This is a genomic window from Kushneria aurantia DSM 21353 (assembly GCF_000382245.1).
Classification (GTDB): domain Bacteria; phylum Pseudomonadota; class Gammaproteobacteria; order Pseudomonadales; family Halomonadaceae; genus Kushneria; species Kushneria aurantia.
The window spans coordinates 57,672-114,303 of sequence record NZ_KB907866.1 but is presented as its reverse complement, the minus strand read 5'-3'; the positions used below and the strand labels follow the sequence as shown (position 1 = coordinate 114,303).

Genomic DNA, 56,632 nt, shown 5'->3' with positions numbered 1-56,632 from the left:
TCATCCAAGCATTCCAGATTATCGGGGTATCGGCGGCTACAATTATGCCATAACGGAGCACCGGCCGGTTTTCGGAGCAACGTGCCATCATATCGTGAAGGAGATCGACTTCGGCCCAATCATCAAAGTTTTGCGTTTCCCGATCCTGCCTTCGGAGACTGTCGACAGCTTGCGCGATCGAACAGCTTCCTACTGCCTTATCCTTTTCTACGAGATCGTTCAACGGATCGCTTGCGGGCAGAAACTTCCGAGTGACTGTGATGAAAAGTGGAGCCCCACACTCCATACGCGAGCGATGCTCGCGCGGCATGAAATGCGCGAAGGTCAAGATTCTCACCTGTTGAAGTTCCAGCTTAGGAGGGTTTAATCCATGAAGATCGTACTTGCATATTCCGGCGGCCTCGATACATCGATTGCACTCGCCTGGCTTCAGAAACAATATAACGCTGAGGTTATCGCATTTTGCGCGAACATCGGCCAAGGGGAAGACTTGTCTTCGGTGGAAGAGCGGGCGAAAGCCAATGGCGCGGCAGCCGTCTATATCGAAGATCTTCGGGATAAATTCATTCGCCAATTCGCATTCCGGTCTATGCGTGCCGGCGCGCTCTACGAGGGGCGCTACCATATGGCCGCATCTCTAGGCCGCCCATTGATCGCAAAACGTCTCGTTGAAATCGCCCGGTTGGAGGGAGCTGACGCAGTGGCCCACGGGCGACCGGAAAGGGCAATGACCAGATTCGCTTCTACACGAGCATCATTGCGCTCGACCCTCGCTTGCGCGTTATCGCACCCGTCATGGAGTGGGATCTGACAACGCGTTCAAAACAAATCGAGTATGCTCATGCCAACGGTATCCAAATGCCGGTTTTCAAGACCAGCCCCTATAGCCGCGATGCCAATCTTTGGGGCACAAGCGTCGAGTGCGGCGAGATCGACAACATTGAGAGCTTACCGCCCGAGGACGCCTACACCATCACGCGGAAGCCAAATGACTCTACGTCAGAGCCGGAAACGGTATCCATTGAATTCATGGCCGCACGGCCGGTACGGCTCAATGAAAAAGCGCTACCACCGGTCGAACTGGTCACAGATTTGAACGAGATCGGCGGCAGGCACGGCATCGGCAGGCTGGATATCATCGAAAATCGCGTGGTGGGTTTTAAAGTGCGTGGCGTCTATGAAAGCCCGGCCGCCGAAATTCTTTCGGCGGCGATGAGTGAGCTGGAGAATCTGGTTCTCGACCGTGATCTCCTGCACACCAAGCCTCTCCTATCGCAGCAATATGCCGACCTGATCTACGAAGGGAAATGGTTCAGCGGCAAGCGCGAGGCATTGGACGGTTTTTTCGATGGCTATGCGCAGCGCGTGAACGGAACCATTATACTTCAGCTTGATCGGGGACGGATTATTGTTGCGGCGCGACGCTCGCCTAACTCGCTCTACAATCTCGGCATTTCCTCATATGAATCTTACGAAGGTTTCGATCAAACAGCTGGGGTCGGCTTCTCCTATATCTGGTCAATGCAGGGGCGTGTCGCTGCCCTCCAGCGATCTTCCGAGCAGGCCAGCATCGAACCCGCCGCTGAAACACGGGAGGCAAGTTAAATGTCAAGGCGTCGATACCGATCTTGGTGTCGACGCGCGCTTCGTCAAACCGAGCGGCCACCGCTACCTTGCGCGCCATTGTCTCAAGACTTCGGCAGAACGTTCGCTTGAATTTGACGCCTTCCTGTTTGGCAAGGGTCACGATTTTATAGTGGCAACGGCTCACCAGACGGGCATCAGTCGGATAGGCGATAGCCTTCGGCATGACGGTGGTATCGATGACCACTGCGCGAAAACTCTCAGGTTTCACGATGCCGGTATCCTGTCCCAACTGGATCGTCATCTTCAAAATCTGACGAGCCCCTTCTTCACCAATCCGCTGTCTGAAGCGCAGCATGGTCGTCTCATCCATGGGCAAACGATGACGGAAGAGGGTTTCACCGCAGAAAAACTGCCAATACGGATTTTCAACCCAGCGATCCAGCACCTCGCGATCCGACAGCCCATAGAGATGTTTCAACATCTGGAGACCGACCTGCAACCGGATGGGCAAGCCGGGTCTACCGTTGTTGCTGGTGTAGTCTGATGCAAAAATGTTCTCGCAATCGGACCAGTCGATTCTCTGACTCATTTGCACCAACTCGTGGCGCATGTTGATGATGTCATCAAGGTAGATGTTGAGCAGGTCACGCTGTGGATTCTGGCGCTGATCGCGGGGAGTCATGTCGATTTCTCACGATTTTGGCGAGGATAGACCAGATTTTACGCCGAAAAGGGAGCATCATCCAGGCGCATAATCATGATTTTATGATGATTTTTGGTTTTGCAGGACCGACTAATTATGAAAAGCGCTCTGTGCTAATAAAACTCAACAACCCCCGCTCTAGAGTTAGCATTACAGAAGACAAGGGTACTATATTTAGCTGCATTGGCGAATTGATCTGGTATTTGAGCGGATCAAACAGTCTACGGTTCGAGTTCGATGAACACTGGCCTCGTCATAAAGGTTTGGAACACAATGATTGTCTCGGAAGCTTCAACACCATCGACGGAATAAATCTCTTCAAAAATATCCTCCATATCCTTGGCAGCTTTGGTCCTCACCTTGAGCAAAATTGAAAATTGTCCGGCTGTGGAGTGTATTTCCTCGATCTCACGAATTTTTTCCAAGCTATTTACCTGTTTACGTTTTCCACTTCCCCGCGTTTTCAAAAAAACGAATGCCAAGAATGGAAGGCCGATAGCGTCTGCATCGATATCTACTCTTGTTCCAAGAATAACCCCTTCTTTTTTAAGGCGTTTTATCCTCTCAAATGCTGCCGGACCGGAAAGATTTACCTGCTTCCCGATCTCAATATTCGTTGCAGTTGAATCCTCCGATAAGGCTCGAAGGATGGCCAAATCGATCTTATCGAGTCCGATCATTACTCTCTCACCTCTCTAGTTTCCGGGTCTGACGTTTACTACGGATTTCGACGGCTTTCATCGAGATCGTCGAGGGCATGGCGTTCACGGGTGAGGGTGCCCTCCGGCGATTTGGTCCACGCGGCAGGTGCGGAAAGCGCCAGGGCCGGGTATTCTCGCGCTGTAGACGGGCACGTCCTTGTCGAGATAATGCCCCTGCAAGCGCCAAACCGTGGCTCTGGATTCTGCGCCCAGCATGATCTAGCCCGAATTTCTCACAGGGTATATAAAGAAAGCGACTGAAAATGCCATGATTTCAAGAACCTTGATCAATCCATCAAGCACCAACAGCCGCATCCAGGATGGTATCTGAAAAACTGACCTTCTCGCCACTCTCACGCCGCCAAATTGAAGCTGTAGTGGTCAAGTATTTTTGGCCACCGATTTTTGAGCATTCCAGTAGTTCCTTTCTGCTGCATTCGGCGGCAGCCCATCGTGAACCACCCCGGGATCGTCGAAGGCTCCAATACTTTAGAGGCTGAAGCCATGAAACAGAGCAAACGCTATTTACCGGAAGTCCGCGAGCGATGCGGATAAGGGTCACATATGAGAAACTACCGTCCTTTCGCCAGCGCTTTTGATCGTTGCCACGCGAGCCTCCCCGAACAGCCATGGTAGACAAGGCCACCACCTCAACCCGCATGAATCCTGACACGACCGCAGCCGACGCCGCACGCCGTTTCTCGGTGGCGCCGATGATGGACTGGACGCCGCGCGATCAGCGCGCTTTCGCGCGCACTCTGACCCGCCGTGCGCTGCTCTACACCGAGATGGTAACCACCGGCGCCATCCTGCACGGCTCGCCGCGCGAACGTTTTCTGGGCTACAGCGCCATCGAGCAGCCGCTGGCGCTGCAGCTGGGCGGCAGCGACCCCCTCGAGCTGGCCGAGTGTGCCGCCATTGCCGAGCAGTGGGGCTACGCCGAGGTCAACCTCAATGTCGGCTGCCCCAGTGACCGGGTGCAGAACAATCTGATCGGCGCCTGCCTGATGGCCTACCCCGAACTGGTGGCGCGCTGCGTGGCGGCGATGCGCGCCGCGGTCACCATCCCGGTGACGGTGAAGTGTCGCATCGGCATCGACGACCAGGACGACGAGGCCGATCTCGCTCACTTCATCGACACCGTGGCGGCCAGCGGCTGCACGACATTTATCGTCCACGCCCGCAAGGCGTGGCTGCAGGGCCTGTCGCCGAAGCAGAATCGCGACGTGCCGCCGCTCGACTATGAGCGTATCCATCGCCTCAAGCAGGCGCGCCCGGCGCTGCATATCGGTCTCAACGGCGGGCTGAAAACGCTACAGGCGTGTCAGCAGGAGCTGGCGATGGTCGACAGCGTCATGGTCGGCCGCGAGGCCTATCAGAACCCCTGGCTTCTGGCCCACGTCGATCGCGATATCTTCGGCGATGCCGGCACACCGCCCACCCGACTGGAGGCGATGCAGGCCTTTCGCCCCTATGTCGCGTCACGGCTGGCCGAGGGGGTGCGGCTTAACCACATCACCCGCCACATCCTGGGTCTTTTCAGCGGCTGCCGCGGCGGCCGACGCTTTCGCCGCTATCTCTCCGAAACCGCCCACCGCAGCGATGCCGGTCTCGACGTATATGACCGCGCCATGGCGCTGATCGCCGAGCAGGACGCCCGGCGCGAACCGCCCGAGCGAATGACCTACTAACGACGGTGGCCACAACGCCGTGGTTTTGCCCTTTTGGCCTGTCAGACCATACTGGGATACCCGAATCGACACACCATCGGAAGGCTTCAACAGGTCAGGAGAAAGAGATGCGCTTTGAACTACCGGGCAAAATGGGGCTGGGTACCGCGCCGCTGGGTAACATGTACGAGGAGATACCCGACGAGCGTGCCATGCAGACGCTGCAGACGGCGTGGGAGGAAGGCATACGCTACTTCGATACCGCACCGCAGTATGGCGCCGGGCTCTCCGAGATGCGCCTCGGCGCCGCGCTGGCCGACGAGCCACGGGCCAACTTTGTCATCTCGACCAAGGTGGGTCGTCTGCTGCTCGACGAAACCGAAGAGAAAAGCGGCATTTTCGCCAACGGTCGACCCAACAGGGTCGTGTTCGACTACTCCGAATCCGCCGCACTGCGCTCCATCGAGGAGAGTCTGAAACGCCTCGATACCGACCGCATCGATATCGCCTGGATTCACGACTGCGCCGAGGATGCCCACGGCAGCCGCTGGGAGGAGGTTCACGACCAGGCGATGAATGGCGCCGCGAAAGCGCTCACCCGGCTGCGCGACGAAGGCGTCATCAAGGCCTGGGGGCTGGGCGTCAATCGCGTCGAGGCCTGTACACGTGCCCTTGAAAAGGCCGACCCGGACGGTTTCCTGCTCGCCGGTCGCTACTCACTGCTCGACCACGATAACGCCCTGACACACCTGCTGCCGGAGTGCGAACGTCGCGGCGCGCGGCTGGTGATCGGCGGCGCCTACAATTCCGGCATTCTGGCCGGCGGCGAGCACTACAACTACAAAAAGGCGCCCGACGATATTCGCAACCGCGCCGCCCGACTGCGCGATGTCTGCGAGCGGTTCGGGGTGGATGTGCGCGCCGTGGCACTGCAGTTCTCCGCCGCGCCGGCCTGCGTCGCCTCGGTGATCCCCGGTACCACTCGCCCGGAGCGTATTACCGAGAACCTGGCGCTGATGGACATCGCCATTCCCGGCGAACTGTGGCAAACGCTGTGGGATGAGCAGCTGATTTCGATGGAGGCGCCCATTCCCGGCGCGGCCTCCTGATCGGCAGGGGCGGTGACGCGCCGCCCCTCAGCTCTCCGCAGAGCGCGACTGCCAGGCTTCCACCGCGCTCTCCGCCTCGTCAATACCTCGAAAACGGGCGATATGAAACACCGCCTCACCCTCGTTGACCAGCGGTAGATTGGTCATGCCGATAACGATACCGGCACCGCTCGCCACGACCTCGCCTTCCTCATTGCCGAAGGGACCGGCCACCACACCCAGCCGCTCACCCTTGTCGACTCGCGCCCCAAGCCGCACCCGCGGCCGCAGCACGCCGTCGATAGGCGCGCGCGCCCAGCTCGAACCGCGCGCAATCTCGCAGGCGGCGGGGCGGCTGCCCCGCCCGGCCGGCAGCATATCGAGCAGCCGCATCACCCGCAGTACGCCGCGCACGCCGGCGCTGATCGCCCACTCATCGAAACGCAGCGCCTCGCCCGCCTCGTAGGTCAGCACCGGAATACCGCGGCTCTCGGCGTATTCGCGCAGGCTGCCTTCGCGCAGCTCGGCATTGAGGATAACCGGCGCCCCGAAGGCCTCCGCCATCGCCTGTGTAGCGCTGTTATCATCCAGCTGGGCACGAATCTGCGGCAGGTTGGTACGGTGAATGGCGCCGGTATGCAGATCGAGGATATGGCTGGCCTGATCGACGACCTCCTGACGAAACAGCGCCGCCATGCGCGAGCCCAGCGAGCCCGACTCACTGCCCGGAAAGCAGCGGTTGAGATCGCGCCGGTCGGGCAGGTAGCGGCTGTGCTGTACGAAACCAAACACGTTGACGATCGGTACCGCGATCAGCGTTCCCCGTAGCCTGGAAAGCGATCGGGTACGCAGCACGCGGCGCACGATCTCGACGCCGTTGAGCTCATCGCCGTGAATCGCGCCGCACACCAGCATCACCGGTCCGGCGCGACGACCGTGGACGACCTCGACAGGAATATTGAGGGGGGTGTGGGTATAAAGACGCGCCACCGGAACATCAATCTGGCGACGCTGGCCGGGCGCGACATGCTCGCCGGCGAGAACGAAAGGATCACGGGCCATGCGAAAATCTCGAATCGGTATTCAAATCCCATTTTATCGTCATCTCATCTGCCATCCTGAGGCCGGACTGTCACCGGGCCACGTTGAATACGTTAAACGAGCAGATTGATGCGATCAGCGTATATGCGAGCGACGGCGCAGCCAGATAATATCCAGCAGGAAGGAGAGCAGCAGCGCTACCAGCGCCGCCGCCAGCAGCACAGTGGTCAGCGGCGGCGTTACGCCCGGCAGCAGGCACAGCATCAGCGCGCCGAGCTGGATCACACAGACTGTCTTGCGCCGATAGCTGACCGGCAGCTCGGCCTCGAGCCAGTGCCAGTACTGCGCCGCCAGCACGAACAGATAACGCATCGCACCAATAGCGATGACCCATGGACCGGCCTTGCTCTGCACCACCAGCAGCAGACACAGCGCAAGAATGAAAAAGGCGTCGAGCTCCATGTCGAAGCGAGCACCAAAATGGGTGGCGCTGTCGGTATGGCGCGCCACCAGACCGTCAAGGCCATCCATGCACAGCGCCACCAGCGCTACCACGAACAGCAGCAGATGGTGATCATTAATGAAGTGCGGCAGCGGCAACGTACCGGCAACCAGCGCGATCAGCACGGCGCGTGCAAGCGTCACACGATTGGCCCAGCCCAATCCACCGGCACGCGCCGGCCCGCCATAGGCCACCAGTGCGGCAATGGCGAGATAGACCGCCGCGGCGCTGAGGTGCAAAAGCGCCGGCACGCGAACGCCCAGACGCAGTACCTCGACCAGCACCAGCAATGCCCCCAGCCCGACGCCCAGCTCACCGATTGCGGGCGGCCAATGGCGTACGCAGCGCTGCGGCACCGAATTGCGGTCACTCATGTCGCTACCTCCCTGAAGCGCCGGCGACGCACCACTTTTTCTATCGCGTGGCGTCTGCTCGAAAATCAGCCCTGTGCGCATCGGCACTGGCGCTGCCACCCCTTTATTCGATCGCAAGGGATGGACGCAAACGTCATCACAGGTCGGTACCATGCCGGACGCGCTATGATGAACTGTCATCATAGCGTAGTCGTTCGGTAACCGTTGTCGCTTCGACTTTCAGCGCCACCATCAGGGATGAACGCAGGGAGCCTTATGTCTTCAGGGACCGCCCCACAGCAGCAGACCCTCGCTTTCTGGATCGAATCACCGGGACACGGCAGCCTGCGCCGCGAGATACTGGCGCCGCCGGGCGACGACGAGGTCAGCGTGCGCGCGCTTTACAGCGCCGTCAGCCGCGGCACCGAAACCACCGTTTTTCACGGTCGGGTACCCGAAAGCGAATATCAGCGCATGCGCGCGCCCTTTCAGCAGGGCGACTTCCCGGCTCCGGTCAAGTACGGCTACGCAAGCGTCGGCGTGGTCGAAGCCGGCCCGCCGTCACTGCTGGGTCGCGAAGTGTTCTGTCTGCACCCGCACCAGCAGCGCTACGTGGTGCCGGCTGCCATGGTCACACCGCTGCCGCCCGGAGTACCGGCCAGCCGCGCGGTGCTGGGAGCCAACATGGAGACCGCCCTCAACGGCCTGTGGGACGCCGCACCGCGCATCGGCGATCGCATCGCCGTGATCGGCGCCGGTGTGGTCGGCACGTTGATGGCCCACCTGTGCAACGCCATGCCCGGCAGCCGCGTCGAGCTGATCGATATCAACCCGGAGCGTGCCGCCCTGGCCCGATCGCTGGCGCTCGACTTTCGCCCTCCCGAGCAGGCCGCTGACGAGTGCGATGTGGTGATTCACGCCAGCGGCAGCGAGGCCGGGCTGGCCCGCGCGCTGCAGCTGGCCGGCCGGGAAGCCAGCGTGATCGAGATGAGCTGGTTCGCCAGCCAGTCGATCAGCCTGCCGCTGGGCGAGGCCTTTCACTCGCGCCGACTGACCCTGCGTGCCAGCCAGGTGGGCACCGTTTCCCCGGCGCGCGCCGCCCGCCGCGGCTTCGCCGAGCGCATGGCGCAGGCGCTGGCACTGCTCGATGACGCCCGCCTTGACGCACTGATCGACGGCGAGAGTGGCTTCGACGATCTGCCCGCTACCATGGCCGAACTGACCGCCCGACCGGGTGCGCTCTGCCACCGTATCCGCTATCTGCAAACCGCCTGATTCCGACCAGGGAGCTCTTATGTTCAGCCTTACCGTTCGCGACCACGTCATGATCGCCCACAGCTTCAGCGGCGAGATCTTCGGCCCGGCGCAACAGCTGCACGGCGCCACCTATGTGGTGGATGTCACCTTCCGCCGCGCGCAGCTCGACGAGCACGGCCTGGTGGTCGATATCGGTCTCGCCAGCCAGGCTCTGGCCGCCGTGCTGGGCGAGATCAACATGCAAAACCTTGACGAAGTCGAGGCCTTCAAGGGTCACAACACCACCACCGAATTCATGGCGAAAGTGATTTTCGATCGGCTGGTCGACGCCATTACCGCCGACCGCCTCGGCGAAGGCGGTCACGGCCTGAGTGCCATGCTGATCACCCTGCACGAATCGCACATCGCCTGGGCCAGCTACGAGGGTGAGCTGTGAAGGAAGGCGCGGCAGAGAAAGACACCGGTCCGAAGCGGCTCACCCTGATCATCGCCGGGCGCCTCGATCAGCTCACCGGCGGCTATCTCTACGACCGCCATGTCGTCGCGGGGCTGCAGGCGCTCGGCGTGCAGGTCGAGGTGATCGGCCTCGACGGCCGTTTTCCGCTGCCCGACGACATCGCCCGTGAGTCGCTACAGCGCGCCCTGGGCGGCTGCACCGACGGTGCCACGGTGGTGCTCGACGGCCTGGCGGCAAGCGCCATGCCCGAAGTTGTCGCCGTACACCGCCAGCGCCTCGATCTGGTGGCGTTGATTCACCATCCGCTGGGCGACGAAACCGGCATGAGCGATGCGCAGCGCGAACGGCTGCTGACGCTGGAGTGTCAGACCCTCGACGCGGTGGCCGGCATCATCGTCACCAGCCCCTTCACCCGCCGCCGGCTGATCGAGCTGGGTATCGATGACGCGCGTATCGATGTGGTCGAGCCGGGCGTCGAGCCGGTGGCGCTGTCGCCTGCAGCGGGCAACCCGCCGCGGCTTTTGTGCATCGCCACGCTGATTCCGCGCAAGGGCCAGCATCTACTGGTCGAGGCGCTGGCGGGACTGGCACAGCAGGGCTGGCACTGCGACCTGATCGGCGACAGCGAACGCGACACGGCCTATGCCACGCGCCTGCACGATCTGATCACCAGCCATCGGCTTGAAGCGCGAATCAGCCTGCACGGCGCCCTGCCCTTCGAACAGCTGGAAGCCTTCTGGCAGGCGGCCGACGTTTTCGTACTGCCCTCCTTTTACGAAGGCTACGGCATGGTGGTCAGCGAGGCGCTGGCCCACGGCCTGCCGGTGGTCACCACCCATGGTGGCGCGCTGGCCGATACCCTGCCGGCGGGTGCCGGCCTGCAGATCGCACCGGGAGACAGCGAAGCGCTGCGCGAGGCGCTGGCATCGCTGCTTGGCGGCGACGTTAAAAGCCGCGAGCGCTATCAAAAGTTGCGCGAGGGGGCGATCGCCGCCCGCGAGACGTTTGCCGACTGGTCGAGTGCGGCGCGGCTTTTCCACCACGCCCTGGCACGCCTGGTGGCACAGGGCCGCATCGTGCGCCAGCGCAGGATGGAGCAGCCATGAGCGATCAGGATCAGGCACCGCACAGCGACTTCAGCGGCGAATGGCTGGCCCTGCGCGAAGCCGCCGACCACGACGCCCGCGACCGCCACCCGCTGCTGAAACGGCTCGCGCCCTGGCTGAAAGCGCGCGACGACAGCGTACAGATCGTTGACCTGGGCTGCGGCAGCGGCAGCAACCTGCGCTATCTGAGTGCGCGGCTGACGTCCGAGCAGCAGTGGTGGCTGCTCGATCAGGACGCCGCCCTGCTCGATAGCGCTGCCAACACCTCGCATGCCGCGCAGGTCTCCGCACTGACAACCCGACGCTGCGATCTGGTCGCACTGGAAGAGGCGCTGGCTCGCCACGCCCCGCCGCACCCCGATCTGGTGACCGCCTCCGCGCTGCTCGACCTGGTCGCCGAAAGCTGGCTGACGACGCTGGCCGACTGGTGCGGCGAACGCCGCTGCGCCCTGCTGCTGGCGTTGAGTATCGACGGCGATAACCGTCTTGCCGAGCGCACCGGCAGCGATGACGCCATGCGGGCGCTGGACCGTGACGTACAGCAGTTGATCGCCCGCCACCAGCGCCGCGACAAGGGCTTCAACGGTGCCCTGGGCTGCGATGCCCCGGTCGTGGCGCAGCGGCTGCTGAATGAACGCGGCTTCGAGGTGAGCGTGGCGACCGCCCCCTGGCAGCTCGACAGCCGCCGGCCGAATCATGCCGAATTAATGCACGCGCTGGTAGCAGGCTGGTATGACGCGGCGCTGGAGCAGGCCCCGATACGGCGCGAGGCGCTCGATCACTGGTACAGCCGCCGCTGCGCCGCCATCAAGGATGGTACGCTCGACATCGAGGTCGGCCATCAGGACCTGCTGGCCCTGCCGCAGGGTGACAGGCGTCAATGAGCGAACGCAGTGCACAGCGCAGTGCCGGACGTCTGTTGGCGTCACTGCGCGGCGCGCCGGGATCGCCACTGCTGCGCTGGCTGCTGTCGCTGGTCCTGCTCGGCAGCGTGGCGCTGCTGGTCGATCACAACGCCCTGCTGTCGCGGCTGGCATCGCTCTCCCCCGGCTGGCTGGCGCTGGCACTGGCGCTGACGGTGCCGCAGGTGCTGCTTTCGGCCTGGCGCTGGCGGCTGACGGCGTGCCATATGGGCCTGGAGCTGCGCCCCGGCACGGCGGTCGCCGAGTACTACCTCGCCACCTTTCTCAATCAGATACTCCCCGGCGGTGTCAGCGGCGACCTGGGGCGTGCCTGGCGCCACGGCAGCGAAGGGGTGTCAAGGCGCGCCGCACTGCGCGCGGTCGTCATCGAACGCGCCTCGGGCCAGCTGGCGCTGGCGCTGGTGGCGCTGGTCAGTCTGGTGCTGTTTGCACCGCTGCGCGATGGCATTGCCGCCCGCTTCGGCGCAATAGGCGACCTTGCCGCCAACGGCCCGCTGATACTGACACTGATTGGCGTCGCCCTGGTGATACTGGCATTTGCCGCTGTGTGGCGAATGGCGCCGCGCTGGCTGGCCGGCCTGCACCACGACCTGCACCGCACCCTGTGGGCGGGTAGTCTCTGGCGGCGGCAATTGGCGGGATCGCTGGCGATCGTGGCGAGCTACGTGCTGGTGTTTATCTGCTGTGCCCGGGCGCTGGGCGCCCCTCTGCCGGTGACGACGCTGCTGGCGCTGACACCGCTGGTACTGATGGCGATGGCCATTCCGCTGTCGGTGGCCGGTTGGGGCATTCGTGAAAGCGCTGCGGCGCTGGTGTGGATCCTTGCCGGCCTGCCCGCCCAGCAGGGCGTGGCCATCTCGGTGACCTACGGCGCAGTGGTGCTGGTTTCCAGTCTACCCGGGGCGGTCAGGCTACTACTGGGCCGCTGGCGCCAGCGCTGAAGCCTCAGCCGGCAGGCGATTCGTCTTCGAAATCAAGATCGAAAAGCACATCACTGCCGAGAGTGAAATGGCGCGCCCGCGGTCGCAGCGAATGCGCGAGGCGGTCGATAACCGGCAGCGTCAGCGTGGGCCGCCCGGAGCCGATCAGCATCGGCGACACCATGCAGTGCAACCGGTGCAGACAGCCGTACTGCAGAAAGCGCGAGATGGTCAGCCCGCCGCCCTCGACCAGCAGCCGTGTCAGTCCGCGCTCGGCCAGCAGCGCCACGATCCGGCGTGGGTCGACGCCCTGCTCGCCGCCTTCAAGGCCCAGCACCTCTACCCTGCGGCCGCGTTCATCATGGCGGCGCTGCCACTGCTGGCGCTGTGCGCTGTCGACCAGATGCAGGGTAGCGGCACTGTCGTCGTCGAACACGAAACGATCGGGCGACAGCCGTCCGCGCGGATCAAGCACCACCCGCACAGGATGGGTTCCATGCCGATGACGCACGGTCAACTGCGGATTATCGGCGTCCACCGTGCCGGCCCCCACCAACACCGCATCGACCAGCGCGCGCAGGGCGTGCAGATGTACCAGCCCCTCATGCCCGGTGACATAGCAGGAGTCGCCGCACTCGGTGGCGATACGGCCATCCAGGCTCTGGCCGAACTGCGCGATCACCAGTGGCGTTGAGCGCGCTACCAGCGGCGTCATAATATCCAGCAGCTGGCTCGCCGCGGCACTCACTGCGGCTGCCGACTGCCAGCGCCCGTCGGCGCTGAAGGCGAGTGGCGTTGCCCCATAGTGGGCACTATCGCGCCAGTCATGATGGCGAGCGCGCAAAAGATGCTGCCATGCGAGGTCGTCGTCGATATGTGAATCGGCCATTGAAACTTCACCGGGCTGGTCTATCCGGCGCCCTGCACTTCAAGGGCGCTACCATCCTGTACAACTTTATGATTTTTCGCGCCATCCCGCGAGCACGGGGCGCCATGTGGCGCTGCCTTTCAGCAGCAGCACAGCAACCAGAGAGCGTGATACAGCGCTTCAGCGCTGACGATTGGTAAATTCAATCAGTGCTCGCTGGCGCTTTTTCATTGTTGTACCAATAATGTACAAACCCTTGTACAAGGGTGCACCATCAACGCTGTCTTTCACGACGACATGTCGAAATCCTTCGGAGACTGTCATGTCCGCAAACGACTACCAAAAGGTCCACAACACTCGCCTGGCCGACATGGAGAGCCTGCCGCGCCCCATGATCCGACGCTATCTGGCGACCTGTCCGGCGCCGGTACGCATTCAGTTGCTGCGCCGCCTGTTGGGTCTTTAAACGGGTATTGTGCAATTGGATCCTGAAGGCACTTCCGACCCTCCCCATTTTTCGCTATCGGGCATTGCCTGCCTCGCGCATGACCCGCATCGCGCATGACCCGCATCGCGCATGACCCGCATCGCGCATGAATAGTGCGACACCCTGTCGCCGAAGATCATTTTAACGCTTCAAGGGGTATAGACTGGTCGACGACAAATTCGACCAGAGGCCACTATGCTCGAAGACGCCGACTACCGCTGTAGATTGCCCGACTGGCGACGCTACCTGATGAGCGCCGATGATGCCGCACAGCTTATCCGTGACGGCATGACCGTCGGCATGAGTGGCTTCACGCGCGCCGGTGAAGCCAAGGCAGTGCCACTGGCGCTTGCGCGGCGCGCCGAGCAGGACCCACTGCAGATTACCCTGATGACCGGCGCTTCGCTGGGCAACGACATCGACGGTATTCTGGCCGACGCCGGTGTACTGGCGCGGCGCATGCCCTTTCAGGTCGATCGTCGACTGCGCGGCGCGATCAATCGTGGCGAGGTGATGTTCATCGACCAGCACCTGTCGGAAACCGCCGAGCTGTTGCGCAACAAGCAGCTCAACCGGCTGGATGTGGCGGTTATCGAAGCGGTGGCGATAACCCCCGAAGGCTATATCGTACCCACCGCCTCGGTGGGCAATTCCGCCAGCTTCGTCGCCCAGGCCGAGCGGGTAATCGTCGAGCTCAACGTCGCCGCCCCGGCCGCGCTGATCGGTCTGCACGACATCTATCTGCCCGACATGCGTCCCGAGCGTCATCCAATTCCGATCATGGCGCCGGATACCCGTATCGGTCATCCCTGGATTGTTGTCGATCCGGCAAAAATCGCCGCCATTGTGGTCACCGAGGGCCATGATAGCCCGTCGACGGTCACACCACCGAGCGACGCCACCCGCCACATTGCCGGCCACCTGATCGACTTTTTCGAGAACGAAGTGGCCTCGGGGCGCCTGACGCCTTCGCTGTTGCCCCTGCAGGCGGGTATCGGCAGCGTCGCCAACGCGGTGATGCACGGCCTGATGGAGGGCCCTTTCGAGGATCTGACGATGTACTCCGAGGTGCTGCAGGACAGTACCTTCGACCTGCTCGACAGCGGCCGCATGCGCTTTGCCTCGGGCAGCGCCATCACTCTGTCACAGGCCTGCGGCGAGCGTGTCTGGCATAATCTGGAACGCTACCGCGATCGCATCGTGCTGCGCCCGCAGGAGATCTCCAACCATCCGGGTATGGTGCGACGACTGGGGGTCATCGCCATCAACACGGCGCTGGAGTTCGATATCTATGGCAACGTCAACTCCACCCACATCAACGCCAGCCAGATGATGAACGGCATCGGCGGCTCGGGTGATTTCGCCCGCAACGGTCAGCTGTCGATTTTTGTCGCCAACGCCACAGCCAAAAAGGGTGAGCTGTCGAGCGTGGTACCCTTCGCCAGCCACGTCGACCACTGCGAGCACGACGTCGATGTGCTGGTTACCGAGCACGGTCTTGCCGACCTGCGTGGGCTGGCACCGCGCGAGCGGGCGCGGCGCATTATCGACCACTGCGCCGCCCCCTTCTTCCGCCCGGCACTGAACGACTACTTCGAACGTGCCTGCGCCCGCGGCGGCCATACGCCCCACTGCCTGGAAGAGGCGCTGTCGTGGCACGCCGCGGCGCAGCGCGAAGGCTCGATGCGTTCGGTGCTCGATCGATAACCTTCCGAACCCTCATGCCGCGGCCCTGTCCGCAGCGGCGGCCGCGGCACTCTCCACCACTCACTTCTCCCCGACAACGCCACGGGACTTGCGCCGCTCGCCGCGGGCAGCGAGACTCGACACAGGACGCCCCGACCGCCACGGCAACCGGGAGCAACAATAGCGCAGGACGTGAACTGAGAAGGAGAGCACGGTGGTCCAACATATCGACGCCCGGGGGTCGCATTTCGAGATCGGTGAGGCACACGGTCGCCAGGCAGCAGCCGAGATCGCCGTCAGCCTTGCCACCTACCGGCGCCTGTTCGAGGAGATGGCAGGGCTGGACTGGAACGGCGCACGCTACGAGGCAGAGCGTTTCAAGGCCGCCATCGAGCACGTCTGCCCGGAGCTTCTGGAGGAGATGGCCGGCATTGCCCGCGGCGCCGACATCGACCCCCTCGACGTGCTGGTGCTCAACGCGCGCAGCGAGATTGCCCTGACCCATGCCGACGCGCCGGTGCAGCCCGACGGCTGTTCGGCCTTTGCCCAGTACGACAGCGCTGCGGGAACCCAGTGGCTGGCGCAGAACTGGGACTGGAAGCCGGAGCAGCGCGACGCGCTCATTCACATGACGATCCGCGCGCCCGACAAACCCGCCATCCGCATGGTGACCGAGGCCGGCATCGTCGGCAAGATCGGCTTCAATGAGCACGGCGTGGGGGTCTGTCTCAACGCCCTGCGCTCGCGCATCTGCTATCCCAAACTGCCGGTGCACGTGATGCTGCGCCGGGTGCTGGAGAGCAGCAACGTCGAGCACGCCCTCGATATGATCGATGAGGTGGGCGTGGCCTCGCCGGCGCACTTTCTGATCGCCGACGCCACCGGCCACGCCGCCGGCGTCGAGGTCTCGCCGATGGGAGACAGCGCCATGACGCCGCGCGGCGGTCGGCTGTGCCACACCAACCATCTGATCGCCAAACATCTGCCCCCGGGACTGGAGGATTTCCCCCGCGAGGACTCCTTCTCGCGGCTGGAGCGGTTGCGCGAACTGGTGGCCGCCAACGACAACCCCGACTTCGCCGCGTTGCGCGCCCATCTGGCCGACGAACAGGGCACGCCGGACGCCATCAATCGCCGCGACAACGCGCAGCTCGAAGCACGTGACCGCATGGAGACGCTGTTCACCATCGTCATGAATCTGACCGCAAAGCGTGCCGAGCTGAGCTTCGGCAAGCCGGCCGACGACCCCGAAATCATCGAGCTGACGCTTTAACGCCGGTGTTTTCAACCCTGCCTCGGAATGCAGGATTGAATCGCGCCACTGACGACGGCATCTATACTGCAGATCAATAACTATCGCGAAGGGAGTCGACCATGAAAAAATTACTGGGTACCTGGCTGGCCAACTGGCTGCGCAAGCCGCAGAACCGTGCCAAAGCCAAACGTACCGCCGAGCAGGTGTGGAACCGCTATCAGCAGCGCAAGGGCAGCAGCAAGGGCGGCAGCGGCCGTTCACCGCGCGGGCCGCGCTGATCAGGATGGTGCAATAACATCTTTCAGGGCGGCTTCGGCCGCCCTCCCGGATTGATGACAAAGCCCGTAAAAGCCTTGCTGAAGACCTTGCGGAGAGGGTCGGAAACAGCCTGCAACGAGGGTTATTCGCCAGGGATGGCGAATTTAGCGTCCATGGAAGGATTTATAGCGCCCTCGTGCAGGGCTTTTGCGATCCGACAGCAACCTTGTCAGCAGCCTCAGGGCGGATTCGGGCCGCCCTTTTACTGTCCCGGCCCTGTTCAGAGACTCACAGGCTGTCCGCCACCCGCTCCAGCCCTTCGCCGGTCACCTCGGCGAGAAAGTCGATTTCGCTGTCACTGATGACGTAGGGCGGCATCCAGTAGATCACATTGCCCAGCGGGCGCAGCAGGGCACCGCGCGACAGGGCGTGACGAAACACCTCCAGCCCCTTGCGCTCGCGAAAGTCGAAAGGCTCGAGGCTGTCGCGATCGCGTACCATCTCGATCGCCACTACCATGCCGGTCTGGCGCACGTCACCGACCAGCGGATGCGACGCCAGCGGCGCTGCTGCCCGCGCCATACGCGCCGCCCTGTCACGGTTGGCGGCCAGCACGTCGTCCTCTTCGAGAATATCCAGCGTCGCCAGCGCCGCTGCGCAGGCCAGCGGATTGCCGGTGTAGCTGTGCGAGTGCAGAAAGGCGCGCAGACTGGCGTAGTCGTCGTAGAAGGCGTCATACACCTCATCGGTGGTGAGTACCACCGAGAGCGGCAGATAGCCGCCGGTCAGCGCCTTGGAGAGGCACAGATAGTCGGGACGCACCTCGGCCTGCTGACAGGCAAACAGCGTTCCGGTACGCCCGAAGCCGACCGCGATCTCATCAAGAATGAGCTGCACGTTGTAGCGGTCGCACGCCTCGCGCAGCCAGCGCAAATACTCCGGCGGGTACATCCGCATCCCCCCGGCGCACTGAATCAGGGGTTCGACAATCACCGCCGCCAGCTCGTCAGCGTGACGCGCCAGCGCCACCTCCATCTCGGCAAAGCGTGCGGCGGCGTGCGACACCCACTGCTCGCGAGGCAGCGCGAAGCAGTCCGGCGCCGGCACCTTGATGACATCCAGCAGCAGCGAGCGATAGGTGTGGGTAAAAAACGACACGTCGCCTACCGACAGCGCCCCCAGCGTCTCGCCGTGGTAGCCGTTGGTAATGGTTAAAAAGCGTTTCTTTTCCGGTCGGCCGCGGTTTTGCCAGTAGTGGTAACTCATCTTGAGAGCGATCTCGACCGCCGCCGAACCGCTGTCGGCGTAGAAGCAGTGGCCCAGACCCGCAGGCGCCAGCGCCCCCAGCCGCTCCGACAGCTCAATCACCGGACGATGGCTGCAGCCCGACAGAATGACATGCTCCAGCGCATCGAGCTGCGCCTTGATACGGGCGTTGATGCGCGGATTGGCGTGGCCCAGGATGTTGACCCACCAGGAGCTGATCGCGTCCAGATAGCGTTTGCCATCGAAGTCCTCCAGCCAGACGCCGCTGCCGCTTTTGATCGGCACTACCGGCAGATGTTCGTGATCCTTCATCTGGGTGCAGGGGTGCCACAGCGCGGCGATGTCGCGCTGCATCCAGTGCTGATTGAGGTTGGTCATGCGAGGCTCTTCTCAGTCAATTGCGGGGTTCGAAGCGCCGCCGAGCAGCGCATCCAGATCGAGTTGGTCCGCAGCCGCCCGGGCTGTCGCGGTCGCCAGCGGGGGCACCACGCCCAGACAGGGCGCGCCACCCTGCACGCTCAGCCCGTCATCGAGCGCGGCGAGATTGTCTTCGCCGCGCGCCATGTCGGGATCAATCAGGTTGGCAACCCAGCCGGCTACCGGCAGCCCGTCGCGGCGGATCGCCTCCAGCGTCAGGCGGGCGTGATTGATCGCACCCAGCCGCACGCCGACCACCAGGATCACCGGCAGGGCCAGCGCTATCGCCAGCGATGACAGGCACTCGCGTGCATTGAGCGGCACTCGCCAGCCGCCCGCTCCCTCGATCAGGGTCAGCCCTGCGCGGCGTGCCAGCAGGGCGCGCATGGGAGCCGCCAGACGCTCGACATCAAGTGCCACGCCGGCCTCACGAGCCGCGATATGGGGCGCGATGGGCGGTGCCAGCGCGACAGGATTGATCGCCTCATAGGGCAGCGGCGGGCGGCACTGTGCCTGCAGTGCCAGCGCATCGGCGTTGCGCAGCCCCGCCCGGGTCATCGCACTGCCGGACGCCACCGGCTTGCCGGCGGCGGTGGTCAATCCACGCTGAGCAGCGGCGTGCAGGAGCGCGCAGCCGATCAGGGTCTTGCCGGCATCGGTATCGGTAGCGGTAATGAAAAAACCGGCGCTGCGTGACATGGCTCAGCCCGTTGCCGCCGTACGGCGCATGACCCGGTGGGCGATATGCCAGCCCAGCGGAATACCCTGCGGCGTGCGCTGACGCTCCAGCCCTTCGAGCCAGCCCGCCAGCCGACGCCGGCCGGCCAGTCCGCGCCGCCGCGACGTCATCAGGGTGGTGGCGCCGGTCGCCGACAGCTCGCGCAGCAGCGCCAACGGGCGGGGATAAAAGCAGCGATGAAGATCATCGCACGCCGTCAGGCCGACAAAAGGCACGGCGTCGAGCCGGGCCTGCAACGCCTCGGGAGCAATGAACGCATTGACCGCCGCGCCGTCGACGCCGGCCAGCTCCGCCAGCGACCCCTCGAGCAGGGTGGTGAAGGCCAGCACGCCACCGGGACGCAGCACCCTCGCCGCCTCGGCGAGAAAGGCCGCGGGTGTGGTACACCACTGCAGCGTCATGCTGGAAACCAGCAGATCGACGCTGCCGGCGGCCAGCGGCAGGGCTTCGATATCGCCCTGCAGCCAGCGCACCACCGTCGCCATATCGGCGGCACGCGCCTGCGCCAGCATGGCGGGCGACAGGTCGAGGCCGGTCAGCTCGGCGCCGGGATAGCGCTGCGCCAGCGCGCGGGTGACATGGCCAGTGCCACAGCCGGCATCCACCACGCACCGCGGGACCAGTTCGGCCGGCAGCCGTGTCAGCAGTCTGTCGGCCACCCGGCGCTGCAGGGCAGCAGCGCCATCGTAGCTGTGGGCGGCACGTGAAAAGCGCCGCGCCGCTGGCGTCATGACCGGGGCGTTACTCAAGGCGGCCCCCAGCGGTAATGAAAGCGGCGATCAGGGCGGCGCTCTGTTCGGTTTTTTCGAGTACGAATCCGTGGCCGCTGTCGGCGATCAGTCGCGTGATACCCGTGGGCGGCAGCAGTTCGGCAATGGCCTGGCGCGCCGCCGCCGGCACCAGCACGTCCTGCTCGCCGAACAGGTGCAGCTGCGGCACGGCAAGGCGGCCCAGCGCCCGGCGCAGATCGAGCGTGCGTAACAGTGCCAGCCCGGCCGCGGCCTGCTCCGGCGGCAGCTGTGGCAGTGCCATCAGCAGCCGCTGACCCAGCCGCCGAGTGTCATGCCCGCCGCGCGCGCAGAGCAGCGCAAAGCGGCGCACTGTATCGAGCGGTCGATGCCGTAAACCGTTGCCAAAGGCGCTCAGGGTGTCGCCCGCCATCGCCGTCGACCAGTCGGCGCGGGTCACGAAGCAGGCGTTACTGGCCAGCGTCACCAATCCCCGTGCCCCGGAACCCCGATGCTCGGCCAGCGCAGTGGCCAGCATACCGCCCAGCGACCAGCCCCCCAGCCAGCAGCCCGCTTCGATCTCCTCATCCAGCGCCTCGAGCCAGATGTCGAGCCGCTGGCTGGTCAGCGGCGGGTAGCGGTAGCAGCTGACGCTGATCGCGTCGCTGCACTGCTCGATCGCCTCGGCCAGCGGCCGCAGCGGTTCGGGACCGAGCGCCCAACCGGGCAGCAGCACCAGCCGCTGTGGACTGCCGGCAGCGGTGGCGTCAGGCATGCGGTGTCTCCCTGATCGACGGCAGCCGCGCCTGCAGCGCCGTCAACAGCCGGTCGATGTCATCAAAATCATGTGCCGCCGACAAAGTGATGCGCAGGCGAGCGCTACCCGCCGGCACGGTCGGTGGCCGGATCGCGCCGCACCACAGACCGTCCTCCTCGAGCCCCTGCGCCACGGCCAGCAGTGTCGCTTCATCGCCGTTGCCGATGATCAGCGGCTGAATGGGCGTGCCCGAGGGCAATAGCCGCGCCCGATCCCCCGTAAGGGCTTTTGCTTCACGACGAAAATGGCCGATCAGAGCCTCGAGATGGGCACGCCGCTCGGGCTCGTCGCGTACGATGTCAAGCGCCGCCAGGGTGGCGTGGGCCAGCGCCGGTGATGGGCTGGTGGTATAGATCCAGGCGCGGCTGAATTGCGTCAGCGCCTCGATCAGGGTATCGCTGCCGGCCACGAAAGCCCCCTCGGTGCCCAGCGCCTTGCCCAGCGTGCCGATCAGCACCGGCACCTGCGCGGCGCTCATCCCCTGCGCCTGCAATACCCCGGCGCCACTCTCTCCCAGCACCCCAAGGCCGTGGGCGTCGTCGATCACCAGGCTGGCGGCGTGATCGCCGGCGATGCGCGCCAGCGCCGCCACGTCGGCACAGTCGCCGCCCATGCTGAATACCCCATCGCTGACCAGCAGCCGCCGTCCGCCGCCCGCAAGGCGCGCCAGAAGGTCGCGGGCGGCATCGCAGTCGGCGTGAAGGTAGCGATGCAAACGCGCGCCGGCGAGCCGGGTAGCGTCCAGCAGCGAGGCGTGGTTGAGGCGGTCATGGACGACGTGATCGCCGCGGCCGGCCAGCACCGAGAGCACACCCTGGTTGGCCTGATAGCCGCTGGTAAACAGCAGCGCCCGCCGGCGCCCGGTCCACTCGGCAAGACGCCCTTCCAGCGCCTCGTGAGGCGTGCGATAGCCGCTGATCAGCGCCGAGGCACCGCTGCCACTGCCGTAGCGGCGCGCGCCCTCCGCCATCGCCTCGGCAAGGCGCGGATCGTCGGCGAGACCGAGATAGTCGTTGCTGCAAAAGGCGAGCCGTTCACGGCCGTCCAGTCGCACATGCACGCCGCCACGGGTCAGGGTGCGACGTTGGCGATAGCGACGTCTGCGCTTTTGATCGGCGATACGCGTCGCCAGCACAGCATCGAGGCGGCCCGCCGGCGAAGTGCCCGGCACTCCCGCCATCACTGCTGTGCCGCGGCATCGACGGTCATGGCATCGAGCCGGGCGCGCGCCATACGCTGGTCGATTTCGGCTTCGAGGCCGTCGTCATCCGGCGCATGACGCTGCTCACCGCGCAGCCCGAGGCGTTCGAACAGGCGGCGGTCATGCTCGGCCCGGGGGTTGTCGGCGGTCAGCAGGCGCTCGCCATAGAAGATCGAGTTGGCCCCGGCAAGAAAGGCCAGCGCCTGGGTTTCATCGCTCATCGTTTCGCGCCCGGCGGCAAGGCGCACGCGGGAGGCCGGCATGACGATCCGTGCGACAGCCAGGGTGCGAATGAAATCCAGCGGGTCGAGATCCTCGACGTTCTCCAGCGGCGTGCCTTCGATGCGGATCAGCATATTGACCGGCACGCTCTCGGGGTGCTCCGGCAGGTTGGCCAGTTGGGTCAGCAGGCCGGCGCGGTCGCGCAGGCTCTCGCCCATGCCGACAATACCGCCGCAGCACACTTTCATACCCGCTTCGCGCACGTTGGATAGCGTTTCGAGGCGATCGTCATAGGTGCGGGTGGTGATGATCTCGCCGTAGTACTCCGGCGAGGTGTCGAGGTTGTGGTTGTAGTAATCGAGGCCGGCGTCGGCCAGCGCCCGTGCCTGATCGCGGTCGAGCATGCCCAGCGTCATGCAGGTTTCAAGCCCCATGGCGCGCACGCCGCGCACCATTTCCAGTACCGCCGGCATATCGCGCTCACGCGGGTGGCGCCAGGCGGCGCCCATGCAGAAGCGCGTCGCGCCGGAGGCCTTCGCGCGTTGCGCCTCTTCCAGCACCGGCGCGACCGCCATCAGCCTTTCGCGCTCAAGGCCGGTATTGTAGTGGCCGGATTGCGGGCAGTATTTGCAGTCCTCGGGGCAACTGCCGGTCTTGATCGACAAAAGGGTCGAGATCTGCACCGCGTTGGGGTCGAAATACTGGCGATGGACACTCTGGGCGCGAAACAGCAGGTCGTTGAAGGGCAGCGCCAGCAGCGCCTCGATGTCCTCGCGGCGCCAGTCGTGGCGCAGCGCAGCGGTCGATGTGGTCATGAGCGGTCCTGTTATCGATAATCTTCGCCCGGCCTGTTAAGGAAACGCTGCATAAATGCCTGCGCTAGCGAATCGCTGCGTTGCGTGGTACTGGCGCGCCAGCCCGGTCGAACACTCGCCTAACCCCATGTTATGCCTCGTGTTCTGTGTTCCATGCGCCTTGCGCTTCATCTCGCTCGTCGATTTATTCAGCGTTTCCTTAACCGAGCGTCGTTTTGCGGTTATCAACTCATGCCCACACCCCTTTGGTCAACCCTGTAAATTTAAAAGGTTAACAGCCATGGCGGCTGACGGTCACCTCGCGACGTCATGAAACGTGGCGTCAACTATCCCTTGTCACTGCCCTTCCCGGTACTCTTTTGGCTGTCGTACTGCTCGATCCAGTCGGGAACATCCTCGACGGCCATTGGCCGCGAAATGAAATACCCCTGCAGGTAGTCGCAGCCCAGCTCGTTGAGCAGCTGCCGCGAGACGGAGGACTCGACCCCCTCGGCGACTATTTCAAGACCGAGGTTGTGCCCCAGCTCGATGGTGGAGCGCACAATGGTGCGGTCGTCGGCGCTGTCGTCGAGACCGAAGATGAAGGACTTGTCGATCTTCAACTCCTCGATGGGCAGGCTGCGAATCTGCGACAGCGACGAGTAACCGGTGCCGAAATCGTCGACGGCGATACGAAAACCACGGCAGCGCAGTTTCTCCAGCGTACGATGGGCCAGCACCGGGTCCTGAATAATGGCGCTTTCGGTCACCTCCAGACACAGGCGTGCAGGGCTCAGGCGATAATGGTGCATAACGCTCTCCAACCGGTCGGGCAGTGCGGGATCAATAACATCCTGCGCCGACAGGTTGATGGATATCCGCAACATACGACCACGCGCTTCCCACTCGGCCATCTGGCGCCCCACGCTATCGATCAGCCAGCGGGTCAGCAAAGCGATGTTGCCCGACTGCTCGGCGAGGCCGATAAACTCATCCGGCGAAACGAGGCCAAGCGTTGGGTGGTGCCAGCGCATCAACGCCTCGAAGCCGTTGATCTCACCGCTTTTGGTGTCGATCTGCGGCTGATAGACCAGCTTGAGCTGCCCCTGGGCCGCGGCGTGCTGCAGATCGCGCACCAGCATCAAGCGACGCTGATGCTGCTCGTCCTGCCCTTCCAGATAGCGTAGATGCCGCATGCGCGAAGCCTTGGCGCGATCCATGGCAATTTCGGCGCGGCGCAGCAGCTGCCAGGCGGTATAGCCGTGCAGGGGGAAACTGACCTCGCCGGAAGCGATACTCAGACTCAGCGGCGACTCATCCAGCACGATCGGCACTCTGAGCTGGCGATGCAGTTCCTGCACACGTGCCTCGGAGGCTTCGCTGCCGGTCAGCCATAGCAGGAACTCATCACCGCCAAGCCGATAGGCCTGCTCTCCGGAGCCGATCAGGGTCAGCAAACGCCTGGCCATGGTCTGCAGCACGAAGTCGCCGGTGGCATAGCCAAAGGTATCGTTGATGTGACGAAAACCGCGGATCGACAGGCGTATCAGGGTAAAGCTCGCTTCGCCTTCGACCCCCGCCTCGAGATCCTTCTGAGCGCTCTGGCGATTGGCCAGTCCGGTCAGCTGATCATGGTAGCTCTGATAGCGCAGCGTCCGCTCGCGGGTGTCGATATCGGCTTCCATCTTTTTCAGCGTGGTGGCCAGTACCGCCATATCACCGGCAAAACGCTCGGGAGACAGATTGGCCCGTTCGCCGCGGCCGATACGCCCGGCCGCCTCGGAAAGACGTATCAGAGGAGCTGCCATACTGCGGGCACTGAAGCCCGCCGCCAGCGCCGCGATCACCAGCATGACTGCGAAAATACCCAATAGCTGCCAGCTGAGCTCATTGAAAGCCGCCAGCAGTTCATCGAATTTTTGTTGAATCACGATATAGACACTGCCGGAGCTGTTTTCTCCCAGCCGGGCGGCGCGGGTCAGGGCATCATTGGGTGAGAAAGGCAAGGCGCTGTCGAGATACCGACCCTGAGCCAGCGCTCGACCGAGGCTATCAACAGTCGCCACCCCGGCACCTTTCAGCGCACCAGCAACGAACTCGACTTGTGGCGAGGCGTCGGTATCGGTGTCGGCAATGAAGGTGGCAGGACGCTGGATCAGACCGCTGATCTCATCGGCGAGGGCATCATCAAGTTGCAGCCCCATGCCGATCCAGCCTATGGAATCGAGCGCTGGGACCGGCACCATGACCAGTTTGTAGGGCTGCCTCTGATCGATCAGTACGGCACTGGCATACTGCTCGCTGCGTGCTCGCTGCAGAAGCTCCCGGTAGGGGAACAGCGACCCGGGCAGCCAGTGGCTGCCGGCCAGCAACTGCCCTTCGGGGCCGACCAGCATTACCATATCGGCGCCGGCGCGCTCGCCGTAATCACGCAGTTCTTCCCCGATCGCGTGGCTGTCACGGGTTGCCACGTCAGCGGCAAAACTACCGTTGGCGGCCAGCATCGCGGCGCTGTCGGCCAGTTGCCGCACACGCTCGTCAATCAGTTGGCGCGCCACATTGGTGGCAATTCCGAGTTCGTGGGCGCCGTTTTGGATAGCGTAGTGGCGAATATTGCCCAGGGTTGCCACAGCCACAATCAGCTGCGCGACGATCACCATGCCGAGCATGGTCAGCATCAGGCGACGTCGTAACGTCATTCCCGGCGATCCTTGCGATGCAACAGCAAAAGAAAATATTGCGAAACATGAGTGAAATATCTACAGATGAAGGGCAGGCCGACTATCGATCCTGTTGTTACGGTATTCAACACACGGTCTACCCCTCTAGCTGGATACGCCACGAAAACCTCGCCATGACGGGCTCTCACGGATAAATCGACCATAACCGGCGGAACTTTATACCGCATAATCCGACGCCTGTTCTCACGTCGTCAATGAAACTGCAGGTCCCTCGATTGTGGCAAATCAGTGCGTTTCGGCAGCCACCGCCTGCTCCAGCAGCGCTTTCGGGCGTCCCTTCAGGACAATCTCGCCGGCCATCCGATGGCCCAGAGGCGACATCTTGCGCAGGGTTTTGCGCAAGATGGTGATCACCCTGTCATCGTCATGCTCGCCGGCAAAGGAGGTGTAATAGTCCTGCAGGAAAACGAGACAGGCGGCATCTTCCAGTGCGCGGGTCTCGTCATCGCTTTTGAGATTTTCCTTGCGTACCAGTGCTGCCACTCGCTCGCAGCTCTTTTCATCATAACCCGCTTCACTCAGCACATCGGCCGCCATCTGTCCCTGACGCTTTTTCAAGTCGGTGCGCCAGGCATGATAGCCGAAACGGTCCATGGCGTAGCTGTCGCGCGGCACTTCCCAGCGTTTGAGATGTTGAGCGCGCACCGCCAGCCGCAGCGTTTCGCCCGCCTGCGGCCGCAGGCGCGCCAGCCAGCCGCTCATGCGCCGGGCGTAAAGCAGTTCGTAGGGCTGATCGGCGCCATCAGCGTCACGCTCAATCCGCGGGTCTTCGGCGTGCAGCGCATCCAGCGCCACCATGGCGGTAGCAAAACGTTGTTCAGCCATTATGATCTTCCTGCTTTTTGTTAACTCCAATCAAGCGACAAAAAGCCTAACACAGCCCGGCCAACGCAACGGTGTCTGGGTGCAACCAAAATACAAACCGCTTCAGCCGCCCCGCAGCAAGGAAACCGCAATCACTCCCATGACGACACCTACCAGCGCATCCAGCACCCGCCAGGCGATGGGCCTGGCGAGCAGCGGTCGCAGCAGCGCAGCGCCATGGCCAATAGCAAAAAAGAAGAGAAAGGAGGCCAGAATCGCGCCGCACAGAAAAGCGCCACGCCCTTCATCGAAGCCGGACGACACCGAGCCCATCAGCACCAGGGTATCGAGATAAACGTGAGGATTGAGCCAGGTGAGCGCCAGGCACACCGCCAGGGTGCGGCGCGCCGAAGTGGTACCCTCGGCGGGGTCGAGGCGCTGACCACCGCGCAGCGCCGCCAGCAGGCTGCGTGCGCCGTAAATCAGCAGAAAGAGCGCGCCGCCGTAGCGCAGCACCATCTCCAGCGCCGGCAACCGTGCGGTCAAGGCGGCGAAGCCCATAACGCCCAGCGTCAGCAATACGGCGTCAGAAAGTGCACAGGCCAGACAGACCCGCGTGACGTACTCGCCGCGCACACCCTGTCGCAGCACGAAGGCGTTCTGCGCCCCGATCGCTGCGATCAATGACAGCCCCAGCCCGAACCCCGCCAGTCCCGCCTCCAGCATCGCCCGCTCTCCTTTCTTCTCACACAAGGATGAGGCGTTATTGTGACCGGCGTGGCGAAGGCTGCCATGAAAACTCCTGATACCCCATCAGCAGCGCTACGGCGGCGCCCACAAAAAATCGTCGGGAACGATTTTTGACGCCGCAGGCGGCCCGAAAGGTGCCCGCCAGGGATCATTTCACAAAGCAGCATTTCTTCGAGCGGAATGCGCTTGTACCGGAGCAGGTCATGCCGGGCCGGCACGGCCACCATCAGCGGATCGTTCCAGACTGGCATGGCAACGATGCCGTCACCTACATTCGTCGGGGCGAGCAAAGCCCACGTCGTACAGATCGTCTCGCAGCCCCTTGATCTGCTGCGACAGCGGTACTTCGGTCAGGCGAATTTCGACCTCGGGTTCTTCCTGCCTGCACAGCGCCAACAAGGCCGGCAGGCGCGAAGGCGTGTTGCTGTCGGACAGGGCGGCGCGTAGTTGGCCGTGGAACCCATTGGCGGCGACCTTCACACTCTCGCGCGCCTGCTGCAAGGTAGTTGAAGACTCGCGGCACGTGTTCGAGGAACAGCCTGCCCGCGCGGGATAGGCGCGTGCTGCGGGACGTGCGGACGAACAACTATTCGCCCACGTCTTCCTCCAGCTCCTTGATGGCACGCGACAGAGGCGACTGTTCGATGTGCAGTTTCTCTGCCGCACGGGCAAAGTGCAGTTCTTCGGCTACGGCGAGGAGACAACGAAGATGGCGCAGTTCCATCGCGACCTCCCCACGCCAATCATCGCGGCTGCAAGCGCGCGACCCAAGCCACCATGAGGATCGCCGCGACCGCGATGCCCGTGGCAACGTAACCGATGCTTTCCAATCCCCATTGGGGGATCACCAGCCCGCCCGATGATTGCTCCCAGGCCCGTGCCGGCGTTGGCCGCCGAGACGTGCAGGGTTCCGGCCAGCGCCTGGGCGTGCGTGGCGGACTTCATCACCCGCACCTGGCAGATGGGGAACAGCGCGGTATAGGCGATGCCCCATACCGCCAGCGCCAAGCCCAGCAGAGCCAATGAACCCGCCAGCGGCACGCTGGCCGCCATGCCGAGCCCCAGCAGCAGCGAGAATGCGCCGGCGCCACGCCGGCGATGCGCTCCAGCGTGTCGGCGAGATAAGTGTAGGCGGCGAACATCGCCGTGAACACCACCACCGACAGAGCGACGTTGCCGACGAAATATGGGTCTTTCAGGATGCGCGTCCGGGGTGAACAGCCGCACCACGGGCAGCGGATCGAAGGCCTGCCCGGCCGCGCGTGCGCGGCCGTTGGCGAGCAGCTGTGCGCGCTGGGCGTCGGTGACGAAGGGCGTCTTCATGGTCGCGGCCTTCTGGTGGGGGCGTAAGTGTGCAAAGCCGACGAGGCACGGATGCACTTGTGCGTGAAAGCGTGAAAGCGCAAAGCCGGAACGGTAGAAAGCATCAAAGACACAGAAGCGGATTTCCGTAAAAGCACGGAAGAACAGAGATAGCGGTTCACAACACCAAATGAACGCTATAGATTGTAGCTCTATAGGGCGCAACAGGTTGTCATTCTGGATTTTGGGGAAAGTCCAGAATGACAACGGCGAAGCCATCGTTGCCCGAGGCACTGCGGCGGATCAGGAAGGCTCGCGGCCTGAGCCAAGAGGCGTTCTCGGACGTGTCCAGCCGCACCCACCTGAATTCACTGGAGCGCGGGCTGAAGAGCCCGACTCTGAGCAAGCTGGGGGAGCTGTGCGAGGTGATGAGGGTTCATCCACTCACGCTGCTGACACTGGCCTATGCCGAAGACAACACGCACCACGCCGACGAATTGCTAGCGCAAGTGCGCCAGGAGCTTGATGGATTATCCGAGTAGCTGAAACTGGGGTTACCTGCCGCACGGGCTGTCAAGCATTTTTTGAATTGAAGTTTTCGTGATGAAAGTAAACATCAGGCAAATTGCTGGCAATTGGGACGCGGGGTACGTGCTTGATAAGCATTCCCTACACAGCGAAGTCGTGGGTCAGAATGCGCTGGGCTATCCCGTTTGGAACACTACTCGCACCGAAGCAGGGGAAGCTCTGTTTCAGCTAAAATACAGGGGAGATTTCAGCCAAGTTGAGTCGCTGGCCGCTGAGCTAAGTGAGTCGATCTATCCGCGATTTGATCGGGTCGGTCTTATTGTGCCAATGCCTGCATCGAATTTCCGAAACCGCCAACCAGTGACGGAACTCGCGCTGGGACTGGGCAGGTTGGTCGGCAAGCCCGTTTTCGATGAATTGCTCACTAAAACGGCCAACGGCCAGCAGTTGAAGGATCTCACAAGCAAGGCGGATAAGCAGGCGGCTTTGGCCGATAGCTTCACGCTGCACGAGGGCATCAGTAACGAAGGCCGTTGGAACGCATTGCTTGTTGATGATCTCTTTCACACGGGCGCATCGTTGGAGGCAGCTTGCACGGCATTACGCACCTACCGGAAAATTGACCGTATCTATGTGGCGGCCGTCACCTGGAGATGAAACCATGACCACTATATTTGTAGCAGGATCCATCAATATCAAAAACCTTGATCGTCAGGTTAAGGAACGACTTGATCGCATCATAGAGTCCGGTTTTGGTGTCGTGGTAGGTGACGCGGATGGTGCGGATTCGTCGATTCAGAGCTACCTCGCTGAAAAGCAGGATCAGCACACCACTGTGTTTTGCAGCGGAGAAAATCCGCGCAACAATCTTGGGGGATGGCCTGTTCACTACGTGGCTGCCAAGGCTGCTCCCGGTACTCGCGCGTTCTTCACGGCTAAGGATATAGAGATGGCGCGAGTCGCGGACTACGGGTTGATGATCTGGGACGCCAAGAGTACCGGGACGTTGAGCAACGTGCTGGAGCTGTTGCAGCAAAAGAAAAAGGCCGTAGTCTTCGTTAACAAGGACAAAGACTTCGTGAACGTCGGGAACCTGGAGCAATTACACACTTTATTGAGCCGCATGAGTTCCCATGCCCATATGAAAGCCGAACAGAAAATTGGCCTATTTTCGAGGCTCAACGCCTTGAAGTACGAGCAAAGTGAAATGTTCGCGCATTGACTGACGGTGCTTCACCGCCCCCGCCGCAATCGGCGGGGCGCGGTGGGCGGCAGTCACGCCGCCTGTGGCTTGCTGCGCGACCAGATCAGGTCGTGCGTGCCGTTCTCGCCTTCGATCAGGCGGGCATAGACCGTTGCCGGGAACGAAGGATCGTCGATGGCCAACGACAGATAATCCCGCCCGGCTTCGCAGGCTTGCGCCCTGACGCGGGCAAGGCCAATACCCCAACGACGAGCGAGAACACTCCTTGTCGCAGATTGCGACGACATTGTTTAGGCGTGGCGTGTCGGTAAACCGTCCTTCATGACGTACAGGCGCGAACCTCCAGCGTCGAGGACGGCACACTTTGGCACAACTTGCCGCAGCATTCCGGAGCGTAGCCCCACAAGCCCCGCCCATTACGGCGGGGTGCAAGCAAAGCGCGCAGCGCCGCAGGCGCGAAGGCGTGAGAGATTGGTGGCGAATGGCCATGACGGCGAAGACGGCACGGGACTCGGCCCGAAAGCCCGGCGGTAGATCGCGCCGACACGCAAAGGTTCGACAATTGCGTGCGTGAGTAGCTATAGTTTTTTACTTCGCCAATCTTCTGACGATGGATTCAAATGACTCTGACAACTGAGCAATGGCTGACAGTGGGTGTCGCGGCCTGCGGCGTACTGGTTCAGTTTCTGATTGCTTATCTCGGCCGGAGCCAAGTCAGAAAGCAGCTTGACCTCCAGCACTTGGTCTCGCATCGATCCACGGCCTCTTTCATCGCCGACAAGCGCCAGCACTGGATACACGAGTTGCGCATAGACATGGCGTTCCATCTTGCCTTGTCGCAGGAAATAATCTGGAAATGGGACGGTTTGCGCATGGAAGCAGCGCAGCGAGTTGAAAGCGAAGCCAAGGATGAAGATGGCATATACGCCCCAGCCAAAGTGGATCAGATTCATCAAGAAGAAGCCGACAAGTTCTCTCCGGAAAATAGCAAACGCGAGCGGGAGCATCACGAAGGGCATATACGCATCATGTTCCGACTCAATCCGACTGAAGACTTGCATATCCAGCTTCGTCAGTGCCTCGACAACATCCGATATGTGATGAATAAAATGCAGGGAGCCAATACCTTGGACGCCAATCGGGAGTGTGTCAGCCGCATGCTAGCGCTTGTCGGCGAAGCACAGACACATACGGAAGCGATCCTCAAAGCGGAATGGCAGCGGGTGAAACAAGAGGTCGCCTATCCCGAGGCGTTAATGGCGACAATTTCCAAGCCCGAGTCGAAGAAGTAACGCGAGATTCTTCCGGCCCCTGGGGTTCGATGCCTTCGGGGCGGGATTCGGCGCACCTATTTCTTGACTTCGATTCCTTCAAAGCAAAACGCCTTGGCCGAAACCAAGGCGCATGAAGGTGTGGCAATACCCCTTCATGGTCTGGGCCTTGCGCGTGGCGGCCCGAGAAGGGTGCCCGCCAGGGATGGCAGGGCACAAAAAACCCGCCTCCTCCTGCGAGGGGGCGGGTTATGGTTCAACAAAGCGGACCTGCTTTATTCGCCGCGCGGGAAGCGCTGCGACTCCTCCAGCACGTTGAGGTCCATGTGGTTGCGCATGTAGCGCTCCGAAGCAACCTGTAGCGGCTGATGGTCCCAGGGGTAGTAGTGGCCGTTGCGCAGCGCTTCATAGACGATCAGTCGGCGCGCCTGGCTTTCCCGAATATCGGCGTCGAAGCGTGCCATATCCCAGCGGTCCATCGCCATGCGGGTGAACTCTGTGAGCGTGGCGTGATACTCGGGGCTCTCGGCCAGGTTGGTCAGCTCATGGGGATCGTCGGTGAGATTGTAGAGCTGCGGCGGGTCGAGCTCGCAGTGGTTGAACTTCCAGTCCCCCTTGCGAATGGTGACCAACGGCGCGTAGCTGCCCTCGGCGGCGTACTCCATGTAGACCGGGCTGCTGCGCTCGCCGCCCTTCATCAGCGGCACCAGCGACTCGCCGTCGGTCCAGGGCTCGATGGCGCTCAGGTCGATACCGACCAGATCGGCCAGCGTCGGGTTGACGTCGATCGACGACACCGGCGTGTCGATACGCCCGGGCTCGAGGCCGGGGGCAGCGACCATCAGCGGTACCCGCGACGACCCCTCATAGGGGCTCATCTTGAACCACAGACCGCGCTCGCCGAGCATGTCGCCGTGGTCGGAGACGAACAGGATGATGGTATTGTCCATCATGCGCGTGCGCTCCAGCACATCGAGAATGCCGCCGACCTTGTCATCGATGTAGGAGAGGTTGGCGAAGTAACCCTGGCGGGCGCGACGCACATTCTCCGGCTGAATATCGAATTTGGTGTGGTCGTTGGCATCGAAGATGCGCTGCGAGTGGGGATCCTGCTGGTCGTAGGGAATCTCCCCGACCTGCGGCTCGAGGTGATCGCAGTCGTTGTAGAGGTCCCAGAACTTGCGCCGTGCCACGTAGGGGTCGTGGGGGTGCGTGAAGCTGACGCACAGCGCCCAGGGGCGCTCGTCTTGACCGCGCGCGAGGTCATAGAGCTTCTGCTCGGCGTGAAACGCCACCTCGTCGTCATACTCCATCTGGTTGGAGATTTCCGCAACGCCGGCGCCGGTTACCGAACCGAGGTTGTGGTACCACCAGTCGATGCGCTCGCCGGGGCGGCGGTAGTCCGGTGTCCAGCCGAAGTCGGGGGGATAGACATCGGTGGTCAGGCGCGACTCGAAGCCGTGCAGTTGATCGGGGCCGACATAGTGCATCTTGCCCGACAGGCAGGTCTCATAGCCGGCACGCCGCAGGTGGTGGGCCCAGGTGGGCACACTGGAGGGAAACTCGGCGGCATTGTCATAGACGCCGGTGCGCGACGGCAGTTGGCCCGACATGAAGGCAGCGCGGCCCGGCGCGCAGAGATAGCTGGGCGTATAGGCGTTGCGGAAACGCACCGAACGCTGGGCCAGCTTTTTGAGATTCGGCATGTGCAGAAAATCCGCCGGGCCGTCTTCGAACAGCGTACCGTTCACCTGATCGGCCATCAGGACCAGAATATTGGGGCGCGTCATCAACTTCTCCTTGTAGTCGCCGGATTTGACCCTACACAGGATGATGGCGCAGCGCCAGCCATGACCAGCAACTTCTTTGACCGCTGAGGCCAGGCTGAGCTGGGGCTACCCCAAATCCAGAACCTGACTGCTGATATCCGCCGATCTCCGCTACGCTGAAAATCTCCATACCTTCGGTGAAACCAACGCCATGCTGTCACGACTGCTTCTCCCCCTCTCTCCGGCCCTGCTGTCGCTGGGGCTGCTGGCGACACCGGCCAGCGCCGCGGGCGAGCGCGACCGCCTTGACGACATTGTTCAGCGCGCCGGTGAACTGCCGCGTACCCATACGCTGGTGGTGGCCATCGACGGCGACACGGTGATCGACGAGAGCTTTCGCGGCCACCGCACCGATGCCACCGCCAACATCAAGTCGCTCTCCAAGACACTGATCTCGGCGCTGGTGGGCGCGGCCATCGATCGCGATATTATCCGCAGCGCCGATCAGCCGGTGGTCGAGCTGCTCGCCCCCTCCCGGCTGCCCGCCGACCCCGACCCGCGCCTTGACGACATCACGGTGGGCCAGTTGCTCTCCATGCAGTCGGGGCTGGAGCGCACCTCGGGGCAAAACTACGGCAGCTGGGTGGCCAGCGGCAACTGGACGCGCAACGCCCTCGCCCGGCCCTTCGTCGCCGAGCCCGGCGGCCCGATGCTCTACTCCACCGGCAACAGCCATATTCTGTCGGCGGCGCTCACCGATGCCGCCGGCCGCTCGACGCTGGCACTGGCCCGCGACTGGCTGGGCGAGCCGCTGGGGATCACCATTCCGCCCTGGACACAGAGCCCCGAAGGGGTCTATTTCGGCGGTAACGAGATGGGCATCACCCCGCTGGGGCTTTTGCGCTTTGGCGAGATGTACCGCCTGCAGGGCGAGTTCAACGGCCAGCGGGTACTCTCCGCGGAGTGGGTCGAGCAGAGCTGGCAGCCGCGCACTCGCTCGGTCTACAGCGGTGACCAATACGGCTACGGCTGGTTCATGGACGAGCTGGCCGGCAGCCGGGTCTACTACGGCCGCGGCTACGGCGGCCAGGTGCTGTTCGTGGTCCCCGACCGCGCCATGACGGTGGTGATGACCTCCGACCCCACACCGCCCTCCAACGGCAGCTACAACGACCGTCTCAAGGGCGTGGTGGAAGCGCTGATCCGCGCCACCGAACCACAGCACACCAGCGCCGACGACAGCGCATAGAGGAGACGCCATGAGCTCATCGCTGGCTGATACCGAACAGTGGCAGCGACGCACCATACCGGTACGCTCGGCCGACGGCGCGGTGGCCGCTCAGCACCGGGTTGCCGCCCGCGCCGGCGCCGCCATGCTGCACCAGGGCGGTAACGCGGTAGACGCAGCGGTCGCCTGCGGCTGGGCGCTGGCCGCCGTCGAACCCTGGATGAGCGGCCCGGGCGGCTCCGGCTTCATGGTGGTATGGCTGGCTGCCGAGCAGCGCGCCGTGGCGCTCGACTTTCAGGGCGTACTGGCGAGCACACTGGACCCGGCCGACTACCCTCTCGACCCCGATTTGCCGGACACACCCATGGGGTTTCCGGCGGTAGCCGATCGCGCCAATACCGAGGGTTACCCCTCCATGACGCTGCCCGGCAGTGTCGCCGGGCTGGAGCACGCCCGACAACGCTTTGGTCGCCTGTCGCGGGCACAGGTGATGGCGCCGGCGATCGAACTGGCCGAGCGCGGTCATCCCGTCGACTGGTTCACCAGCCTGCAGATCGGCCTTGCCGCCCGGGTGCTGGCCCGCGATCCGGTCTCCCGCGATATCTATCTGCCCGGCGGTCACCCCGCGCTGCCGGAGAGCCGCCTGCACATTCCGGGGCTGGCCGCCAGCCTCAAGGAGATCGCCGCTACCGGCAGCGAGGGCTTCTATCGCGGCGCGCTGGCCGAGCGCATGGTCGACGACCTGCAGCGCGGCGGCTCACGCCTGTCGGTGGAGGACTTCGCCGCCTACCGGGTGCGCGAGTTCGACGCCATGCGCGCCGAGCACCGCGGCTTTACGCTCTATACGCCGGGGGAGATCTCCGGCGGCGAGCGTCAGCGCGACATGCTCGCCCACAGCCGACGCTCGATGCCGCAGCCGCCCGAGCGCCCCGATGCCGGCAGCTGGCTGAGCTACGCCGCGGCGCTGGAACACTGCTGGCGGCAGCATAAAATCCGCCGTGGCGTGGTCACCGAACAGGGCGGCTGCACCTCCTCGCTGTCGGCGGCAGACCGCGACGGCAACATGGTGGCGCTCACCCACACCCTGCTCAATCGCTTCGGCTCCGGCGTCACGCTGCCCGGCAGCGGCATCCTGATGAACGACGGCGTCAGCTACTTCGACCCGCGCCCCGGCTACCCCACCTCAATGGCCGGCGGTCAGCGTATCAACTCCTCCAATATGTGCCCCACCATCGGCATCTACGACACCAGCGCCCGCTTCGCACTGGGCGCCTCCGGCGGCGACCTTATTATGCCGGCAGTAACGCAACTGGTGGCGCTGATGACCGATTTCGGCATGAGTCTGGAGGAGGCGATGCATCATCCCCGACTGGACGCCAGCGATCGCGGCTCGCTGCGCGTCGACCCGCGGCTGGCGCCGCAAGTGCTGGCACAACTGGGCAAACACTATGTGCTGGAGCCGGCCCAGCAGCTGGTATTTCCACGCCTCTACGCCTGCCCCGGCGGCGTGGCGCGTAACAGCAGCGGCGAATACGAAGCGCTCTGTGACCCGGCCCAGCCGGTGGGCGGCGGTGCCATTCCCGCCCCCTTCACAGCGGTTGACAGTGATCGGCCTCGCCAGGGAGCCCGGCCATGAGCGATGCAAGGGAGGTGATACTGGTCTGCCACCCGCAGGCCGAGCGCGTCGCGGCGTGGATCGCGCGGCTGGCACCGCTGCTGCCGGCATTCAGGCTGGCCGCCATCGACGAGGCGGTCGCCCCCGAGCGAGTGCGCTATGCGGTGGTATGGAAGCCGTCACCAGGGGCGCTGGCCCCCTTTACCGCGCTGCGTGCGGTGGTGTCGCTGGGCGCCGGCATCGACCATATCCCGGCCGACGCCCTGCCCGCCCATCGGCCGCCGATTCTGCGCACCACCGGCGAGGCGCTGACCCAGCGCATGCGCGAATACGTCTGCCTGCAGGTGCTGCGCCACCATCGCGACATGCCGCAGCTTGCGGCGGCGCAGCGCCGCGCCGAGTGGCAACCGCAGGTCACCCCACCGGCTCCCGAGCGCCGCGTAGGGGTGATGGGACTGGGCCTTTTGGGCAGCGCCGCTGCCACAAGCCTGGCGGCTCTGGGGTTCGATACCCGCGGCTGGGCGCGCTCGCCGCATCAGCTGGGCGGCGTCACCACCTTCGCCGGCGATGAGTTGAACGACTTTCTCGCCGGCTGCGAGATTCTCGTCTGCCTGCTGCCGTTGACCGACGCCACCCGCGACATCCTCGATCATCGCCTGCTTGCCCGCCTGCCGAGAGGCGCCGGGCTGATCAACGCCGGCCGCGGCGAGCATCTTGTCGAGGCCGATCTGCTCGATGCGCTGGCCAGCGCACGGCTCTCCCATGCCACCCTTGACGTCTTTCGCCAGGAGCCGCTGCCCGCCGACCACCCCTTCTGGCACCACCCACAGATCACCGTCACACCGCATATCGCCTCGATGATCGACGCCCCCACCGGTAGCCGACTGGTGGCGGAGAACATTCGACGTTTCGAGCAGGAGCTTGCCGACAGCGCAGCAGCGGGAGGCGCCGTCTGACAGATCGGCGAGCGCGAAGAGTCTGCAGAAGAAAATTTAAAGCTTCTTCGCGGCGGGACCGATAAGACAGGACAAGCCGGACCTTCACCTTCCAGAACCTGCAGACAGCGCACGCTATCCCGACGCTGCCGACCATCGAGGAGCTTCCCATGCAGATCGGCTGGTCCTTTTCTCCGCAGCAGAGTCCATCGCGTACTTCCCTCGCGTCCGCCGCTACGCCGCCCCGTGAGCGCCGCTCGGAAAACAGCGAAGCGTCGCAGGACAGGTTCGCAAAAGAGTTCGAGGCGCTCGAGAAACTCAAACAACTGCCGCGCAAAAGTGCCGAAGACAAGGCGGCGATGCTGGTCAAGCGGCTCAAGGAGCTCAAGGCGCTGATACAGTCGATGATGATGTTCGGCGCCTCCGCCGCACAGATCAAAAGTATCGCCCGCGAGATCAAAAGCATCGCCGGGCAGCTGAGCGATGCAGCCAAACAGTTGAGTGGCGCAACCACTGGCGCTACGGGCGTGCCGAACATCCCGGCCGCATCGCTATCACAGGCTGCGCGGTCGAAAATGCCCGAGGTCGAGGCGTCGCAGGCAACCCACGACAGCGAAGGCAAGGCAGCCGATGCCGAAGCGACTGCCAGCCAGGCTGTCGCAGCAGCCAGCAGCGGCACCAATGAGCAGCCGCAGGAGAGTCAGGAGCGCAAAGAGCGCCGCGGCGGTGGCGCTGGTGAAGGTGACGACAGCGCCCTGCGCGAGACGCTGATCGAGGCGCGCAAGCTGCTCAAGGAGCTGATCGATAATCTCAAGTCAATCGCCGACAAGGATGACCGCGACACGCGCAGCCAGCTGAAAAATGCCGAAGAGCAGCTGCGCAAGCTTGATAATCGCCTGATGGACAGCCTGATGCCGAAGCTCTACGGCGCCCGGGGCATCCCGACGGCCGACACCGCAACCCTGCCCGCGCTCAATGGCGGTTCGCTGTCGGTCAAGGTATAGAGCGACAAAGACAGCCTGTAAAAGGCTTCCTGCAGCGCATGAGCGCCTTCTTCCTTTATCCATCCCGATAACTGACGTCTTCGGTCGCCATTTCGCCGCCTCCCCTTGCCCCCTGCCCTGCCCCATCACGCCGCAAACGGGAAGGCGGCCAACAGCATTTGATCACGAATTTTTATTGAATGAGCGAATAAAATTACGTAGCGTGATTCGAGAGGCAGATTTGCCTTGAACACCAACGCAAGGAACAACACAACATGATGAACCCGACATCGACTTGCACTGCTATCGGCCTGACGCTGGGCGCACTGCTGCTCTCCTGCAACGCAGTTGCCGCCCCGCAAAACGCCGACATGACGCCCGCGAAGGCGCTGGAGCAGTGCCCGGTGGCGGCCTATGCCATGGCGCTGCGCTATCAGCAGTCGCCCGAGGTACGCGCCCTTCAGCGCCAGGCCTGGTCGCTGGCAAGGCTGCGTCTGCAGCAGGCGCTGGCCAACAGTGACAAGGCGCCCTCCCGGCTGGCCGTCGTCACCGACCTCGACGAAACGGTGATCGATAACAGTGCGCTGCTGATTCGCGACATGCAAAACTGCCACACCTACAGCGGCTGGGATACCTGGAGCAACTGGGAACGCGAAGGCACACCGAAGCTGATTCCCGGCGCGAAAGCGTTTCTTGACTACGCCAACGAACAGGGCGTGGCCATCTACTACATCTCCGATCGCTTTCAGGAGAACGAGCCCGCTACTCTGGCAACGCTCAAACAGCTGGGGCTGCCGCAGGTGACCGAGGACAGCGTCAAACTCTATGGCCTCAGCAAGGAAGAGCGGCGCGCGAAGGTCAAGCAAAATCACGAGATCGTGCTGATGATGGGCGATACTCTGCACGACTTTGCCAGCCTGTTTGACGACGACGACCTCGACAGGCAGTACGAAGGCGTCGCCAGCAACGCCGAAAAATTCGGCGACCGCTGGATTGTCTTTCCCAATGCCACCTATGGCGACTGGAGCACTCTCCCGCTACAGGGCTGGGACCATCCGGCCGACTATGCCTCGGATCAATCCAGCGACAGCTGAGGCCGCTGCTATCTCTGTCATCGAGGGGCAGTCAGTCGGACCTGCGGCATCGCCTGCCAACATGCTGCTCTACGCCTTCACCATCGATCGGGGCCGCTGTGACAAGCGGCCGACCGCTCCCGGTGCAGCGCCCGATCGAGTTCGCCGCTGCCCTCGATGCTCACCTCCCGAAGCGCCAGGAAATCCGCCAACCGTCGCAGCTCGTCGCTCAGCGCCGCAGCCAGTTCGACAAGCGGCTGATCGCGTTCGGGATGGGCAGCGATCACCCGCAGCGTCGAGCGCTGGCGATCGGCCTTGAGATCGAGTCGCGCCACCAGTTCGCCATTCAGCAGAAAGGGCAGCACATAGTAGCCAAAGCGGCGTTGCGCCTGCGGGGTGTAGATCTCGATCCGGTAGTGAAAGTCGAACAGCCGGGCGGCGCGCTCGCGGTCCCACATCAGCGGATCGAAGGGCGCCAGTAGCGCCGTGGCGTTCGCTGCATGGCGGCCGGCGCGGGCCTCGACATGGCGCCAGCCACCGTCCGGCCAGCCCTCCACGCGCAGCGGCGCGATCACACCCGCCTCGGCAAGCTCTGCCAGCCGCTGGCGAGTCTCGGCGCCGTCGAGGCGAAAGTAGCGCTGCACGTCGCGCGTCGTCGCCACCCCCATGGCACGCATCGCCCGCTCGACCAGGGCGCGCTGGGCTTCTTCGGGCACAGCGGGCACCTCATGGGCGAGCCGCCCCACCACTCGCTCGGGCAGATCATAGACGCGTTCGAAGTTGCCGCGCCGATGGGCGACCAGTACCCGACCGCACCAGAACAGCGCCTCCAGCGCCGACTTGCCGTGGCTCCAGCCCCACCAGTTGCCGCGGCTGCGACCGGCGCCGCTCAGCTCCGCCGCCGACAGTGGCCCGTGGCGTTCGATCTCCGCCAGCGCGCCCGCCAGGTAGTCCGGGTGCTCACGCGCGAAGCGCGCGAGGTGCTTCCACAGGCCACCGCCGCCCTCGCAGGCGCGCTGCATGCGAAAGCGATACAGCGGATAGTCCTCCAGCGGCAGCAGTGACGCCTCGTGACTCCAGTACTCGAACAGTCGCCGCCGCGACGGCGGCCCCTGGTTGAAGGCATCGAGCCTTGCGCGGTCATAGCCGCCAAGCCGAGAGAACAGCGGCATGTAGTGGGCACGACAGAGCACGTTGACGCTGTCGATCTGTAGCGCGCCCAGCCGCCGCACACAGCGCAACAGGGCGCGGCCATCAGTCTCGGCGCTGTCGCGGCGGACACCGAAGCCCTGGGCCCGGAGCGTCATGGCGCGTGCCTGGCGGGCGTTGAGGTGATCCGTCATGGTCTGCTCTACGGCCGCTCACTGCCGCCGTTCGGCGATCAGAAAGCGGTCATCAATGGGGTAAAAGCGGTCGGCAGCGTTGATCAGGGCGCGGGCGGTCAGGGCTTCAACCGCATAGACTTCCACGATCACGCCGAAACGCCGATGCAGCCGCTCGATCAGTTCAACGAAATCGCCGTCGCCGGACATCAGTACCAGCCGCTCGGCACATTCGGCAGCCTCGATCATATCCAGTGTGATACCCACGTCCCAGTCGCCCTTGGCGCTGCCGTCGCGGCGCTGAATAAAGGGCTTGAGGCGGACGTTGAAGCCGATCTGGCGCAGGGCGTTCTGAAACTGCTGCTGACGCGCATCATGGCGCTCGATGGCGTAGGCGTTGGCCATCGCGACCCGCTCGCTCCTGCAGGCGTGGCGCCACAGGGCGCGGTAGTCGGGCGCACGGCCGTGGACGTCGCGGCTGGTGTAGTAGAGATTCTGTACGTCGGCGAACAGCGCCACGGCAGGCGTCGCGGCACTCGCCGGTGCGGACGACGAGATGTTCAAGGCAGCGCCTCCGGGGTATCCACGTCGCGGTGAATGCCGTCGTCGTCGACCGCCACCTCGACCAACTGCGCAGCGTGGCGCTGAAGCAGCGCCCGCGCACCCTCGTCGCCACCGAGCTCGGCCAGTTCGGGCCACCAGTGGCGGCCGAAGAGTACCGGATGGCCGCAGCGTCCTGCCCTTGCGGGCCTGACGATGTTCTCGGCAGAGGCGGCAGTGCACAGTCGGCGCAGAGTCTCCTCGCGTACCGCGGGCATATCACCCAGCACCACCGCCAGTGCGCGGTAATGCGGCGCGTCATGCAGCAGCGCTTTTACACCCGTGGCGAGGCTGTCACCCATACCGGCGGCGTCGGGCGCAACGTGCAGTCGCTTCGCACTGCCGGGCAGTTCGAGAGCCGCGTCGTCATCCTCTGCGCGCAGCACCACCAGCGGCGTCGCAAAGCAGGGAGCAAGGCTGTCGAGGGTGGCACGCAGCAGGGTACGGCCATCCGTCAGCCGAGCGCGGCGCTTGTCACTGCCGAAGCGGCGGCCGTGGCCGGCGGCCAGTACCAGCGCCGCCACGCCGTGGCACGCCCTCGCTCTGTCCTCAGGCATGGACACTGACCGGCTGCGCCTCGTCACGGTAGCTGCCAGCGCGACCGTTATGGACACGCATCACATCGGCGACCACGGCCAGCGCGATCTCGGCCGGCGTCTTGCTGCCCAGATCCATGCCGATCGGCATGTGCAGCCTTGCGATCTGCGCGTCGTTGAGCCCGCCGGAGCGTTTGAGCCGTTCGGCACGCCGTGCCGAGGTGCGCTGAGAGCCCATGACACCGATATAGAAAGCCGGCGTGCGCACCGCCTCGATCATCGCCGGGTCGTCGATACGCGGGTCGTGAGTCAGCGCCACCACGGCGGTCGATTCATGGCAGGCGCCGGAGGCGATGAACAGCGCCGGCAATGCCGCCTGTACTTCGATGCCCTCGCCATGGCCGGCGGCGATAAAGGCGTGGCGCTCGTCGTCACGCGGGTCGCAGACGATCACCTCGTAGCCGAGCGAACGCGCAAACCGGGCACAAAAGCCCGCTACCGGCGAGATACCGGCCAGAATCAGGCGCAGCGCGGGGCCGATACGAATATTGAGGCGCTGCTCGTCGTCGCGCGACACCGCCGGCCCGCCGGGCGCCTCGTCGAGGATCACCCGATAGCGGCCGCTGTGCGGGTCGACGCGTCGGATCAACCGCTTCTGGCCCAGCAGGGTCGCCTCCAGCACCTCGAGGTGAACACAGAGTTCATCGTTGACCTCCAGCCGCTCGATCAGCACCTCCAGAATACCGCCACAGGGTAGCTGCAGGCGCTGACTCTGCTCCTGACTCTCACCATAGCGAATGATAGTGGCGGGCCGCTCGAAGGCACCGTCGCGCAGGCTTTCGATAAAGGCCTCTTCGACACAGCCGCCGGACAGCGAGCCGATATAGCGGCCATCGCTCAGCGCCACCAGCATCGAACCGGGCGCACGCGGCGATGACCCCCAGGTCCCCAGTACCGTGCAGAGCCACATGACAGACTCGCTGGCCGCCCACTGGCGCGCCTGCTGAACCACCTGAAGATCGAGATGACGCATGAACAATCCTCGTCCGGCAAAAAAGAGGAAAAAGTGAGTCTGCAAAGGATAGCACTCCCCCTCCTGCTCTACCCTCTTGCGACAGGGCTGCTATGGTGACGCTTTTGAACCCAGGAGCCTTCATGACGCCACGCCCCCCCGCTTCCTCCCTTCGACCATGACAGTGCTCTGCAGAAGGTGCGCGCCGCCGAGAACGCATGGAACAGCCGCCGCCCGGAACAGGTAGTACTGGCCTATAGCGAGGACGCCCGCTGGCGCAACCGCAGCGAGTTTTTTCAGGGCCACGAAGCCATCGTCACGTTTTTGCAGCGCAAGTGGCAGCGCGAACTCGATTACCGCCTCTGCAAGGAGCTGTGGGGCTTCGACGAGGCGAAAATTGGCGTGCGTTTTCAGTACGAATGGCACGATCGTTCCGATCAGTGGTATCGCGCCTACGGCAATGAAATGTGGGCATTCGACGAGCGCGGCCTGATGGTGCGCCGCGAGGCGAGCATCAACGAAATCCCCATTGAAGAGAGCGAACGCCGCTTTCGCTGGCCGGCGCCGGGGCCGCGCCCGGAGAACCATCCCGGTCTCAACCGGAATGGGCTTTAGCAGCCCGCCGAATACGCTTCGCAAGGCGCCCGCCCGGGCGCCTGTGACTATACCCCCAGATCGTGATCCGGCCGCATATCGTAACGCATCACGTTGTGCATGAAGCCACCGTCGACGTAGAGCGTGGTGCCGGTGATATAGCGCGCCTGCTCGGAGCAGAGGAACACCGTGACGCCGGATACATCACCGGTTTCGCCGATAAAGCCGAGCGGAATCCAGCTGTTCATGTTGTCGATGCCCAGCGCCTCGTTGTCCTCGCGGTTGATATCGGTCTGGATCGCCCCGGGGGACAGCCCGACCACGCGAATGCCGTACTCGCCCCATTCGACGGCGGCAGCGCGAGTGAGCATTTTGAGCCCTGCCTTGGCAACGCTATAGTGCGCCACGCCCTTGCGTGTCACATCGTCGTGAATCGACTGCACGTTGATGATCACGCCGCCGCTGCCGGCCTTTTTCATCCGCCGCGCGGCATGCTGCGAGCACAGAAAGGGCGCGCTGAGATTGACGTCGAGCAGCTGCTGCCAGTCCTCGAACGGCATATCCTCCAGCGCGTGAGCGTTTTCGAAGCCGGCATTGTTGATCAGAATATCGATCTGTCCAAAGTGGCGATCAAAGGCTTCGAACATCTCGTCGATAGTGCGCTGCTCGCTCAGATCACCGCTGAGCACCGTGGTGTCGACGCCGTAATCGTCGGCCAGCCGCTGCGCCTGGTCGTTGACGTCCTCGCGCGGTTTGCGGGTATGCAGTGCCACATTGGCGCCGGCCGCGGCCAGCGCCTGCGCCATGTGGGCGCCAATGCCCCGATTGGCGCCGGTGACCAGCGCCGTTTTGCCATTCAGCCGAATATCCATCGAACTCTCCCTGTATTGCGATGAAAACGGCCTCTACGGCCGCACCCGTCAGCGCAAGTCTGGTCGATAACCGGGCGCCGGGAAAGCGGCACATTGATAAAAAGAGAAAGGCGTGCAACGGCACTTGTGCAAGAAAGTACCGCTACAAGGCGTAGCGCTAAAAAAGAGCCGAACTCATGGCCCTTGCAGCAGCACCGCAGCCCCTCGGCCTCAGGAGACCGGGGCAGCGCTGCGATAGCGATAGTGGCGGCGCGCCAGCGATAGCCCCAGCACCACGCCGACCAGCATCACCAGAGCGACATACCAGGCCGGCGACATCGGCAATACCTCGATCGATGAGGTCACGACCATGGGCGTGAAGCCGCCGGCAAAGGCGTAGGCCACGTTATAGGAAAACGACAGACCGGTGAAACGAATCGCGGCGGGAAAGGACTTGACCGCAATGGCCGGTACGATACCCACCAGGCCGCAGAAGAACCCCACCAGCGCATAGAGCGGGAAAAGCAGTTCGGTGCTCTGGTGCATCAGCCAGAAGAACCAGAAAAAACTGATACCCAGGCCGGCGCAGAACAGGGTCAGAATGATGCCGTCGCCGAAGCGATCGGCCAGCCAGCCGGCCACCAGGCAGCCTATGATCACGCAGACGATCGCCACGCTGTTGGCCTGCAGAACCAGCCCGCGGTCGAGACCGGCAAAGCTTTCCAGAAGTGTCGGTGCCATCAGGATGGTGACCACGACCGCTGCGGTCAAAAGCCAGGTGGCGATCATCGAGATTGCCACACCATTGCGGTAGTCGCGCAGCAGCGCACGCATCGGCAGCTCCTCGGAGAGCGCTTTCGTCTGCTGCATTTCGGTAAAGACCGGCGTTTCGTGCAGGTAGCGACGCAGGTAAAGCGTAACAAAGCCCAGCACCCCGCCCAGCAGAAACGGCAGACGCCAGCCCCAGCTCTCCAGCGTCTCGGCGCTCATGGCGTAATTGAGGCCGGTCGCCACCAGCGAACCGAGCAAAATGCCGGCCACCAGCCCGGCAGAGAGCGTACTGGTGGCAAAGGCGGTATGACGTGCCGGCACATGCTCGGTGACAAACGTCCAGGCCCCCGGCGCTTCGCCACCGATTGCCGCCCCCTGCAGCATACGCATGACGAGCAGCAAAATCGGTGCCATATAGCCGATGGTGGCATAGGTGGGCAGAAGACCCATGATGAGGGTAGGCAGCGCCATCAGCATGATGGAGAACATGAACATCTTCTTGCGGCCCACCTTGTCGCCAAAGTGTGCCATGACGACACCGCCGATGGGCCGGGCGATGTAGCCGGCGGCAAAGATACCGAAAGTCTGCACCAGCGTCAGCCACTGCGGCATGTCGGGAGGAAAGAACAGCCGCCCGACGATACTGGCGAAAAAGACGAAGATAACGAAATCGTAGAACTCGAGCGCACCGCCCAGTGCCGAGAGCCCCAGTGTTTTGACATCCCTGGCGCCCAGCGGACGGGCCGCCGATGTATTGTGGTCTTCGGTGGATTCGTTGTTCATTGCAAAATCGCCTGCGGGAGAGCACGTTGACAGTTCTGCGAATCGCCATGCGGCTGGCATACCCTGCGGCAAAAGCCGACAACGGCAGCTAAAATGTTGGAAACGACTCGCTTCAGCGGCGCAACAGCTTACCAGAAAAAATCGTCGGGAACGATTTTTAACATCGCGAAGCGATGGCCCGCAGGGTGCCCGCCAGGGATGGCGGGCATCAAAAATCGTCGGGAACGATTTTTAACATCGCGAAGCGATGGCCCGCAGGGTGCCCGCCAGGGATGGCGGGCATCAAAAATCGTCGGGAACGATTTTTAACGTCGCGAAGCGATGGCCCGCAGGGTGCCCGCCAGGGATGGCGGGCATCAACAATCGTCGGGAACGATTTTTAACGTCGCACAAGCGACGACCCCGAAGGGTGCCCGCCAGGGATGGCGGGCGTTTCATGACCAGGCCGGGCGCGCTTTCGGATGACTGACATCTCAATGTCGTCATTGACCAGGCAAACTTCGCTTACATCAACCATCATTATCAGTACAAGCATTGTCAGTACAAGCCATGTCGACAGGAGAGAATCTCTCATGACGCGCTATGTTCGACTCGCCGGCAGCGACGTTCCCGCCATCGGCCAGGGCACCTGGCACATGGGTGAAGGACAGTACCCTCGACAGGACGAGGTCAATGCCCTGCGACGCGGTCTTGATGCCGGCATGACGTTGATCGATACCGCCGAAATGTACGCCAGCGGTGAAGCCGAAAAGGTGGTGGGCGAGGCGATCAGCGGACGCCGCGATGACGCCTTTCTGGTTTCCAAGCTACTACCTTCCAATGCCGGCCGTCATGAGGCGGTTGCAGCCTGTGAAGCGTCACTCAAACGCCTTGGCGTAGAGCAGCTCGATCTCTATCTACTGCACTGGCGCGGTGGCACAAGATTGTCGGAAACGCTTGAAGCCTTCGAACAGCTGGAGCGCGAGGGCAAGATCGCCGCCTTTGGCGTTTCCAATTTCGACGTCGACGACATCGAGGAGCTCTACACTCTCAAGGCCGGCGAGCGCTGCGCTGCCAACCAGGTGCTCTATCACCTTGGTTCTCGCGAGATAGAGCTGGGGTTGCAGCCTCTACAAAGGCGTAACGACCTGCCTACAATGGCCTACTGCCCGCTGGCGCAGGGCGGACGCGACTTTAAACGTCTGGCTAATAACAGAACGGTACGCGCCATTGCCAACGAGTACGACATTACGCCTTCGCAGTTGCTGCTGGCATGGTCGGTGCGCGATGACGACGTTATTGCGCTACCCAAGGCCGTCAGCCCCGGGCACGTGGATGAAAACGCCGCAGCGCTCGAGATCCAACTGGACGAGGATGCGCTGGAGCGCCTTGACGATGCCTTCCCGCTTCCCGAAGGAAGCAGTTCGATCCGGATCGTTTGAAGGACTTCGGCTTAACACCCTATCCCTGAACCTTTTCCTGCCCCGGCCCTGCTCGCGAGGGTCGCAGCTTTACCCTGATGCCGCAAAGGATCACATGCTGTAACATTAGCGGAACCTGTAGACTACACTGGGTGTGATGATGCGAAGGATCGACGTCATATCAACGTGGTCGCAGGGAGGAAGACAGCATGGGCATTTTCAGACGCTCCAGCCGCCGCCGTAACAAAGTGGTGACTCATGATTTTCACGTTGCAGCCGATGACATGGCACGCAGCGAGAGTTTTTATGACTTCAAAAGGCGGCAACAACTCATAGAATGGCGCCAGCGTCAGGCCTACTTCGAAAAATACGGCACTGCACCGGCTCCCAGCATCATCCGGCCCGGGCAGGACAGCGTAATGCATTGAGCCGCAATCGGAATCCGGCGCGCTTGATGGCACCGCTTTCGTCACCACCAGGTCATCGTTTTTCAGGCTGCAAAATTTGGTGACATTGACGTAGCATACGTCATTTAAAACAACATCCGGATCGAAATACCTCTGCAAAGCCGGCCCGGATTTCATCGGCTCTGTCCTGCATTCGCTACGGGCCCCGGAAAATTATTGGCTTGCTGTTTGCAGATCCAGAGCAGGAGTGTTGATGTGCTTGCCGCACGTTTTGTTTTCATCGTTACCCTTTTTCTCGCCGCATCGCTGGCGACAGAGGGCGGCGTCGCCTGGGGAGACACCGTCTCCTCAAGCCTTACACAGATTATCGACAGCCAGCACGGCCCTGTTGTCGTCACCTGGCTTGACAGCGGCCCCAGCGTCAATCATGTACGCATTGTCGAAGTCGTTCAGTACCATGGCGACAGCTTTCGCTGCAAGCGCATCGGGGTATCCGGCCATGAGCCCCGGGTCGGAGAGATGGTGCCAACCGAAGTCAGCAGCACACAGTTGCCGCCAGGACTTGTCGACGCCCTGCCCCGCTTCGAAGGCTATGCCTGGCGACGTGTTGGCCATGATCTGGTACTGATTGCCATTTCCTCCAACAGCTATCACAACGTCTTTCATGATCTGATCTGCCCGAGCGACTCCCGCCCGGGGCTCGAGGGTTCAGGACAATAAAGGGTGGGATACAACAAGCCCCGCATAGAGCGGGGCTGTTCGCGTTCAACTCAGGCCGAAAGGCATTAGGGAACCACTGCATAAATGCCTGCACGAGCGAATGACTACGTTGCGCGGTACTGGTGCGCCAGCCCGGTCGAAGACTCGCCTAACCCCATGTTATGTCTCGCCTTCTGCGTTCCATGCGCCTTGCCCTTCATCTCGTTCGGCGATTTATGCGGCGCTTCCTTAGCCTTCAAGTTTGGCGTCGAGCGTGATCTCGGCGTTGAACAGGCGTGAAATCGGGCAGCCTTCCTTGGCATTCTTCGCCGCGCGGTCGAAGGCGGTCTGGTCGGCGCCGGGAATTTTTGCCACGGTCTGCAGATGGACCTTGCTGACATAGAAACCGCTGTCGTCCTGATCCAGTGTCACGGTCGCCTCGGTATTGATGCTCTCGGGCTCCAGATCTTCTTCGCCAAGCATCATCGACAGCGCCATGGAGAAGCAGCTGGCATGGGCAGCGCCGATCAGCTCTTCCGGATTGGTACCGGGCTGGCCTTCGAAACGGGTGTTGAAGCCGTAAGGGTTTTCCTTGAGCGCCCCGCTTTCGGTCGACACGACGCCCTTGCCCTTCTTGAGGCTACCTTTCCACTCTGCGGAACCCTTCTTCTGAATCGCCATCATGATCCTCCGTGACATTCATGGATTACTGTATTCGATAGCCCACTACCGAATTGCCCTGACAGCATAGTCAGAAGAACCGCTATACCGCCAGTTCGATCCGATCAACTATTTCAATGCGGCCAGCGCCGCCTCGTAATCGGGCTCGTTCTTGATCTGATCGACAAGCTCACTGTGCAGAACTCGATCGTTTTCATCCAGTACCACTACGGCGCGGGCGCATAGACCGCGAATGCGCCCCGTCACAACGTCGACACCGAAGTCGCGAGCGAATGGGTGATGACGAAAATTCGACAGCGTCATCACCTGATCAAGCCCTTCAGCAGCGCAGAAACGACCGGCAGCGAAAGGCAGGTCGGCCGACACGACCATGACCACCGTATTGTCGAGCCCGGAAGCGCGCTCGTTGAACTTGCGCGCCGACGTAGCGCAGGTGCCGGTATCGATGCTGGGCACGATCGACAACACCTTGCGCTGCCCGGCGTAATCGGCAAGCGCTACATCGACCATGTCGCGACCGGTCAGTGTAAAGGGCGGCACCGTTTCACCCACTTCCGGAAAATGCCCTTCGACATCGATATGCTCTTCACCGTGCAGAATCCTTGTCATGACCTCTACCGTCCTGAAAATTCCTGCCTGCGAGTATGTGCTGCCCGTAAGGTGGCGAAACGCCGATAGCGACTCAGCAACGACGAAGTGCTGTCAGCGAATTCAGCGCCTCGGGCTCCTGATAGCAGGATAGCAGCTCCCAGTTACCGCCGGGGCGCCCCGGCGGCTGACAGACAACCGGTTCAACGTTGCCGACCCGCGGGCCGTCGAGACTGCCGCTGGTGGCGTGGCGAATCACTCGAAACACGCCCGAGTGAGCCACGATCAGCGGCCACTCGTAGCGCTCGATCACCGCATTGAGGGCCGCAAGCACCCGGCTGCGGAATATCTCCCATGACTCGCCCTGTGCAGGCTCGTCGAAATAGGGCATGGGTGCCTGCAGTGGCCCGCCCTCCAGCACGCCCCAGTCGCGCTCGCGCAATCCATCATGATAATGAAGGCGGGCACCGGGCAGCAGCAGGCGCGCCGTCTTGCGGGCGCGAAACTGGCTGCTGACGGCAATATATGACCAGCGAAAGCCGCCCAACAGTTCACCGGCTTCCCGCGCCTGGCGCTCGCCCAGACGGGTCAGAGCAACATCCAGCCGCCCGGCAACCAGACCGGCGCGGTTATAGAAGGTTTCGCCGTGACGAACGAATACAAAGGGGCGCGGGGCAAGATCAGCCATCAATCCCGGGTACCGTAGAAAAAAATAGAGTACTTATTGTAGACGCCCCGGCGCCGATGAACAGCGCCGGGGCCATGGCGGAATCAGCCGTTCCAGTTGCGATTGGCAGGCGCCGGCGGCACGAACTGATAAAGCCAGGTTTCGCTCAGGGTCTGATCGCCCTGCTGGAGATAAAGCCGCAGCGTTACCGGCTCGACTGAATCGCTCTGCGGATACCAATCGAACTGGGCACGCCACATATTGAGCGGCGCCCGCAGTCGGGTCACCGACACCAGTTGGGTTTCGCCACGGGAGGCGCTGATGACCGCCCCGATGTCGGCGTCGTCAGGCATGCTGGCGATCGGCTCGCCGCGGAAATCGATTGCAAAGCGCTTCGCCCAGGTCTCCGGGTTGTGCTCACCGGGAATCCAGCCGTCGCGCACCGCGCCCATGCCGCTCCAGGTCTTGTCGACCTGGCCCAGAGAGGGTTTGACGGGAGGGCGCGGGCTCCAGTAGAGGTTGTAACTGTAGTGCAGCGCCTGGCCCGCCTCGACAGGCTGAGAGGGCTGCCAGAAGGCGCCGATATTATCGACCGTTTCCCCCAGCGTCGGCAGTTCGAGCAGTACGATACCGCCCTCGCCCCAGTCGTTGGTGGGCTCGCACCAGAGACTGGGCCGAGCGCTGTAGTAGTTGACCGGATCGCGGTAGTTGGCGAACTCGTGGTCATCCTGCACCAGCCCGAAGCCGCGCGGATTGTGGTCTCTGAAGATGTTGTACTGCAGGGTCTCGGGGTTGTAGAGCGGGCGGCAGATCCACTCCCCCTCCGCCGTCCAGATCGACAGCCGATCGGAGTCGTGAATCAGCGGCACGATGGTATCGCGACGCATGCGCTGACTGGTACCGGTCAGGAACATGCTGGTCATCGGCGCGATACCCAACCGCTCGATCGGCTCACGGGGATAGACATTGACATCGATACCCATCACCACACGGCCCTGCTGCATATCGATATCGAAACGATAAGCGCCGGTCGCCGACTGCGAATCGAGCAGTGCATAGACCGTCATGCGTGTACTGTGCGCAGCGGGCTGCTCGAACCAGAATGCCCTGAAGTAAGGGAACTCCTCCGGCCCGTGTTGCGGCGACACGGCTGTATTGATAGACAGGCCGCGCGCCGACAGACCGAACTGGTCGCCGCTGTCGATGGCCCGGAAGTAGGTCGCACCCAGAAAGGCAACGATGTTGGCATAGGCCGAAAAATCAGGGCGTTTCGATACCCGCCAGCCGGCGAAGCCCAGATCGTGCCCTTCCAGTTGACTGACATCGACGCCGCTATCGCCGTAGGTGAAAAGCTCCGGGAGAAAATGGATCTGACGGGCCTGGCCCTCGACCAGGCTATACATGCGCACTGGCTGATTGAACTGCATGCCGACATGGAAAAACTGCACCTGCAGATCACCGCGGGCCAGATCCGACCACAGGGCATGATTCTGCGCGTAGCTGATGGCGGAGTATTCGCGAGGGTCGAGATTGTTGAGCGTCAGGGTATCGGGCAGCTGCTGAGTGGTATCCTGCCATGCGCTGCCGGCCAGTTCGCGAGCGTGCGACTTGAGCCAGTCGTAGTCAAACGATGTGCTCTGCTCGTCCAGCGCCACGGCGACGCCGTCACCTTCACCGCTTTGCTGGCCCGCACCGGCAAATGCGGAGCGTACGGAAAGACCCAGCGCTGAAAGCGCCGCAGATGCCTTGAGTAGCGTTCTTCGATCCATGTCAGGATGATTCCTCTGTGCAACCCCTGGAAGGCCATCATCCTAACCGCTTTGATGAAGCTCGGCACCTCGAGGAACGGCCACACGGGTAACGCCGAGTGAAGATCCGTGAGCACGATGAGGAGTATCGTTCACCCAGGCTTACAAACGCCTGCCGGATGGCGCAACGCAATACCGCAGACGCCACCTGTAATGCCTCATGACAGCCGGAGTCGTATGAAACTGATCCACACCGCCGACTGGCATCTCGGCCAGAGCTTTCACGGTCGCGAACGCCACTTCGAGCAGCGTCGTTTCCTCGACTGGCTGCTCGACACCCTGAGCGCACGCCGCCCTGACGCCCTGCTGATCGCCGGTGATATCTTCGATGTGGTCAATCCGTCGCTGGCCGCTCAGCAGCTGCTCTATGACTTCCTTGTCAGCGCTCATGAGCGGCTGCCGCAGCTCGACATCGTGATGATCGCCGGCAACCACGACAGCGGCGCCCGCATCGAGCTGCCTGCGCCGCTGCTGGCGCGGCTCAACGTTCACGCCCTGGGACGGCTGCACTATCGTCATGACCGCCAGCCGGACTGCGACCGGCTGGCGATACCGCTGACCGATGCCGCCGGCGAGGTGCAGGCCTGGTGTCTCGCGCTGCCCTTCGTGCGCCCTTCCGAACTCGGCGCGCGCGACGAGGATAGTGCCAACCCCTACCTGACCGGCGCCAGCCGGCTGCACGAAGCACTGCTCGATGCCGGCCTGCGCCGACGTTCACCGGGGCAGGCGTTGATCGCCATGAGCCATGTCCATCTGCGCGGCGCCAGCGTCTCCGCCAACAGCGAGCGCCCCATCGTGATCGGCGGCGAGGAGTCGCTGCCCGCCTCGCTGTTTCCGGCGTCGTTTGCCTATGTGGCGCTGGGCCACCTGCACCGGCCGCAGCGCGTCGGCGAAGAGCGCCTGCGCTACAGCGGCTCGCCGCTGGCACTGGATTTCTCCGAAGCCGGCTACCATCACCAGGTGCTGGAAGTGACTCTCGATGGCGAGCATCTGGTCGGCGTCGACAGCCTGCCGGTGCCGGCACCGCTGGCGCTCGAGCGCCTCGGGCCGGCGCCGCTGGAAGAGACGCTGAAGGCGCTGGCCTACCTGCCCGCCGCCGATGGCGATAGCCCCCCGCGCGAGGCGTGGCCCTGGCTCGAGGTGCGTGTCCGCCTCGACAGCCCCTGCGTTGACCTGCGCGCCCGCATCGAGCGTGCCCTTGCCGACCGCGCAGTCAGGCTGGTGTCGCTGTCGGCCCGGCTACAGCGCAGCGAAGAGGGGCCCACCGCCGCCACCACGCGCGAGACACCAGCGCCCGGCGAGCTTTTTGCCCACAGCTGGCGGCAGCGGTTCGACGAGGCGCCGCCGCAGAGCGCCATGGACGATCTCAACACCCTGCTGCAGGAAATCGAGGACAGCGAACACGACTGATGCGCATCCTGGCCATTCAACTTCACAACCTCGCCTCGCTGGGCGGTCCCTGGACGCTCGACTTCACCACCGAACCGCTGGCCGACGCCGGCCTGTTTGCCATTACCGGCCCTACCGGCGCCGGCAAGAGCACCCTGCTGGACGCCCTCTGTCTGGCGTTGTATGGCAATACGCCGCGCCTGCGTCGCGCGCCACAGCGCGACTCCAGCGCTCCCGATGTGGCGGGCGAGACACTGACCACCGCCGACCCGCGCACCCTGCTGCGACGTGGCGAAACCAGCGGCTACGCCAGCGTCGACTTTCGCGGCTGCGATGGTCACGACTACCGCGCCGTCTGGCAGGTGCGACGCGCTCGCCAGCGCGCCGCAGGACGCCTTCAGGGCGCCGAGCAGCGGCTCATCAGCCTGCCCGACGGAACCCTGATCACCGATCGCAAGCGCGAATTCGACCAGCTGCTGCCGCAGCGACTGGGGCTGACATTCGATCAGTTCACCCGTGCGGTGCTGCTGGCGCAGAGCGAGTTCGGCAGTTTCCTGCGCGCCGATGACAATCAACGCGGCGAGCTGCTGGAAAAGCTCACCGACACCACCATCTACTCGCGTCTGTCGATCGCCGCCTATCAGCGCTCGCGCGACTGTCAGGAGAAAGTGCGCGAACTCGAAAGTCGCCTTGACGACCAGCCCCCGGCCGATACCGAGGCGCGCCGCGCGCTGGAGGAGAACGCCCGCCAAAGCGCGCAGCAGCTGGCCGTGTTCGAGCAGCGCGACCGCGCCCTGCAAACCGAAAAACAGTGGCTGGACAGCGATCGCCGCCTTGAGCGCCACTGGCGCAGCGCCGATGAGGCGCAGCGCAGCGCCGAAGCGGATCTTGCCGAGCGCGCCGAAGAGCGCCGCCTGTGCCAGCGCCTCGATGCCCTGGCGCCGCAGCGTCATCTGTTTGAACGGCGCGCGGAGTGCGACCGGCAGCTCGCACGGCTCGATGACCAGCAGCGCGAACAACAGATAGCGCATCAGCAGGCACTTTCAGACCGGAATACCGCGAGCGAGGCCGCGAGCAGCTGCGAGCAGACGCTGAGTGCGACACGCGCCGGCCGCCAGCAGCAGTTGCCGAGAATCGAAGCATGTGCCGAAGCCGAGCAGCGCCGCCAGCACCTTGCCGACCGGATCGATAGCGAGCGCCAACAGCTGGCGCGGCTTGAAAGCCACAATGAAACGTGCCAGAGCGCCCTGGCACACTGTCGCCAAATGCAGGCCGAAGCGCAGCAGGAGCTGACGGCGCTGCGCCAGCGTCGGGCGGATTCACAACAGGATGCCGATACGCCCGACGCCTGGCGCGAGCAGACCCGCCAAAAAGAAGAGGCAAAACGTCACCAGCGCCATCGGCTGGAAACGCTGCGTCAGGCGCATCAGCAGTACCAGCGGCTGATGTCGCAGTTGACGCCGCTCGAGCAGGCGCAGCACAGCGACCGCGCCGCACTGGATGCCGGCGCTGTCGAAACAGCCAGTGCCGGTGACAGGGCCGCGCATCAGGAGCGCGCCCTCGGCGACCTGCAGCAGCGGGTGGAACGTCTGCGCGCCGCGCGCAGCGATAGCGTGACGGCACTGCGCGCCGGACTCGAGGCCGACTCTCCCTGCCCGGTATGCGGCAGCCTTGATCACCCCTGGCACGATGCGCCGCCCGCCACACCCGAACAGGCCATGCTCAAGGCCACCGAAGCGGAAGAGCAGCGCCAGCTCGAGACGCTGCGCCGGGCGCGCGATGCCGATGAGGCACAGTGGCGCAGGCTGCGCGGGCGCGATGAAGAGACGCGAAGCCGCATCGAGCAGCGCCGTCAGCAGCTTGAACGGCTGACCAGCGATACCCACGCGGCCGAGCAGACACTGCGGGCCTGCGACGCCTTCGATGCGCTCCCCGAAAGTGAGCCCGACCGGGTGCTGCACAAGCGCATTGAAACCCTCGCCAGCGAAGAAGACGCGCTGAACAAAAAACTTGCACAGTTTGATGCCGATCTTCGCCGCGAACAGCCGCTGCGCGAGCGGCTCAACCAACTGGCGCTGAAGGAAGCCGGACTGGAGCGCGACCGGCATCACGGGGAGTCACAGCGCGAGACGCTGGAGACAGCGCTGGCGCCCCGTGAGCGCGAAATTGCCGAGCTCGACGAATGGCTCGACGCACAGCTGGACGAGTATGCCGACAGCAGCGCCTGGCGTCAGCGGCTGGAAGCGGCGGTCGACACCTGCGCCAGTCAGCTCGACAGGGCGCGCCAGCTGTTACAGGATCGCCAGCAGGCGCTGGCGCTGATCGAGCGTCAGTTGACCGACCTCAGCCAGCGTCAGCAGGACGTGCGCCACGATCGCGACGCCCTGCTCGCCGATATCCGACGCTGGCGCGCCGAGCATGACGATATCGACGATGACGTTCTCGGCGAGCTGCTGGCGGTCGACGAAGTCCGCCACCACCAGCTTGCCGCGGCGCTTGCCGAACTCGACAGGCAACGCGACCAGAACCGGCTGCTGGCCCGGGAGCGCGCCGAACTGCTGGCCGAGCACCGTCGTAACCGGCCGGCCCGGACCGAGCTGCTGCCGGACGACGCGCAACAACTGATTGACCAGCGCGACACCCTGTGCGAGGCCCTGGATGAACGACAACGGACGCTTCACGAGCAACTCGAAACCGCCCGCCAGGCGCGCGACGAGGCCAACCATGCGCTGCGTGAAGACGAACGCCGCCGGGAGCGCGCCAGCGAACTTCAACAAACGCTCGAGCGCAGCCGTGAAGAACTGACGCGCTGGGGGCGCATCTCGGGACTGATCGGCTCCGCCGACGGCCGCGTCTTCCGCCGCATCGCGCAGGCCTGGAATCTCGACCGGCTGATCGAATTCGCCAACCTGCATCTCGAGAGACTGGCACGACGTTACCGACTGGAGCGCGGCGGCAGCGAGCTCGGGCTGCTGGTGGTCGATACCGACATGGCCGACGAGCGGCGCTCGGTACACTCACTCTCCGGTGGCGAAACCTTTCTGGTGTCGCTGGCACTGGCACTGGCGCTGTCGTCGATGACCTCCCACCAGCTCAATATCGAAACGCTTTTCATTGACGAAGGGTTCGGCTCCCTCGACCCTCACTCGCTGGCGCAGGCCATGGACGCCCTCGATGCGCTACAGTCGCAGGGCCGGCGAGTCGGCGTCATCTCGCACGTTCAGGAGATGCAGGAGCGTATCGCAACCCGTATCGACATCTCACCCTGCGGCAAC

54 protein-coding genes and 3 pseudogenes (2 of these 57 only partly in view) are annotated in these 56,632 nt (G+C 63.4%); 27 read left to right on the top strand and 30 right to left on the bottom strand.

The window, feature by feature from the left end; translation table 11 throughout:
- Together H146_RS20185 and H146_RS19985 are read left to right on the top strand one after the other, a co-directional pair.
- Positions 1-367: the 3' portion of a formyltransferase family protein gene (locus tag H146_RS20185; protein WP_019950866.1), read on the top strand. 230 nt of this gene lie to the left of the window's left edge; only the last 367 of its 597 coding nucleotides appear in the window; the start codon falls outside the window, past its left edge; the stop codon is at positions 365-367.
- A 3-nt stretch (positions 368-370) separates the two neighbouring features.
- Positions 371-1,605, top strand: a pseudogene (locus tag H146_RS19985) (argininosuccinate synthase).
- Positions 1,606-1,639: 34 nt separating this feature from the next.
- On the opposite strand, the pseudogene H146_RS22085 reads toward H146_RS19985, so the two are convergent.
- Both H146_RS22085 and H146_RS18540 read right to left on the bottom strand, forming a co-directional pair.
- Positions 1,640-2,269: pseudogene (locus H146_RS22085) on the bottom strand (transposase); the annotation flags it as partial.
- Positions 2,270-2,511: 242 nt separating this feature from the next.
- Positions 2,512-2,970: an Lrp/AsnC family transcriptional regulator gene (locus H146_RS18540; RefSeq protein ID WP_019950863.1), complete on the bottom strand. Its 459-nt coding sequence runs from the start codon at positions 2,968-2,970 to the stop codon at positions 2,512-2,514.
- A gap of 650 nt (positions 2,971-3,620) precedes the next feature.
- On the opposite strand from H146_RS18540, the gene dusA reads away from it, so the two are divergent.
- A complete protein-coding gene (gene dusA, locus H146_RS0105490) occupies positions 3,621-4,682 on the top strand; it encodes a tRNA dihydrouridine(20/20a) synthase DusA (protein WP_019950862.1) in 1,062 nt (353 codons plus the stop codon).
- Between the two features lie 107 nt (positions 4,683-4,789).
- Positions 4,790-5,770: an aldo/keto reductase gene (locus tag H146_RS0105485; protein ID WP_019950861.1), complete on the top strand. Its 981-nt coding sequence runs from the start codon at positions 4,790-4,792 to the stop codon at positions 5,768-5,770.
- A 27-nt stretch (positions 5,771-5,797) separates the two neighbouring features.
- Here H146_RS0105485 and H146_RS0105480 read toward each other — a convergent pair whose 3' ends face one another.
- Complete coding sequence (locus H146_RS0105480; RefSeq protein WP_019950860.1) at positions 5,798-6,811, bottom strand: succinylglutamate desuccinylase/aspartoacylase family protein; 1,014 nt, start codon at positions 6,809-6,811, stop codon at positions 5,798-5,800.
- 114 nt (positions 6,812-6,925) lie between these two features.
- On the bottom strand, positions 6,926-7,666 hold the full coding sequence (locus H146_RS0105475) for a CDP-alcohol phosphatidyltransferase family protein (protein WP_019950859.1): 741 nt from the start codon (positions 7,664-7,666) through the stop codon (positions 6,926-6,928).
- 255 nt (positions 7,667-7,921) lie between these two features.
- On the opposite strand from H146_RS0105475, the gene H146_RS0105470 reads away from it, so the two are divergent.
- From H146_RS0105470 to H146_RS18530, 5 genes are read left to right on the top strand one after another with little or no spacing between them, the layout of a single operon-like run.
- Positions 7,922-8,920, top strand: coding sequence for a zinc-dependent alcohol dehydrogenase (locus H146_RS0105470; protein WP_019950858.1), 999 nt, complete (start codon positions 7,922-7,924; stop codon positions 8,918-8,920).
- A gap of 19 nt (positions 8,921-8,939) precedes the next feature.
- The gene (locus H146_RS0105465; protein WP_019950857.1) at positions 8,940-9,338 is read left to right on the top strand and encodes a 6-pyruvoyl trahydropterin synthase family protein; all 399 of its coding nucleotides are present in this window, start codon (positions 8,940-8,942) and stop codon (positions 9,336-9,338) included.
- Complete coding sequence (locus H146_RS18535; RefSeq protein WP_051090976.1) at positions 9,335-10,465, top strand: glycosyltransferase family 4 protein; 1,131 nt, start codon at positions 9,335-9,337, stop codon at positions 10,463-10,465. The genes H146_RS0105465 and H146_RS18535 overlap by 4 nt, the downstream gene beginning before the upstream one ends.
- Positions 10,462-11,349 carry a methyltransferase domain-containing protein gene (locus tag H146_RS0105455; RefSeq protein ID WP_051090975.1) on the top strand — a complete coding sequence of 296 codons (888 nt, stop codon included), beginning with the start codon at positions 10,462-10,464 and terminating at the stop codon, positions 11,347-11,349. The genes H146_RS18535 and H146_RS0105455 overlap by 4 nt, the downstream gene beginning before the upstream one ends.
- A complete protein-coding gene (locus tag H146_RS18530; RefSeq protein WP_019950856.1) occupies positions 11,346-12,329 on the top strand; it encodes a lysylphosphatidylglycerol synthase transmembrane domain-containing protein in 984 nt (327 codons plus the stop codon). The genes H146_RS0105455 and H146_RS18530 overlap by 4 nt, the downstream gene beginning before the upstream one ends.
- A 4-nt stretch (positions 12,330-12,333) precedes the next feature.
- Here the strand turns inward: H146_RS18530 and H146_RS0105445 are convergent, their stop codons facing one another.
- Positions 12,334-13,197 (bottom strand): RibD family protein, encoded by an 864-nt coding sequence (locus tag H146_RS0105445; protein WP_019950855.1) that lies wholly within the window; start codon positions 13,195-13,197, stop codon positions 12,334-12,336.
- A 301-nt stretch (positions 13,198-13,498) separates the two neighbouring features.
- Between H146_RS0105445 and H146_RS21255 the strand changes: the two genes are divergently transcribed.
- The 4 genes from H146_RS21255 (at position 13,499) to H146_RS21695 (ending at position 16,882) form a co-directional block, all read left to right on the top strand.
- Positions 13,499-13,642, top strand: coding sequence for a hypothetical protein (locus H146_RS21255; RefSeq protein WP_019950854.1), 144 nt, complete (start codon positions 13,499-13,501; stop codon positions 13,640-13,642).
- A gap of 216 nt (positions 13,643-13,858) precedes the next feature.
- Positions 13,859-15,370: a succinyl-CoA:acetate CoA-transferase ScpC gene (scpC, locus tag H146_RS0105435; protein WP_019950853.1), complete on the top strand. Its 1,512-nt coding sequence runs from the start codon at positions 13,859-13,861 to the stop codon at positions 15,368-15,370.
- Positions 15,371-15,563: 193 nt separating this feature from the next.
- Positions 15,564-16,622: a C45 family autoproteolytic acyltransferase/hydrolase gene (locus H146_RS0105430; protein WP_019950852.1), complete on the top strand. Its 1,059-nt coding sequence runs from the start codon at positions 15,564-15,566 to the stop codon at positions 16,620-16,622.
- 101 nt (positions 16,623-16,723) lie between these two features.
- Positions 16,724-16,882 (top strand): hypothetical protein, encoded by a 159-nt coding sequence (locus tag H146_RS21695; RefSeq protein ID WP_019950851.1) that lies wholly within the window; start codon positions 16,724-16,726, stop codon positions 16,880-16,882.
- Between the two features lie 268 nt (positions 16,883-17,150).
- On the opposite strand, the gene H146_RS18525 is transcribed toward H146_RS21695, so the two are convergent.
- The 12 genes from H146_RS18525 to H146_RS22415 all read right to left on the bottom strand — a co-directional run bounded on the left by H146_RS18525 (position 17,151) and on the right by H146_RS22415 (position 28,910).
- Positions 17,151-18,506, bottom strand: a complete 1,356-nt coding sequence (locus H146_RS18525; RefSeq protein WP_019950850.1) for an adenosylmethionine--8-amino-7-oxononanoate transaminase — start codon at positions 18,504-18,506, stop codon at positions 17,151-17,153.
- 12 nt (positions 18,507-18,518) lie between these two features.
- Positions 18,519-19,244, bottom strand: a complete 726-nt coding sequence (bioD, locus tag H146_RS0105415) for a dethiobiotin synthase (RefSeq protein ID WP_019950849.1) — start codon at positions 19,242-19,244, stop codon at positions 18,519-18,521.
- 3 nt (positions 19,245-19,247) lie between these two features.
- Complete coding sequence (gene bioC, locus H146_RS0105410; RefSeq protein ID WP_026351769.1) at positions 19,248-20,033, bottom strand: malonyl-ACP O-methyltransferase BioC; 786 nt, start codon at positions 20,031-20,033, stop codon at positions 19,248-19,250.
- Positions 20,026-20,787 (bottom strand): alpha/beta fold hydrolase, encoded by a 762-nt coding sequence (locus H146_RS0105405; RefSeq protein ID WP_019950847.1) that lies wholly within the window; start codon positions 20,785-20,787, stop codon positions 20,026-20,028. Before H146_RS0105405 ends, bioC begins: the two co-directional genes overlap by 8 nt.
- The gene (bioF, locus tag H146_RS0105400) at positions 20,780-22,009 is read right to left on the bottom strand and encodes an 8-amino-7-oxononanoate synthase (protein ID WP_019950846.1); all 1,230 of its coding nucleotides are present in this window, start codon (positions 22,007-22,009) and stop codon (positions 20,780-20,782) included. Before bioF ends, H146_RS0105405 begins: the two co-directional genes overlap by 8 nt.
- A complete protein-coding gene (gene bioB, locus H146_RS0105395; protein WP_019950845.1) occupies positions 22,009-23,067 on the bottom strand; it encodes a biotin synthase BioB in 1,059 nt (352 codons plus the stop codon). Before bioB ends, bioF begins: the two co-directional genes overlap by 1 nt.
- 326 nt (positions 23,068-23,393) lie before the next feature.
- Positions 23,394-25,745 (bottom strand): bifunctional diguanylate cyclase/phosphodiesterase, encoded by a 2,352-nt coding sequence (locus H146_RS18520; protein ID WP_083920783.1) that lies wholly within the window; start codon positions 25,743-25,745, stop codon positions 23,394-23,396.
- Between the two features lie 267 nt (positions 25,746-26,012).
- Positions 26,013-26,612, bottom strand: coding sequence for a DUF4202 domain-containing protein (locus H146_RS0105385; RefSeq protein WP_019950843.1), 600 nt, complete (start codon positions 26,610-26,612; stop codon positions 26,013-26,015).
- Positions 26,613-26,714: 102 nt separating this feature from the next.
- Complete coding sequence (locus H146_RS0105380; RefSeq protein WP_019950842.1) at positions 26,715-27,317, bottom strand: LysE/ArgO family amino acid transporter; 603 nt, start codon at positions 27,315-27,317, stop codon at positions 26,715-26,717.
- Positions 27,318-27,605: 288 nt separating this feature from the next.
- Positions 27,606-27,842, bottom strand: coding sequence for a LysR substrate-binding domain-containing protein (locus H146_RS22425; protein WP_019950841.1), 237 nt, complete (start codon positions 27,840-27,842; stop codon positions 27,606-27,608).
- An 85-nt stretch (positions 27,843-27,927) separates the two neighbouring features.
- Positions 27,928-28,065 (bottom strand): LysR family transcriptional regulator, encoded by a 138-nt coding sequence (locus H146_RS22420; RefSeq protein ID WP_019950840.1) that lies wholly within the window; start codon positions 28,063-28,065, stop codon positions 27,928-27,930.
- Positions 28,029-28,910, bottom strand: coding sequence for a DUF2958 domain-containing protein (locus H146_RS22415; RefSeq protein ID WP_425411316.1), 882 nt, complete (start codon positions 28,908-28,910; stop codon positions 28,029-28,031). The genes H146_RS22420 and H146_RS22415 overlap by 37 nt, the downstream gene beginning before the upstream one ends.
- On the opposite strand from H146_RS22415, the gene H146_RS0105355 reads away from it, so the two are divergent.
- From H146_RS0105355 to H146_RS0105345, 3 genes are all read left to right on the top strand, one after another.
- Entirely contained in the window at positions 28,904-29,185 is a 282-nt protein-coding gene (locus tag H146_RS0105355) for a helix-turn-helix domain-containing protein (RefSeq protein WP_019950837.1), read from the top strand. The genes H146_RS22415 and H146_RS0105355 overlap by 7 nt on opposite strands.
- Before the next feature lie 61 nt (positions 29,186-29,246).
- Complete coding sequence (locus tag H146_RS0105350) at positions 29,247-29,828, top strand: ComF family protein (RefSeq protein WP_019950836.1); 582 nt, start codon at positions 29,247-29,249, stop codon at positions 29,826-29,828.
- Positions 29,829-29,832: 4 nt separating this feature from the next.
- Positions 29,833-30,393 (top strand): hypothetical protein, encoded by a 561-nt coding sequence (locus H146_RS0105345; protein ID WP_019950835.1) that lies wholly within the window; start codon positions 29,833-29,835, stop codon positions 30,391-30,393.
- Between the two features lie 53 nt (positions 30,394-30,446).
- On the opposite strand, the gene H146_RS22410 is transcribed toward H146_RS0105345, so the two are convergent.
- Entirely contained in the window at positions 30,447-30,662 is a 216-nt protein-coding gene (locus H146_RS22410; protein ID WP_051090974.1) for a DUF736 family protein, read from the bottom strand.
- 333 nt (positions 30,663-30,995) lie between these two features.
- Here H146_RS22410 and H146_RS0105335 point away from each other — a divergent pair, with 333 nt between their 5' ends.
- Positions 30,996-31,667, top strand: coding sequence for a hypothetical protein (locus tag H146_RS0105335; protein ID WP_019950833.1), 672 nt, complete (start codon positions 30,996-30,998; stop codon positions 31,665-31,667).
- Between the two features lie 254 nt (positions 31,668-31,921).
- Here the strand turns inward: H146_RS0105335 and betC are convergent, their stop codons facing one another.
- Complete coding sequence (betC, locus tag H146_RS0105330) at positions 31,922-33,436, bottom strand: choline-sulfatase (RefSeq protein WP_019950832.1); 1,515 nt, start codon at positions 33,434-33,436, stop codon at positions 31,922-31,924.
- Between the two features lie 190 nt (positions 33,437-33,626).
- Between betC and H146_RS0105325 the strand changes: the two genes are divergently transcribed.
- The 5 genes from H146_RS0105325 (at position 33,627) to H146_RS0105305 (ending at position 39,270) form a co-directional block, all read left to right on the top strand.
- Positions 33,627-34,664: a serine hydrolase domain-containing protein gene (locus tag H146_RS0105325; RefSeq protein ID WP_019950831.1), complete on the top strand. Its 1,038-nt coding sequence runs from the start codon at positions 33,627-33,629 to the stop codon at positions 34,662-34,664.
- A 10-nt stretch (positions 34,665-34,674) separates the two neighbouring features.
- On the top strand, positions 34,675-36,279 hold the full coding sequence (locus H146_RS0105320; RefSeq protein ID WP_019950830.1) for a gamma-glutamyltransferase family protein: 1,605 nt from the start codon (positions 34,675-34,677) through the stop codon (positions 36,277-36,279).
- On the top strand, positions 36,276-37,214 hold the full coding sequence (locus H146_RS0105315) for a 2-hydroxyacid dehydrogenase (RefSeq protein WP_019950829.1): 939 nt from the start codon (positions 36,276-36,278) through the stop codon (positions 37,212-37,214). The genes H146_RS0105320 and H146_RS0105315 overlap by 4 nt, the downstream gene beginning before the upstream one ends.
- A gap of 149 nt (positions 37,215-37,363) precedes the next feature.
- Positions 37,364-38,197 carry a hypothetical protein gene (locus H146_RS0105310; protein ID WP_019950828.1) on the top strand — a complete coding sequence of 278 codons (834 nt, stop codon included), beginning with the start codon at positions 37,364-37,366 and terminating at the stop codon, positions 38,195-38,197.
- Between the two features lie 254 nt (positions 38,198-38,451).
- Complete coding sequence (locus H146_RS0105305; RefSeq protein ID WP_019950827.1) at positions 38,452-39,270, top strand: 5'-nucleotidase, lipoprotein e(P4) family; 819 nt, start codon at positions 38,452-38,454, stop codon at positions 39,268-39,270.
- Between the two features lie 77 nt (positions 39,271-39,347).
- On the opposite strand, the gene H146_RS18505 is transcribed toward H146_RS0105305, so the two are convergent.
- Genes H146_RS18505 through H146_RS0105285 form a run of 4 tightly spaced genes read right to left on the bottom strand, consistent with a single transcriptional unit; the run spans position 39,348 to position 42,740 of the window.
- Positions 39,348-40,592 carry a winged helix-turn-helix domain-containing protein gene (locus H146_RS18505; protein ID WP_019950826.1) on the bottom strand — a complete coding sequence of 415 codons (1,245 nt, stop codon included), beginning with the start codon at positions 40,590-40,592 and terminating at the stop codon, positions 39,348-39,350.
- Positions 40,593-40,610: 18 nt separating this feature from the next.
- Positions 40,611-41,135 (bottom strand): LabA-like NYN domain-containing protein, encoded by a 525-nt coding sequence (locus tag H146_RS0105295; RefSeq protein WP_019950825.1) that lies wholly within the window; start codon positions 41,133-41,135, stop codon positions 40,611-40,613.
- Positions 41,132-41,728 carry a nucleotidyltransferase family protein gene (locus H146_RS0105290; RefSeq protein WP_051090973.1) on the bottom strand — a complete coding sequence of 199 codons (597 nt, stop codon included), beginning with the start codon at positions 41,726-41,728 and terminating at the stop codon, positions 41,132-41,134. The genes H146_RS0105295 and H146_RS0105290 overlap by 4 nt, the downstream gene beginning before the upstream one ends.
- The gene (locus tag H146_RS0105285; protein ID WP_019950823.1) at positions 41,721-42,740 is read right to left on the bottom strand and encodes an XdhC family protein; all 1,020 of its coding nucleotides are present in this window, start codon (positions 42,738-42,740) and stop codon (positions 41,721-41,723) included. Before H146_RS0105285 ends, H146_RS0105290 begins: the two co-directional genes overlap by 8 nt.
- 156 nt (positions 42,741-42,896) lie before the next feature.
- Between H146_RS0105285 and H146_RS18500 the strand changes: the two are divergent.
- A pseudogene (locus H146_RS18500) lies at positions 42,897-43,334 on the top strand (DUF1348 family protein); the annotation flags it as partial.
- Positions 43,335-43,381: 47 nt separating this feature from the next.
- Here H146_RS18500 and H146_RS0105275 read toward each other — a convergent pair.
- Together H146_RS0105275 and H146_RS0105270 are read right to left on the bottom strand one after the other, a co-directional pair.
- Positions 43,382-44,185 (bottom strand): SDR family oxidoreductase, encoded by an 804-nt coding sequence (locus H146_RS0105275; protein ID WP_019950821.1) that lies wholly within the window; start codon positions 44,183-44,185, stop codon positions 43,382-43,384.
- Between the two features lie 210 nt (positions 44,186-44,395).
- Positions 44,396-45,718: an MFS transporter gene (locus H146_RS0105270; RefSeq protein WP_019950820.1), complete on the bottom strand. Its 1,323-nt coding sequence runs from the start codon at positions 45,716-45,718 to the stop codon at positions 44,396-44,398.
- 572 nt (positions 45,719-46,290) lie between these two features.
- Here H146_RS0105270 and H146_RS0105265 point away from each other — a divergent pair.
- Positions 46,291-47,139: an aldo/keto reductase gene (locus H146_RS0105265; protein WP_019950819.1), complete on the top strand. Its 849-nt coding sequence runs from the start codon at positions 46,291-46,293 to the stop codon at positions 47,137-47,139.
- A 155-nt stretch (positions 47,140-47,294) separates the two neighbouring features.
- Here H146_RS0105265 and H146_RS21250 read toward each other — a convergent pair whose 3' ends face one another.
- Entirely contained in the window at positions 47,295-47,702 is a 408-nt protein-coding gene (locus H146_RS21250) for a hypothetical protein (protein WP_156826707.1), read from the bottom strand.
- Positions 47,703-47,780: 78 nt separating this feature from the next.
- Here H146_RS21250 and H146_RS0105255 point away from each other — a divergent pair, with 78 nt between their 5' ends.
- Positions 47,781-48,245 carry a hypothetical protein gene (locus H146_RS0105255; RefSeq protein WP_019950817.1) on the top strand — a complete coding sequence of 155 codons (465 nt, stop codon included), beginning with the start codon at positions 47,781-47,783 and terminating at the stop codon, positions 48,243-48,245.
- 228 nt (positions 48,246-48,473) lie between these two features.
- Here the strand turns inward: H146_RS0105255 and H146_RS0105250 are convergent, their stop codons facing one another.
- From H146_RS0105250 to H146_RS0105235, 4 genes are all read right to left on the bottom strand, one after another.
- Positions 48,474-48,905 (bottom strand): OsmC family protein, encoded by a 432-nt coding sequence (locus tag H146_RS0105250; RefSeq protein ID WP_019950816.1) that lies wholly within the window; start codon positions 48,903-48,905, stop codon positions 48,474-48,476.
- Positions 48,906-49,013: 108 nt separating this feature from the next.
- Positions 49,014-49,514, bottom strand: a complete 501-nt coding sequence (gene tpx, locus H146_RS0105245; RefSeq protein ID WP_019950815.1) for a thiol peroxidase — start codon at positions 49,512-49,514, stop codon at positions 49,014-49,016.
- 73 nt (positions 49,515-49,587) lie between these two features.
- Positions 49,588-50,181: a histidine phosphatase family protein gene (locus tag H146_RS18495; protein ID WP_019950814.1), complete on the bottom strand. Its 594-nt coding sequence runs from the start codon at positions 50,179-50,181 to the stop codon at positions 49,588-49,590.
- A gap of 83 nt (positions 50,182-50,264) precedes the next feature.
- Entirely contained in the window at positions 50,265-51,929 is a 1,665-nt protein-coding gene (locus H146_RS0105235; RefSeq protein WP_019950813.1) for an OpgD/OpgG family glucan biosynthesis protein, read from the bottom strand.
- A gap of 216 nt (positions 51,930-52,145) precedes the next feature.
- Between H146_RS0105235 and H146_RS0105230 the strand changes: the two genes are divergently transcribed.
- Together H146_RS0105230 and H146_RS0105225 are read left to right on the top strand one after the other, a co-directional pair.
- A complete protein-coding gene (locus H146_RS0105230) occupies positions 52,146-53,378 on the top strand; it encodes an exonuclease SbcCD subunit D (protein ID WP_019950812.1) in 1,233 nt (410 codons plus the stop codon).
- Positions 53,378-56,632, top strand: the 5' portion of a protein-coding gene (locus tag H146_RS0105225) for an AAA family ATPase (protein ID WP_019950811.1). Its footprint extends 33 nt past the window's final position; 3,255 of the gene's 3,288 nt are visible here — the first part of the coding sequence; it begins with the start codon at positions 53,378-53,380; its stop codon lies off the right edge, out of view. The genes H146_RS0105230 and H146_RS0105225 overlap by 1 nt, the downstream gene beginning before the upstream one ends.

Bases quoted from the DNA above. Each gene is read 5' to 3' on its own strand.
- H146_RS0105235 (WP_019950813.1), bottom strand. From the start codon at position 51,929: ATGGATCGAAGAACGCTACTCAAGGCATCTGCGGCGCTTTCAGCGCTG.
- H146_RS0105230 (WP_019950812.1), top strand. From the start codon at position 52,146: ATGAAACTGATCCACACCGCCGACTGGCATCTCGGCCAGAGCTTTCAC.
- H146_RS18530 (WP_019950856.1), top strand. From the start codon at position 11,346: ATGAGCGAACGCAGTGCACAGCGCAGTGCCGGACGTCTGTTGGCGTCA.
- H146_RS0105465 (WP_019950857.1), top strand. From the start codon at position 8,940: ATGTTCAGCCTTACCGTTCGCGACCACGTCATGATCGCCCACAGCTTC.
- H146_RS0105290 (WP_051090973.1), bottom strand. From the start codon at position 41,728: ATGCCTGAGGACAGAGCGAGGGCGTGCCACGGCGTGGCGGCGCTGGTA.
- H146_RS21250 (WP_156826707.1), bottom strand. From the start codon at position 47,702: ATGAAATCCGGGCCGGCTTTGCAGAGGTATTTCGATCCGGATGTTGTT.
- H146_RS22420 (WP_019950840.1), bottom strand. From the start codon at position 28,065: ATGGAACTGCGCCATCTTCGTTGTCTCCTCGCCGTAGCCGAAGAACTG.
- H146_RS0105480 (WP_019950860.1), bottom strand. From the start codon at position 6,811: ATGGCCCGTGATCCTTTCGTTCTCGCCGGCGAGCATGTCGCGCCCGGC.
- H146_RS0105385 (WP_019950843.1), bottom strand. From the start codon at position 26,612: ATGGCTGAACAACGTTTTGCTACCGCCATGGTGGCGCTGGATGCGCTG.
- H146_RS0105380 (WP_019950842.1), bottom strand. From the start codon at position 27,317: ATGCTGGAGGCGGGACTGGCGGGGTTCGGGCTGGGGCTGTCATTGATC.
- H146_RS18520 (WP_083920783.1), bottom strand. From the start codon at position 25,745: ATGACGTTACGACGTCGCCTGATGCTGACCATGCTCGGCATGGTGATC.
- H146_RS22410 (WP_051090974.1), bottom strand. From the start codon at position 30,662: ATGTCGTCGCAATCTGCGACAAGGAGTGTTCTCGCTCGTCGTTGGGGT.
- H146_RS0105310 (WP_019950828.1), top strand. From the start codon at position 37,364: ATGCAGATCGGCTGGTCCTTTTCTCCGCAGCAGAGTCCATCGCGTACT.
- H146_RS0105470 (WP_019950858.1), top strand. From the start codon at position 7,922: ATGTCTTCAGGGACCGCCCCACAGCAGCAGACCCTCGCTTTCTGGATC.
- betC (WP_019950832.1), bottom strand. From the start codon at position 33,436: ATGACGCGCCCCAATATTCTGGTCCTGATGGCCGATCAGGTGAACGGT.
- H146_RS0105405 (WP_019950847.1), bottom strand. From the start codon at position 20,787: ATGCCTGACGCCACCGCTGCCGGCAGTCCACAGCGGCTGGTGCTGCTG.
- H146_RS0105455 (WP_051090975.1), top strand. From the start codon at position 10,462: ATGAGCGATCAGGATCAGGCACCGCACAGCGACTTCAGCGGCGAATGG.
- H146_RS0105355 (WP_019950837.1), top strand. From the start codon at position 28,904: ATGACAACGGCGAAGCCATCGTTGCCCGAGGCACTGCGGCGGATCAGG.
- dusA (WP_019950862.1), top strand. From the start codon at position 3,621: ATGGTAGACAAGGCCACCACCTCAACCCGCATGAATCCTGACACGACC.
- H146_RS0105250 (WP_019950816.1), bottom strand. From the start codon at position 48,905: ATGGCGATTCAGAAGAAGGGTTCCGCAGAGTGGAAAGGTAGCCTCAAG.
- H146_RS0105345 (WP_019950835.1), top strand. From the start codon at position 29,833: ATGACCACTATATTTGTAGCAGGATCCATCAATATCAAAAACCTTGAT.
- tpx (WP_019950815.1), bottom strand. From the start codon at position 49,514: ATGACAAGGATTCTGCACGGTGAAGAGCATATCGATGTCGAAGGGCAT.
- H146_RS0105445 (WP_019950855.1), bottom strand. From the start codon at position 13,197: ATGGCCGATTCACATATCGACGACGACCTCGCATGGCAGCATCTTTTG.
- H146_RS18495 (WP_019950814.1), bottom strand. From the start codon at position 50,181: ATGGCTGATCTTGCCCCGCGCCCCTTTGTATTCGTTCGTCACGGCGAA.
- H146_RS0105315 (WP_019950829.1), top strand. From the start codon at position 36,276: ATGAGCGATGCAAGGGAGGTGATACTGGTCTGCCACCCGCAGGCCGAG.
- H146_RS21255 (WP_019950854.1), top strand. From the start codon at position 13,499: ATGTCCGCAAACGACTACCAAAAGGTCCACAACACTCGCCTGGCCGAC.
- H146_RS0105350 (WP_019950836.1), top strand. From the start codon at position 29,247: ATGAAAGTAAACATCAGGCAAATTGCTGGCAATTGGGACGCGGGGTAC.
- H146_RS0105320 (WP_019950830.1), top strand. From the start codon at position 34,675: ATGAGCTCATCGCTGGCTGATACCGAACAGTGGCAGCGACGCACCATA.
- H146_RS0105305 (WP_019950827.1), top strand. From the start codon at position 38,452: ATGATGAACCCGACATCGACTTGCACTGCTATCGGCCTGACGCTGGGC.
- H146_RS0105265 (WP_019950819.1), top strand. From the start codon at position 46,291: ATGACGCGCTATGTTCGACTCGCCGGCAGCGACGTTCCCGCCATCGGC.
- H146_RS18525 (WP_019950850.1), bottom strand. From the start codon at position 18,506: ATGACCAACCTCAATCAGCACTGGATGCAGCGCGACATCGCCGCGCTG.
- scpC (WP_019950853.1), top strand. From the start codon at position 13,859: ATGCTCGAAGACGCCGACTACCGCTGTAGATTGCCCGACTGGCGACGC.
- H146_RS21695 (WP_019950851.1), top strand. From the start codon at position 16,724: ATGAAAAAATTACTGGGTACCTGGCTGGCCAACTGGCTGCGCAAGCCG.
- H146_RS0105475 (WP_019950859.1), bottom strand. From the start codon at position 7,666: ATGAGTGACCGCAATTCGGTGCCGCAGCGCTGCGTACGCCATTGGCCG.
- bioD (WP_019950849.1), bottom strand. From the start codon at position 19,244: ATGTCACGCAGCGCCGGTTTTTTCATTACCGCTACCGATACCGATGCC.
- H146_RS18505 (WP_019950826.1), bottom strand. From the start codon at position 40,592: ATGACGGATCACCTCAACGCCCGCCAGGCACGCGCCATGACGCTCCGG.
- H146_RS0105325 (WP_019950831.1), top strand. From the start codon at position 33,627: ATGCTGTCACGACTGCTTCTCCCCCTCTCTCCGGCCCTGCTGTCGCTG.
- bioF (WP_019950846.1), bottom strand. From the start codon at position 22,009: ATGGCGGGAGTGCCGGGCACTTCGCCGGCGGGCCGCCTCGATGCTGTG.
- H146_RS0105285 (WP_019950823.1), bottom strand. From the start codon at position 42,740: ATGCGTCATCTCGATCTTCAGGTGGTTCAGCAGGCGCGCCAGTGGGCG.
- H146_RS0105270 (WP_019950820.1), bottom strand. From the start codon at position 45,718: ATGAACAACGAATCCACCGAAGACCACAATACATCGGCGGCCCGTCCG.
- H146_RS0105275 (WP_019950821.1), bottom strand. From the start codon at position 44,185: ATGGATATTCGGCTGAATGGCAAAACGGCGCTGGTCACCGGCGCCAAT.
- bioB (WP_019950845.1), bottom strand. From the start codon at position 23,067: ATGACCACATCGACCGCTGCGCTGCGCCACGACTGGCGCCGCGAGGAC.
- H146_RS0105485 (WP_019950861.1), top strand. From the start codon at position 4,790: ATGCGCTTTGAACTACCGGGCAAAATGGGGCTGGGTACCGCGCCGCTG.
- H146_RS18540 (WP_019950863.1), bottom strand. From the start codon at position 2,970: ATGATCGGACTCGATAAGATCGATTTGGCCATCCTTCGAGCCTTATCG.
- H146_RS0105335 (WP_019950833.1), top strand. From the start codon at position 30,996: ATGACTCTGACAACTGAGCAATGGCTGACAGTGGGTGTCGCGGCCTGC.